Below are 49643 nucleotides of genomic sequence, written 5' to 3'. Positions count from 1 at the left end.
AAGGCACCGGCGAAGGCCGCCGCGAAGCCGAAGGCGACGGCCGCCAAGGCACCGGCGAAGGCTGCTGCGCCGGAGCCGATTCCCGAGGCCCCCCCGGCACCGGCGCCTGAGCCTGCGCCCAAGCCCGCCGCGAAGCGGGCCGCACCGAAGCGCAAGGCCGCGGCGCCCGCACCCGAGGCCCCGGCCGCCGAAGCCGCGCCGGAACCCGCCCCCAAGGCGCGCTCCCCCCGCCCGGCCCGCGCCAAGGCCGAGAAGCGGGAGAAGGTGCCCCTCGCGCTGCTCGACCGCCTGGTCGAAGCCGCGCGGAAGTCGCTGGACGAGGACAAGGCCGAGGAGATCACCATCCTCGACGTCACCGGCCGCGCCGACTACGCCGACCGCCTGGTGATCGCGACCGGCCTGTCCGACCGCCAGATCCAGGCGATGGCCAGCCATCTGGAGGACGCCTTCGAGAAGGAGGGGCTCAAGCTCCGCCGCGACGCCACCCAGGCCTCCCCGGATTGGGTGCTCATCGATGCCGGCGACCTGGTGATCCACCTGTTCAAGCCGGAGGCCCGCCAGCTCTACGCGCTGGAACGGATGTGGGGGCCGGACAGCCCCGGCGCCTCCGCCATGGACCAGACGCCGCTGCCCGATGACGGCAGCGTGCCGGAACCCGGTATCGAGGACGACGACGAGGCGTGACCCGCGGCGGAGCCGCCCAATAATGCGCGGCCTTGGCCTTGTCGCGATCGGGCGCATCAAGCCCGGGCCGGAGAAGGCGCTGTTCGACCAGCACGCTGCGCGGCTGCGCCCCGCGCTGGCCGTGACGGAACTGCCGGAAGGGCAGGGGGCGAATGCGGCCGAGATCCGGCGGCGGGAGGGCCAGGCGATCCTGGCCGCCCTGCCGCCCCAGGCCTTCGCGGTGGCGATGGACCTCGGCGGCCAGGCGCCGACCAGCGAGGCGCTGGCCGCGCTGGTCGAGAAGTGGGAGGGCCTGGCGCGGCCCATCACCTTCGTGATCGGCGGGGCGGAGGGGCTGGACCCCGCCGTGCTGGCGCGGGCGGATCATCGCCTGTCGCTCGGCCCCCTGACCTGGCCGCATTTCCTGGTCCGCGGCCTGCTGGCGGAGCAGCTGTTCCGGGCGCAGGCGATCCGGACCAATCACCCTTACCACCGGGCCTGGCGGCCGTGAGGGATCAGTCCAGCGCCTGGGCCAGCATCAGGCGGTGGCCTTCCGGGAAGGCCACCACCATCTCCCGCATCCCGTGCGGGCGGTCGCTGGGCGGGTTGAGGATCAGGGCGCCGCGGGCGGCGAATTCCGCGTGCAGCGCGTCGATGTCATCGACCTCGAGATAGCCGAACCAGCTGTGGTCGCCGGTCTCGGCCGCCGGCAGGGCATCGGGGCAATGGCCCATCATCAGGCGCACGGCGCCGCGCGTCAGCAGGCGCCAGCCCGTCATCTCCGCCCATCCCAGGGTGAAGCCCAGCGCATCCCGGGCATAGGCGGCGCTGGCATCCAGATCCTTCACCGCCAGCACGAAGGCGAAGGGGCGCATCTGTTCATCATCCATGGCGGCGGGTCCTGAGGGGGCGCATGAACCTGCCCCTGGCGCCGCGCTTCGGCTACCCTGGGGGCCACACCGCGCCGGAGTATCCCCGCATGTTCGCCCTGTTGTTCCTCCTCGCCATCGCCTGGGTCGGCGTCCATGTCGGCGTCTCCGGCACCGCGCTGCGGGGCCGCCTGGTGGCGGCGCTGGGGGAGAAGCGGTTCCTGCTGGTCTATTCCATCCTGTCCTTCGTGCTGGTCTTCGCCATGGTCCTGGCCTGGCGGCGGGCGGAGACGACCATCCTCTGGGCCGCGGCCCCGGGACTGCGCTGGGTGCTGGCCTTCCTGATGCTGCCGGTCTTCATCCTGTTCGTGGCCAGCCACAAGCGGAACCCGACCGCCTTCGGCAACAAGGGCCTGGGGGAGGAAGCGCGCGGCATCCAGCGCATCACCCGCCATCCCATGCTGTGGGCCTTCGGCGGCTGGGCCACGATCCACATGATCGGCAACGGGGATACGGCGGCGCTGGTCTTCTTCGGCGCCTTCGCGGTGACGGCCTTCCTCGGCATGCCCTCGATCGACGCCAAGCTGGCGGCGCGGCATCCCGAGGCCTGGCCGGCCTTCGCGCGGCAGACCTCCATCCTGCCCTTCGCCGCCATCGCGCAGGGGCGGAACCGCCTGGCGCTGAAGGAGATCGGGCTGATGCCGCCGCTGGTGGGGCTGCTGATCTGGGCGGCGCTGCTGCATTTCCACCGCGGCATCTTCGGCGTGCCGGCGCTGATCATCGGGGGGTGATCACGACGCCTTGAAATCGCCCCGCGGTGCCGGCATTCCCTGCGGCAACCGGGGGTATCGATTCGATGCAGGAAGTCCTGACGGCGGCGGATGCCGACGCTTCGCCGCGCGCGCGCCTGGCGCGCCTCATCCTCTCCAGGGGTTTCCAGCACAGCGTCACGGCGCTGATCCTGCTGAATGCCGTGACGCTGGGGCTGGAGACGTCCGACAGCGTCATGGCCGCCTGGGGCGGGCCGCTGGTGGCGGTGGACCAGGTGCTGCTGTGGATCTTCACGGCGGAACTCGCCTTGCGCATCTACGCCTTCCGCGGCCGCTTCTTCCGCGACCCCTGGGGCATCTTCGACCTGATCGTGGTGGGCATCGCCTGGGCGCCGGCCAGCGGGCCGCTTTCCGTGCTGCGCGCGCTGCGCGTGCTGCGGGTGCTGCGGCTGGTCAGCGTGGTGCCGTCGCTGCGCAATGTGGTGGAGGCGATGCTGGCCGCGCTGCCCGGCATGGGCAGCATCGTGCTGCTGATGGCGCTGATCTTCTACGTCTTCGGCGTGATGGCGACCAAGCTGTTCGGCGACGTGATGCCGGAGCAGTTCGGCGACCTCGGCACCGCGCTGTTCACGCTGTTCCAGCTGATGGCGATGGATGATTTCGGCAATGTCGTGCGCCAGGCGATGGAGCATGTGCCGCTGGCCTGGCTGTTCTTCTTCCCCTTCACCATCCTGGCCACCTTCGTGGTCCTGAACCTCTTCATCGGCGTGATCGTGGAGAGCATCCAGACGCTGCGCGAGCAGCGCGACGGCGTGGATGCCCGCGCGGCGGAGGTGGCGGCCGAGGCGGCGCGGAGCGAGGCGCATCTGGACACGCAGCTGCTGCTGCAGGAGATGCGGGCGCTCCGCGCGGAAGTGGCGGCGCTGCGGGCGGCGGCGGTCAGGGAGTGATCCTGAAGCCGCGCTCCGCGGGGACGTATTGGCGCCAGTCCATCGCATCGCCGGGGATGCCGGCCAGCACCGCCTGCACATCCGCCGTCACCGGCGGCATCTCCCGGTAGTAGCTGTGGCGGGGGGCCAGGGCGCCCACCCCCGATACCAGCGCGCAATCCACCAGCGTGACCTTGCGCGGCAGGTCGCTGAGGGTCCGCGGACCTGCGCCGCCCAGCCGGTCCGGGTTGGATTTCGTCGTATCGCTGACCTGCAGCACCCGGTCATTGGCGGCGTAGTAGACATGCACCGCGGTCGCGAGTTCAGGCAGGCGTTGGAACTTGTGCGGCATCTCGAAGGCGTCGTTGTCCTCATCCGCCGCCATCAGGAAGATGTTGTCGAACAGGCGGGGCATGCAGCCCGGCTTGATATCCTGGCCGAAGGCCCGGATGGCGTGGCGCAGCGCGAAATTGCCCATGGAATGCGCCAGCAGGTGGATGCGCTGGCCGCAATTCTCCTCCCTCGACATGTCCTTCACGAAATCCACCAGCTTCTTCAGCGCCCGCGCCATGGCGCTGGCGGAGGCCTCGGCATCCGTCCGGTCGTTGAAATAGGCGAGGCGCAGCTTGGAGGAATCGGCGCTCAGATCCGGCGTCACGGTGCGCCCGTCGGAGGGCCAGGAAAACACCGCCACCTCCAGCGGCCGCTTGGCCGTTGAATAGACCTGGCGGAGCTGCGCCGCATTCTCCAGCGCTTCCTTGAAGCTGCAGTTGAAGCCGTGGATGAAGATCAGCAGGTCCGCCTTGTTCTCCCGCATCCGGGCCCGCAGCGCCGGCAGGGCTTTGTCGGACCCGTAGGTCGGCGCGAGCTTCTTGGCGGGGTCGCCGGGCTCCACGATGTCCGGGATCACCTCCACCTTCTGCACGCTGTAGGATTTCGGGTCGTGCGGCTTCTTCCCCTTCACCGCCACCTCGGCATAGCCGTAGCGGACGCAGAAGGGCCCGTCCGGGTTGTAGCTCGTGCCGAAGGGCTCCGCCGGATTGCCGGTGGCGTTGCGGTTGGTGGCGAAATAGACTGTGGCATCCATGGGGACGTTCCTTGGCGTCGGGTGCGGAACGTAAACACACCGTGATGAAAGCGGGAAGCCATCGTCGCCGCCGGGGCGGGTTTTGCGCCCGCGCCCCGGCGGGTTAAAGCGGGGCACCCCCGCCGGAGACACCCCATGCCCGCACCCGCCCGCCGCCCCGTGATGCTCGCCATCCTCGATGGCTGGGGCTGGAGGGAGGAGGTGGCGGACAATGCCGTGCGCCAGGCCGCCACCCCCTGCTTCGACGCGCTGTGGCAGGCGGGGCCGAGGAACTTCCTGCACACATCGGGCCTCGATGTCGGGCTGCCGGCGGGGCAGATGGGCAATTCGGAGGTCGGGCACCTCAACATCGGGGCCGGCCGCGTGGTGATGCAGGATCTGGTGCGCATCGATGCCGCCTGCGCGGATGGGTCGATCGCGACCTTGCCGGCGCTGGTCGCGCTGCTGGCGAAGCTGAAGGCCAGCGGCGGGCGGCTGCATCTGATGGGGCTGCTGTCGAAGGGTGGCGTGCACAGCCACCAGGACCATGCCATCGCGCTGGCGAAGGCGGCGACGGCGCAGGGCATCCCGGTGCTGGTCCATGCCTGGACCGATGGCCGCGACACGGCGCCCGACAGCGCAGCGGGCTTCGTGCGGGACTTCGAGGCCGCGCTGCCGGCGGGTGCCCGCATCGCGACGGTCTGCGGCCGCTATTTCGCGATGGATCGCGACAATCGCTGGGAACGCGTCTCCCAGGCCTATGACGTGATGGTCACGGGCAAGGGCGCGCGCCACCCGACGGCGCAGGCCGCCATCGCCGCGGCCCATGCGGCGGGCAAGACGGATGAGTTCATCCCCGCCACCGCCATCGGCGATTACGGGCTGCGCGCGGATGGCGACCGGGACGGGATGCGGCACGGGGATGGCCTGCTCTGCTTCAACTTCCGCGCCGACCGGGTGCGGGAGATCATGACGGCGCTGCTCGACCCGTCCTTCACCGGCTTCGTGCCCGATCCCACGGTGCGCTTCGTGGGCGCGGCGGGGCTGACGGAATACAGCAACGCGCTGGCGCCCTTCATGGCCGCGCTGTTCCCGCCGCAGTCGATGGCGGACATCCTGGCCGCCGTCGTCAGCAAGGCCGGGCTGAAGCAGCTGCACATGGCGGAGACGGAGAAGTATCCGCATGTCACCTACTTCCTGAATGGCGGGGAGGAAGCGGCCTATCCCGGGGAGGATCGCGTGATGGTCGCCTCCCCCAAGGTCGCGACCTATGATTTGCAGCCGCAGATGTCGGCGCCGGAGCTGGCGGAGAAGGCGGTGACGGCCATCGAATCCGGGGCCTATGACCTGATCGTGCTGAACTTCGCCAATGCCGACATGGTGGGTCATACCGGCAGCCTGGAGGCCGCGATCAAGGCCTGCGAGGCGGTGGATGCGGGCCTCGCCCGCATCGCCGGCGCGGTGCGGGAGGCGGGCGGCTGCCTGCTGGTGACGGCGGACCATGGCAATGCGGAGATGATGCGCGACCCCGTCACGGGCGGCCCGCATACCGCGCATACGACGAATGTGGTGCCGGTGCTGCTGATGGGCGCGCCCGCTGGCGCGACGCTGGCGGAGGGGAGGCTGGCCGACCTGGCCCCGACGCTGCTGGCGCTGCTGGGGCTGCCGCAGCCGGCGGCGATGACCGGGACGTCGCTGCTGCGCTGACCTGCCGTGGGGAAGGCGCTGCCTTCCCCACACCCCATCCGCCCAAGGGACCAATGGGGCCGAACCGCCCCTGGACCGTCTTCGGTGAAAACCCCCTGGTCCAGGGGGCGGTTGCCCCCTGGCAAGGGGGGCGCGGGGGGAACAGAGTTCCCCCCGCATCACGCGCAGGACCTCATGCCCCGTCGCCTCGGCCCCCACCGCATCATCGACCTCCCTGCCGCCGCTGGCGCGCATCTCCCCCGCATGCCCTGGTCTCATCGCGTGCTGCTGGAGAATCTGCTCCGCACCGCGGATGCCGAGACCGCGAAGGCCGGCCAGGCCGCGCTGATCGCCTGGCTCGCCACCGGCCGCAGCACCGCCGAAATCCCCTTCGCCCCCGGCCGCATCCTGATGCACGACACCACCTGCGGCCCGGCGTTGGTGGATATCGCGGCGATGCGGGATGTGCTGGCGCAGGCGGGCGGCGATCCCGCGCGGCTCAACCCGGCGGTGCCGGTCGCGACCTCCGTCGATCATTCCGTCGCGGTGGATCTGGCGGGCACGCGGGAGGGCCTGGCCCACAACATGGCGCGGGAGATGGCGCGGAACGCGGAGCGCTACCGCTTCATGAAATGGGCGTCGCAGGCGGTGAACGGGTTCCGGGTGTTCCCGCCGGGCACGGGTATCATGCACACCATCAACCTGGAGCGCCTGGCCACCGTCGTCACGACGGAGACGCGCGGTGGCGAATCCTGGGCGGTGCCGGACACGCTGGTGGGCACGGACAGCCACACGCCCATGGTGAATGCCATCGGCGTGCTGGGTTGGGGCGTCGGCGGGATCGAGGCGGAGGGCGTGATGTTCGGCGTGCCTGTCGCGCTGCGCATCCCCGATGTGGTCGGCGTGCGGCTGACGGGCGCGCTGCCGGAGGCTGTGCTGGCGACGGACCTGGCGCTGGTGGTGACGGAGCGCCTGCGCCGGGCCGGTGTCTCCGGCGAATTCGTGGAGTTCTTCGGCCCGGGTGCGGCGACGCTGACGGCGATGCAGCGCGCCGTCGTCGCCAACATGGCGCCGGAATACGGGGCCAGCACGGGCTGCTTCGCGATCGATGGCGCGACGCTCGATTTCCTCCGCGCCACGGGGCGGGGCGAGGCGCAGGTGGCGCTGGTGGAGGGTTATGCGCGGGCCAATGGCCTCTGGGCCGATCCCGCCGCGGATCCGCGCGTGACGGCGCTGGTCGAGATCGATCTCTCGGCCTTGCGGCTTTCCCTGTCCGGTCCCAGGCGGCCGCAGGACCGGCTGGACACGGCGGCGGTGCGGGCCGCGCTGGCGCCGATGCGGGGCGCGGCCGCGGGCGCGATCCCGGCCGATGCCGTCGCCATCGCGGCCATCACCTCCTGCACCAATACCAGCGATACGGGGCTGCTGATCGCGGCGGGGCTGCTGGCGCGCAACGCCCGCGCGCTGGGGCTGTCGACGCAGCCCTGGGTGAAGGCGTCCCTGACGCCCGGATCGCCGGCGGCCGAGCGGCGGCTGCGGCGCGCGGGCGTGCTCGAAGACCTGGAGGCGCTGGGCTTCGCCATCGTCGGCCATGGCTGCGCCACCTGCATCGGCAATGCCGGGCCGCTGCTGGCGGATGTGGCGCGGGCGGTGGAGGCGGAGGGGCTGAAGCCCGTCGCCGTGCTGTCGGGCAACCGCAATTTTCCGGGGCGCGTCCATGCGCAGATCGATGCCGCGCTGCTCGCCTCCCCGCCGCTGGTCGTCGCGCATGCCATCGCGGGACGCGCCGGCATCGACATCGTGCGCGATCCGCTGGGCCATCGCGGGGATGGCCGTGCCGTGACGCTGGCCGATCTCTGGCCCGGCGCCGCGGCGGTGGAGGCGCTGCTCGCCACCGCGATGGACCCGGGCGATGTGGAGGCAGCGGCGGCGGAGGCCGAGGCGGCGAGTCCCTGGGCGGCGCTCGCGGCGCCCGCCACCGCGCGCTTCCCCTGGGACGCCGCCAGCACCTATCTCCGCCCGCCGCCCTTCGTCACGCTGGCGCCGCCCGAAGCCGGGGCCTTCACCGCGCATCCGCTGCTGGTGCTCGGCGATGACATCACCACCGACCACATCTCCCCCGCCGGCGCGATCCCGGCGCGCAGCGATGCCGCCGCCTGGCTGGTGGAGCGCGGCGAGGATCCGCGCGACCTCAACGTCTATGCGGCCCGGCGCGGGAATTGGGAGGTGATGCTGCGCGGCCTGTTCACCAACCGCACCGTGGTGAACCATCTCGCCCCCGGCCTGCCGCCCGGCCACACGATCCATGCGCCGAGCGGGGAGGCGCTGCCCGCCTGGCGCGCCGCCGCGCGCTATGCCGCGGATGGCGTGCCCGTCGTGATCGTGGCGGGGGAGCGCTACGGCACGGGGTCGTCGCGCGACTGGGCGGCCAAGGGGGCGCAGCTGCTGGGCGCGCGGGCGGTGCTGGCGAACAGCTTCGAACGCATCCACCTCGCCAACCTCATCGGCATGGGCGTGCTGCCGCTGCGCCTGCCGGAGGGCTGGCGGCCGGCGACGATGGGCCTGCGGCCCGGCGACACCATCGCGGTGGCGCTGGATGCCGATGCGCTGGCGCCGCGCGCGCCCGTTACCGTCTCGATCCATCGCGGGGATGGCCGGGTGGAGCCGGGCATCGCCACGGCGCTGCTGGATACGGCCAGGGACGTGGCGCTGATCCGTGGCGGTGGCATGATCCCCACCATCCTGCGGAAAGCGCGGGAGGGGGAAACACCATGAGCGACGATCTTCTGCCCGGCTGGTCCGACCACATCATCGAGACACCCGGCGGCGCGCGCATCCGCGCCCGCCGCGGGGGCTCCGGCCCGCCCCTGCTGCTGATGCACGGCAACCCGCAAAGCCACGTCATCTGGCACCGCATGGCGCCGGAACTGACGAAACATTTCGACTGCGTGGCGATCGACCTGCGCGGCTACGGGGACAGCACCGGGCCGGGCGACCTGTCCCTGCCGTATTACGACCCCGCCGACTACACCTTCCGCGCCATGGCGCAGGATGCCGTCGCCGTCATGGCCCATTTCGGCCACACGCGCTTCAACGTCTGCGGGCATGACCGTGGCGGGCGGGTGACGCACCGGATGGGGCTGGACCATCCGGAGGCGGTGATCCGCGCCGCCATCATGGACATCCTGCCGCAGCGCCATGTCTATGCGAACATCACCAAGGACTGGGCGATGAAGTCCTGGCACTGGGTCTTCATGCCGCAGGAGGAAGGGCTGCCGGAACGGATGATGGAATCGGTCCCCGCGGACTGGTTCATGGCCCGCAAGATCGGCAAGAAGGGCATGGGCATGTCGATCTTCGACCCGCGCGCCGTCGCCGAATACGTCCGCTGCTTCACGCCCAAGACCATCCGTGCGTCCTGCGCCGACTACCGCGCCTGCGCGACGCTCGACCTCGCCATGGACAATGCCGACTACGAGGCCGGGAAGCGCCTGGCCTGCCCGGTGCATGTGCTGTGGGGCAGGCTGTCCCATACCCAGGCGGTGTTCGACAATGTGCTGCCGGTCTGGGCCGACTATGTCACGGGCCCGCTCTCCGGCCGCGCGGTGCGCAGCGGGCACTACCTGGCGGAGCACGCGCCGGAGGAGGTGCTGGCGGAGATCCTGCCCTTCTTCCAGGGATAGGCCCCCGCATCACGGCCCGGTGAGGGGGCGGGTTTCGTTGCGGGGCGCGCCCCGCCACGCTTGCCCCCGCCGGGGTGGCGGGGCATGGAGGTTGCGGTGAGCGCGAACCCAATCCTTGCCGGGGGCTGGCCGTGACGAGATCGCTGCCCACGCGCCCGACGCCGCCGGCGGAAACGCCGGGCGGGGCAAAGAACCGGGCGCTTCCGCCCGGGGGGGCGAAGAGCCGGGCGCTTCCGCCCGGGGGGGCGAAGAGCCGGGCGCTTCCGCTCGGGGGGGTGAACAGCCGGGCGCTTCCGCCCGGCAGGCCGGTGCAATGGCACCTGGCGCTGTTCGCCGCGGTGCTGGCGCTGCCCATCCTGGTCTTCGTCGCCGGCCTGCTCTGGCGCGTCGGCAATGCCGAGCGCGCGCGGCTGGAAGGGGAGGCGCTGGCCGCCGCCCGCAGCGCCGCCGTGGCGGTGGACCGGGAACTGGCGGGGCTGTCCGCCATGCTCAACCTGCTCAGCCTGTCCCAGCCGCTGCGGGCGGGGGACCTGCCGGCCTTCCACGCGCAGGTGGTGGAGTTGCAGGAACGGCTCGGAGTCACGGCCGTGCTGCGGGATGCCGCCGGGCGGCGGCTGGTGAATGCGCGGGTGCCCTTCGGGGCCCCGCAACTCATGACGACGCTGCCCGCGCCGCTGGCCGATGCGGCGCGGCCGCGGCAGACCATGATCTCCGGCCTGTTCCAGGGCGCGGTGGCGGCGGAAGCGCTCTTCGCCATGGAAATCCAGATCCCCCCGCTGGAGCCCGCGGCGGGGCCGGCCTTCCTCAGCCTCAGCCTGCCCGCGACGCGCATCCGCGACGTGCTGACCACCGAACGCCTGCAGGAGGGCTGGACCGTGGCGGTGGTGGATGACGGGGGCACGATCCTGGCCCGCAACAGCCGGCACGAGGACTTCGTCGGCCGCCAGGCCACGCAGGATCTGCGCGACAACACAAGGGGGCAGCAGGGCACCTGGCGCGGCACCACCGCCGATGGCCGTGCGGTGCTCGGCACCTATGTGCGGACCTCGCTGGCGGATTGGCGCATCGCGGTCGGCGTGCCGGACCATGCGCTGGCGGAACCGCTGCGCCGGTCCCTGCTGCTGCTGGTCGCGACCGGCGCGCTGCTGGCGCTGGTGTCCCTGCTGCTGGCGCTGGCCTTCGCCCGCCGCATCGCCGGCCCCTTGCAGGACGTGGCCGCCAGCGCGCGCGCCATTGGCGACGGCGCGGTGGTGCCCCCGGTCGCAAGCGGCATCCGCGAAGTCGCGCAGATCGGCGACGCGCTGGCCACCGCCTCCGCCGCCCTGCATGCGCGGGAGGAGGAGCTGATGCGCCTGAACGAGGCGCTGGAGATGCGGGTGATGGAGCGCACGCGCGACCTGGCGGAGACCAATGCCCGGCTGATCGCCGCCGCCACCGGGCGCGAACGGGCGGAGGAACAGCTGCGCCAGGCGCAGAAGATGGAAGCCGTGGGCCGCCTGACCGGCGGCGTGGCGCATGACTTCAACAACCTGCTGACCGTGGTGCTGGGCAACCTGGCGCTGGTGAAGCGCCGGCTGGATGCGGATGGGGATATGCGCATCCGCCGCGGCATCGATGGCGCGATGGAGGGCGCGCAGCGCGCCGCCTCCCTCACGGCGCGGCTGCTCGCCTTCTCCCGCCAGCAGCCCCTGGCGCCGGAATCGGTGGATGCGAACCGCCTGGTGGCCGGCATGTCCGACCTGCTGCGCCGGACGCTGGGGGAGGATGTGGCGGTGGAGACGGTGCTGGCCGGCGGCCTCTGGCGCGCGCTGGCGGACCCCAATCAGCTCGAATCCTCGCTGCTGAACCTGGCGGTGAATGCGCGGGACGCCATGCCGGGCGGCGGCAAGCTGACGATCGAGACCGCCAACGCCCATCTCGACGACGCCTATGCGGCGGGGCGGGAGGAGGTGAAGCCCGGCCAGTATGTCGCGATCTGCGTCTCCGACACCGGCGCCGGCATGCCGCCCGACGTGGCCGGCCGCGCCTTCGAGCCCTTCTTCACCACCAAGCCCGTGGGCAAGGGCACGGGCCTCGGGCTCAGCCAGGTCTACGGCTTCGCCAAGCAGTCCGGCGGCCATGCGGCGATCTACAGCGAACCCGGCCATGGCACGACGGTGAAGCTCTACCTGCCCCGGCTGCGGGATGGGGAGGTGGCGGCCGATGCGCCGACCGTGGTGGCGCTGCCGGCGATGGCGCAGGACGGCGCCGGCCGCACCGTGCTGGTGGTGGAGGATGACCCGATGGTGCGGGACTTCGCCGTCACGGCGCTGGAGGAAGGCGGCTTCCGCGTGGTGGCCGCGGCGGACGGCCCCGCCGCGCTGGCGGTGCTGGATGACCATCCGCGCATCTGCCTGATGTTCTCCGACGTCGTGCTGACGGGGCCGATGAACGGAAGGCAGCTGGCCAATGCCGTGCTGGAACGCCGCCCCGGCCTGCCCGTGCTGTTCACCACCGGCTACACCCGCAACGCCATCATCCACCACGGCCGCCTGGATGAGGGGGTGCAGCTGCTCGGCAAGCCCTATTCAGCGACGGCGCTGGTGGCCAAGGTGCTGTCCCTGCTGGATGGGCCGGATGGGCCCCCGCCGATGGATGCCGCATGACGCTCGCCCGCCCGGAACTCGACTGGTATTTCGACCTCGTCTCCCCCTTCGCCCACCTGGCGCTGCCGCGCGTGCTGGCCCTGGGTCAGCCCGTGACGCTGAAGCCGATCGTGCTGGGGGCGGTGCTGGCGCATTGGGGGCAGCTCGGCCCGGCGGAGATCGCGCCGAAGCGGCGGCAGACCTACCGGCAGGTGCAGTTCCTGGGCGGCCGCGCGCTGCGCTTCCCCCCCGCCCATCCCTTCCGGTCGCTGGAGGCGCTGCGCCTGGTGACGGCGCTGGGCGCGACGCCCGCGGTGGTGACCGCCGCCTTCGACTTCATCTGGGCGGAAGGCCGCGACCCGGTGGTGGAGGCGACGGCCTTCGCCGCGCAGTTCGGCGTGGCGGATGCGGCCGCGCTGGTGGCGGGCAGCGGCGCCAAGGAAAGGCTGCGGGAGACGACGGCGGAGGCGATCGGCCGCGGCGTCTTTGGCGTGCCGACGCTGGCGGTGGGGGATGAGCTGTTCTGGGGCGCCGATGCCATGCCGATGGCGGAAGCCTACCTGGCCGATCCCAACCTGTTCGAGACGCCGGCGATGCGGCGCCTGGACGCCCTGCCGATGGGTGTGGAGCGCGTGACGCGATGATGAGCCCCGTATCCCGCGCGGAGGCCTTCTGCGCCCGCTTCGGCCTGCGCATCCCGATCCTGCTGGCCCCCATGGCCGGCACCTGCCCGCCCGGGCTTTCCATCGCCGTCGCCCAGGCCGGCGGCATGGGCGCCTGCGGCGCGCTGCTGATGGGGCCGGATGCCATACTGGACTGGGCACGCAGCGTGCGCGGCGCCACCAACGGCGCCTTCCAGATGAACCTCTGGATCCCCGATCCACCACCGGCCCGCGACCCGGTGCGGGAAGAAGCGCTGCGGCAGTTCCTGGGCGGTTGGGGCCCCGCCGTGCCGCCGGAAGCCGCCGATGCGACGCCGCCCGATTTCGAGGCGCAGTGCGAGGCGTTGCTGCAGGCGGCCCCCGCCGTGGTCAGTTCGATCATGGGCGTCTACCCCGCGCCCTTCGTCGCCCGGCTGAAGGAACGCGGCATCGCCTGGTGGGCCACCGTCAGCACGGTGGCGGAGGCGCGGGAGGCCGAGGCCGCCGGCGCCGATGTGATCGTGGCGCAGGGCATGGAGGCCGGCGGCCATCGCGGTGCCTTCGAGGCCGCGCGCGCCGAGGCCGCGATGGTCGGCCTGTTCGCCCTGCTGCCCGCGGTGGTGGACGCCGTCCGCGTGCCGGTGGTGGCCACCGGCGGCATCGCGGATGCGCGCGGCGTGGCGGCGGCGCTGGCACTCGGCGCTTCCGCCGCGCAGATCGGCACGGGGTTCCTGCGCTGCCCGGAAGCGCGCATCCCCGCCCCCTGGGCCGATGCGCTGGCGACGACGCCGCCTGAGGGCACGGCGGTCACCCGCGCCTTCAGCGGCCGCGCCGGCCGGGGCATCGCCACCGCCTATGTGAAGGCCGCCGCCGCGCCGGATGCGCCGCCCCCCGCGCCCTACCCCGTGCAGCGCGGGCTGACCCAGCCGATGCGCGATGCCGGCACGAGGGAGGGCGATATCGACCGCATGCAGGCCTGGGCGGGACAATCCGCCATGCTGGCCCGCGCTGAGCCCGCCGCCGAACTGGCGCGTGCGTTGTGGGAGGATGCTCGCCGCCTGCTGGCGTGACGCGCAGGCCGCGCCTAGGTTTTCCCCAATCGATGGGGGAAGCGCGGCATGGCTGTCCTGGTGGTGGGGGATCGCGCCTATGCGATCCAGGCGCTGGACCCTGGCCTGACCAGGCTGCCCGTCTCCATCAAGGTTCTGCTGGAAAACCTGCTGCGGCACCAGGATGGAGAGAGCGTGACGGCGGCCGATATCGCCGCGCTGTCCGCCTGGCCCGACAGCGGCGCGGGGGAGATCGCCTACCACCCCGTGCGCGTGCTGATGCCCGACAGTTCCGGCGTGCCGCTGCTGGCGGATCTGGCGGCGATGCGCGACGCGATGGTGGCGCGCGGCGTGCCGCCCGAGCGGATCAACCCGCGCATCCCGGTGGACCTCGTCATTGATCATTCGGTGGCCACCGATGAGAGCGGATCGCCCCACGCCTTCGCGCGCAACCTCGCCCTGGAATACGAACGCAACGCCGAACGCTATGCGCTGATCCGCTGGGCGCAGCAGGCCTACGACAATTTCCGGGTGCTGCCGCCGGGCACGGGGATCGTCCACCAGGTGAATCTGGAACACCTGGCCCGGCCGGTCTGGAGCATGGAGCGGGATGGCGAATGGCACGCCTTCCCCGACACGCTGGTCGGCATGGACAGCCACACGCCGATGGTCAATGCGCTCGGCGTGCTGGGCTGGGGCGTGGGGGGCATCGAGGCCGGGGCGGCGATGCTCGGCGAGCCGATCTTCATGCCGGTGCCCGACGTCGTGGGCTGCTGCCTGGTGGGCGCGCTGCGCCCGGGCGTGACGGCGACGGACCTCGTCCTGGCCGTGGTGCAGCGCCTGCGCGCCCAGGGCGTGGTCGGCAAGCTGGTGGAGTTCCACGGCCCCGGCGTGGCCGCGCTGCCGCTGCCGGACCGCGCGACCATCGCCAACATGGCGCCGGAATACGGCGCCACCATGGGCTTCTTCGCGATCGACGCGGAGACCATCCGCTTCCTGCGCCTGACAGGGCGGGACGAGGCCGACATCGCGCTGGCCGAGGCCTATGCGAAGGCGCAGGGGATGTGGGGGAGCGAGCGGGAAGGCGTGGTCTTCAGCGACAAGGTCGAGATCGACCTTGCCGCCATCGAGCCCGCCCTGGCCGGCCCGAAGCGCCCGCAGGACCGCCGCGCGCTGCGGGACGTTCCTTCCAGCCTGCGCCAGGGTTTTCCGCAAATCGCGGAGACGCCCGTGCCAGGCCTTGGCGCCAACCGTCCCTTGCAGCACGGCGATGTCGTGATCGCGGCGATCACGAGTTGCACCAACACCTCCAACCCAGCTGCCATGATCGGCGCGGCGCTGCTGGCGCGGAACGCGGTGCGGCGGGGGCTGCGGGCGAAGCCCTGGGTGAAGACCTCGCTATCCCCCGGGTCGCGCGTGGTCGCCGAATACCTGCGCGACGCGGGGTTGCAGGACAGCCTCGATGCGCTGGGCTTTCACCTCACGGGCTTCGGCTGCATGACCTGCGCGGGGTTCTCCGGCCCGCTGCTGGACCAGGCCGCCGTGGCGATCGAGCGTGACGGTCTGGTGGCGGCCGCGGTGCTGTCCTCCAACCGCAATTTCGAAGGCCGCATCCATCCGCAGGTGCGCGCCACCTATATCGGATCGCCCGCCCTGGTCGTGGCCAGTGCCATCGCGGGGTCGGTCCTGCGCGATGTGGAGAGTGATCCGTTGGGGGAGGACGAAGACGGCGCGCCGGTATTCCTGCGCGACCTCTGGCCCGATCCCGCCGAGCTGGCGGCAACCCTGGCGCGCTTCATCACCGCCGATGCCTTCCGCCGCGGCTATGCCGATACCGCGGGCGATCCCGCCTGGCGCGCCATCACCGGCGGCAGCGGCCCCACCTTCGCCTGGGACCCCGCCAGCACCTACATCCTGAAGCCGCCCTTCTTCGACGGCGCCGCGCCTGTGAGCGGCGATATCCTCGGCGCCCGCGCGCTGCTGCTGCTGGGCGACGGCATCACCACCGACCACATCTCCCCGGGCGGGACCATCCCGCGCCGAGGGGAGGTGGCGGACTACCTTCGCGGCATCGGCGTCCCCGACAAGGATTTCTCGAGTTTCGTCGCGCGGCGGGTGAACCATGAGGTGATGCTGCGTGGTCACTTCGCCAATCCGCGCATCCGGAATGAGATGGTGGAGCAGGAAGGCGGCTTCGCGCGGCATGAGCCCAGCGGCGATGTCGCGACGGTGTTCGAGACGGCGCGGCGCTACCGCGAGGAGGCAACGCCGATGATCGTCGTCGCGGGCCAGGATTACGGCACGGGATCATCGAGGGACTGGGCGGCGAAGGGCACCAGCCTGCTCGGCATCCGCGCCATCGTCGCGGAGGGATTCGAGCGCATCCACCGGTCCAACCTGGTCGGCATGGGTGTGCTGCCGCTGCAATTCGCGGCGGGCGTGACGCGGCTGACGCTGGGGCTGGATGGCACCGAGCGTTTCGACTTGGTCGGCCTGGCAGACGGGCTGCGCCCCGGCCTGGTGGTGACGCTGCGTGTGACGCGACGCCATGGCGAGGTTGTGGAGGCGACATTGCTTTGCCGCGTCGACACGCTGCGCGAAGTGGCGTGGATGCGCGCTGGCGGCGTGCTACACGCTGCCCTGGCCGGCGCCACCTGAAACCTCCCGGTCCAGGGTCCGGTTGGACCCTGGCGAGGGGGGTCAGGGGGAGCAGCGCTCCCCCTGTTTTCCCTTATCGCGCGATGCGCCCTTCCAGCGGGTAGGCCGGGTCGTTGTAGCCAGGCGTCGAGGGATGCCCCGGCGTCACCAGCCCATCCACCAGCGCCTCATCTTCCGCGGTGAAGCGGTATTCCAGCGCGCCGACATATTCCTCCCACTGTTCCATCGTGCGGGGGCCGCCGATGACGCCGGTGATGAGTTTGTTGTTCAGCACCCAGGCCAGGGCGAATTGCGCCGCGGAGACGCCCCGCGTCGCCGCATGGGCGGCGATGTCGGCGGCGATGTTCAGGCTTTCGGGCCGCCATTCCGTCTCCATCATGCGCTTGTCGCGGCGGGCGGCGCGGGTGCCTTCCGGCGGTGCGACATTCGCGCGGTACTTGCCCGTCAGCACGCCCCGCGCCAGCGGCGAATAGGGAAACACGCCGAGGCCGAGATGCGCGCAGGCCGGTAGGTGTTCCACCTCCACCATCCGGTTCAGCGCGTTGTAGAGGGGCTGGCTGACCACGGGGCGGTCGATGCCGGCTTCGTCGCAGAGGCGGCAGATTTCGGCCACGCGCCAGGCGCGGTGGTTGGAAACGCCGAAATAGCGGATCTTGCCGGCGCGGATCATGTCGGCCAGCGCGTGCACCACCTCCGCCAGTGGCGTGTCGTGATCCTCCTTGTGCAGATAGAGGATGTCGATGACGTCGGTGTTCAGGCGCCTGAGGCTGGCGTCCACCGCGCGCATGGCGTGGTAGCGGGACAGGCCGCGGCCGTTGGGGCCGGGTTCCATCGGGTTCGCCATCTTCGTCGCCAGCACCCACCAGCCGCGATCCTTGGCGATGGCGCGGCCGACCACTTCCTCCGACTTCCCGCCATTGTAGGTGTCGGCGGTGTCGATGAAGTTCACGCCCTGCTCCTTGGCGCGGGCGATGATGGCGTGGCTGTCGGCCTCCGTCGTCGCATCGCCGAACATCATGGCGCCGAGGCAGAGGGGCGAGACCTTGAGGCCGCTGCGGCCCAGCTTGCGGTAGTTCATCTGTTGCTTCCTGCCCGTTTGGTGGGCCGGAGAATGGTGGCTCAGCGCCGCCCGCGCAATCCGCCGCCGGCCAGGCGGTCCAGCCCAAGGTCCTGTGCCGCCAGCCTGGCATTGGCGTCCAGCAGGGGCGCGATGGCGGGGGCCTGGCGGGGCAGCAGCCGGGCGAAATCGGCCTCCACCTGCTCCATCACCTCCGCCAATTCGCCGCGGTAGGTGGCCTCGTCCAGCAGGGTCAGGCGGCCATGGCGGACGACCACGCGGCCATCGACCAGCACGGTATCCACGCCGCGGCCCGTCTCGGAAAACACGAGCTGGCGCGTGGCGCTGGTGAAGGGGAGCCAGGCGGGGTCGCGCAGATCCAGCAGCAGCAAATCCGCCTTCATGCCGGGGGCGATGGTGCCGATCTCGGCGTCCAGCCCCACGGCCCTGGCGCCGCCTGTGGTCGCCGCTTCCACGGCGTCGCAGGCCAGCACGCCGGCGGGTTCGGCATCGCTGCCCGCGGCCAGCAGGCTCATCATCTTCATGGCCTGGAACAGGTTCTGGCAGTCGCTGCAGGAATTGTTGTCGCAGCCCAACGCGACGCGCACCCCCGCGCGCTTCATCGCCGCCACGGGCGCCACGCCGTTCTTCAATTTCAGGTTGGCCAGCGGATTGTGGACGACGCCCGCACCGGATTCTGCGACCAGCGCGATCTCCTCCTCCGTGATGTGGACGGCATGGGCCAGCGTGGTGCGCGGCGTCAGCAGGCCGATGCGCGCCATGTGCCGCACCATCGATCCGCCATCCGCGCCGTAGATGCGCCGCGCCTTGGCGAGCTGCGCGCGGGTTTCATAGACATGCGTGAAGACCGGCAAGCCGTAGCGTTCGGAGAGATCCGCGATGCCCTCCAGCAAGGCGGTGGAGGATCGCTGCGGTCCCGACGGGCTCAGCGCCCAATGCAGCCGCGCCGGCAGCGGCCGCAGCCGCTTCAGCTGCGCTTCCACGAAGGCGAGGTCCGCGGCCGGGTCGCCAGGCTTGCCGCCGATGATCGCCGCGGCCTCCACCGACAAATCCGGCGCCATGAAGGGCGCGATGTCGAGGTCCGGCAGATCCCGCAGTGCGATGGAGAAGACCACGCGGATGCCGATCTCCGCATAGGCGGAGAGGATGGTATCCAGCGTCTCCTCATCCTGCGGCACCAGGCTGTTCATGTCCTGGATGGTGGTGATGCCGTTGCGCAGGCATTCCATCGCGCCGAGCAGCGTGCGCGCGCGGATCTCCGCCTTCGAACGCCTGCCCCAATAGGCGGGCTGCGAATGCAGCGCCCAGACATCGAAGGGCATGTCCTCGAAGCGGCCCTTCAGCAGCGCGTCGTAGGAATGGTAATGCGCACTGACGAGGCCGGGCATGAGGAGCCTGTCGCGCGCATCGATGATCTCGGCGCCCGGTGGCGGCACCAGGGGCGGGCCATCGGGGTCGCTGATGGCGGCGATGCGGTCGCCCACCACCAGTACGTCCCGCACCGCCGGGCGATGCGGGTCGCAGCCCGGGGTGAAGGCGCGGGCACCCCGGATCAGCAGCGCGGGCGCGATGGGCATGGGGGCCTCCTGTCCGTCAGGCCAGAAGGCCCTGCAAGCCACGCGCCGTGTCAGGCGCGGACCGGCACCACGACGCGATCCGCCGCGGGCGGCAGGAAGGTCCGGTTGAAGACCTCATCCGGCCGCGGCGTGCGCGGCAGTTCGAACACCTCCACCACCTGCGCGATGGCGCGACCCAGCCGCGCATCGTCGAGGTCCCCGGCACCGACGCGGGCCGCTTCCTCCGTCGCGATGATGGTGCGCCAGGCGAAGTCGATGCGCTGGCGCTCCATCTCCTGGTTGAAGGTGGGGTCGACGCGCTGCATGGCCTGGACGCCGACAGCGGGGTTGCGCACCGTCTCCAGCATCGCGCGGTTGATGGCATGCACCATGCCGCGCACCTGCTGCGGCCGGTCCCGGATCATGCGCTGGGATGCCATGACGCCGTTCGAATAGATGTCGATGCCGTGGTCGGCGAAAAGGAAGAAGCGATAGTCCCGGTCCGGGTTCTGGCCCAGCGCCAGCAGGTTGATGTAGGCGGTCACGGTGAAGACGGCGCCGATGTCGAACTGGTCGCGCAGGAGCATCGGCTCCTGCATCGCGGGGGCGATGTTCATCACCTCGTTCCGCGCCATGTCGAGGTTGTTCAGCCGCGCGAAGATGGGGATGAGGCGCAGCGCCGGCGAACCGGCGGAGCCGCCGATGCGGCGGCCCTGGAGGTCCTGGATGGTCCGGATGCCCGAGGAATTCTTCACCAGCAGGGCGAAGGGGGCCTTGTTGTAAATCTGGTATACCATCACCGGCGCCTCTCCGGGCCGGTTGGCTGCCTGCTGAATGATCGCATTCATGTCACCGAAGCCTGCTTCGTAGGCATTCGACATGATGCGGGTGATGGTGTTGGCGGACCCGTCGCCCTGGTCGATGGTCACGTCCAGCCCGGCTTCCCGGAACCAGCCGCGGTCCCGCGCCAGATAGTACCAGGAATGGACGCCCTGGAAGCGCCAATCCAGCGTGAAGCGCAGCGGCGTCAGCGCCTGGGCGGAAGCCGGGGCGGCCAGCGTCGCCAGGGGGGCTGCGGCCAGCAGGGCGCGGCGGGTGAAGGGCATGGGGCGGTTCCTTCCGGGATTGTGCCGCCCTCCGCCAGCAAGAACCGGGCCAATTATTGCCGATCCTTCATGTTCAGATCGCCCGCCCCGCGGCCTCGCCTTCCTTGATCGCGCTGTCGGCCCGGCGGGGCGCCAGCGCATCGCCGATGAGGCGCAGGTCCAGGCCCTGGGCGCGGCGCGGGGCGAGGGCGTGGAACAGGCCGTCCTGCGCCTCCGCCCCCAGCGCCAGCACCACCGTGTCGATCCCCTCCCGCACCACGTCTTCCTTCGTATAGACATCGCGCAGGCGCACGGTCGGTCCCTCGATCGCGACCAGTTCCAGATCGGTCGCGAAGCGCATGCCCATGCGCTTCAGCATCCCATAGGTCTTGCCCCAGTCGCGGCTGGCGGCGAGGTCCGGCGCGGGCTGGCCGAGCCAGGTGACGAATTCCACCTGCGCGCCCTGGCTGGCCAGGTATTCCGCCGTCACCACCGCCTGCCGCCCGCCGAGGCCATCATAGATGAGTGCCCGCTGGCCCGGCGCGATGCGGTCGCGCAGCGCCTCCATGTAGGAGAGGACATGGGGCTGGTCCGTGCCGGGCACCGGCGCGCCATTCCACTTCTCCGGCCGCAGCGGCGTCCAGCCATGGCGGAGGCCCTTCGATCCCGTGGCGATAACGATGGAGTCGTAGCCATCCGCCAGCAGCATGTCTTCCGTTGCGATCGTCTGGGTGCGGATCTGCACGCCCGCCTTCACGATCTGGCCCTCCAGCCAATCCGCGACGCCGGCGAGTTCCGTGCGCGACGGCGCGCGGGACCAGAGGCGAACCTGCCCGCCCAGTTCATGGCCGCGTTCGAACAGCGTCACCTCATGTCCGCGCTGCCGCGCCGTCAGCGCCGCGCGCATGCCGCCCGGGCCGCCGCCGACCACGGCGACCTTCCTCGGCCGCTCCGCGCGCTTCAAGGTGCCCGCGCCGAGTTCGCGTTCCTGCCCCGCGGCGGGGTTGTGGATGCAGGCGATGGGCGCCTGCGCGAAGATGGAGGACATGCACCAATTCGCACCGACGCAGGGGCGGATGTCCTCCGCCTCCGCCCGCTGCGCCTTGGCGACCCATTCGGGGTCCGCGATCAGCGCGCGCGCCATGGCGACGAAATCGCAGTCACCGGCGGCAAGATGCTTCTCCGCCTCCGCGGGGGTCACGATGCGGCCCACGCCGACAACCGGCTTGTCCACCGCCTGCTTCACCTTCCGCGTCGCCGCCATCTGGAAGCCGTGGCTTTCGGGTGAGGTCGGGTAGATCAGCATCCGGTTGAGATAGGTGCCGTGGCTGCAGGACACGTAGTCGACCAGGCCGGACGCCGTCATGCGCGCGGCGATCTCCGCCCAGTCATCCGGCCGCAGCCCGCCCTCATGCCCGTCATCACTGTTGATGCGCACGCCGACGATCATGTCCGCGCCACACTCCTCCCGCGTCGCCTGGATGATCTCCATCACCAGGCGCAGGCGATTCTCCAGGCTGCCGCCGAAGGCATCGTCGCGATGGTTGGTGGCGGGGGAGAGGAACTGGTTCAGCAGGTAGCCATGCGCCATCGAATGGACCTCGACGCCATCAAGGCCGCCTTCGCGCGCATGGCGCGCCGACAGGCGATAGCCTTCGCGGATCGCGTCGATGTCCTGCACGGTCATGACATGCGGCATCTCCCGGTACACCGCGCAGGGCACGGCGGAGGGCGCCCAGACCGGATGGCCGGAGGCCACCGAATTCGTCTCCCGCCCCCGGTGCCAGGGCTGCGCCAGCAGCAGCGCGCCGTGTTCGTGCACCGCATCGGCGATCTTGCGGTACTGAGGCACCATGCGCGGGTCATAGGACAGCGCCTTGCCGCGATAGGGCAGGGAGGTTTCGTGCACCGCCATGCATTCCATGGTGATGACGGCCACGCCGTGCTTCGCGCGTTCGGCGTAATAGGCCACGTGTTCATCGGTGAAGACGTGGTCCTTCACCAGCAGCGTCGCATGCGCGCTCATCCAGGTGCGGTTCCGCGCCACCTTGGGGCCGAGCCGCATGGGGCTGAACAGCGTCGGGTAGGGCGTGGCGTTCATGGCGCGGTGCTTTCCTGGTTGCGCCGAGCCTTGCCAGCGCGGGGCGGCGCGTCAAGACTGCGGCGGGGAGACAGGAACGGTGGTGGTGACGGAACTCGACGTCGATTGGGTTGTCGCGGGCACCGGTGCCGCCGGCGTCGCCGCCGCGCTGGCGGGCGTGATGCGCGGGATGCGCGTGGCGGTCATCGAGAAATCAGAACGCATCGGTGGCGCCACGGCATCGTCGCTGGGCGGGCTGTGGGTGCCGGATAATCACCTGATGGCCGAGGCCGGCCTCTCCGATACGCTGGACGATGCGCGGCGCTACATGGGCTTCCTCTCCGGCGGCTATGCGCTGCCGCCGATGACGGAGGCCTATCTGCAAGCCTCCCGCATCGCGCTGCGCGAATTCGCCGATGCCGGCGTGGCAATGCGGCTGCTGCGCGGCTTGCCGGACCATTATTTCCCGAGTGCGGCGGGATCGTCCCGCGACGGCCGCATGGTGGAAGCCGCGCCGATCATGCGCGACGCGCTGGGCCCCTGGGGCAACCGGCTGGAGGAAGGCGTCTACAACGAGGCCGGCGTCAGCTGGGGCGACGCCATCGCCTGGGGTGGGCTCGGCGCGCGCAACACCTGGCCGGAGGCGGAGCTGGAAGCACGCCGCGCCGGCCGCCTGCTGGCCGCTGGCCCCGCGCTGGTGGGGCAGTTTCTGCAGTGCCTGATGGCGGCTGATGTGCCGATCCTGGCCGGCTTTCGCGCCGAGCGCCTGCTGGTGGAAGGCGGGCGCGTTTGCGGCGTGGAGGGTACGGGCACGCGCATCACCGCGCGGCGCGGCGTGGTCCTCGCCACCGGCGGCTATGAGGGCAATGACGATTTGGTGAATCGCTTCGAGGGCCTGCCCGACTGGATGAACATCTTCCCGCGCAGCATCGAAGGCGATGGCCTGGTGATGGGCAGCGAGATCGGCGCCGCCACCTGGCGCGTGCCGAACAACCTGGCGATGCTGGTGGGCTATGCCATCCCCGCGCCCGCGCCGATGGAGGGCGAGGTCTTCTTCAGTGCCGGGCTGCGCGGCCTGTCCTATCCCCACAGCATCGTGGTGAACGACCGCGCGCAGCGCTTCTGCGATGAAAGCCAGTTCCAGCATGTGGTGGCGGGGCTGACGCGCTTCGACCTGGGCCAGCATCGGCACCCCAACCTGCCGGCCTGGATGCTCTTCGATGCCCAGTATTTTTCGAGATACAGCTTTGCGAGACGGCCACCGGGCGCGCCGATTCCGGAATGGGTGATTCAGGCGCCGACGCTGCGTGAACTGGCCGCGAAGATCGGGCTGGATGGCGCCGCGCTGGAAGCCACCGTCGCGCGCTTCAATGAGGGCGCGGCGCGGGGCGAGGACAGCGACCATGGCCGCGGCTCCTCCGCCTTCGCGCGATCCACCGCCGGCGATCCGAACGCGGCGCATCCCAATCTCGGCACGCTGGCGCAGGCGCCCTTTTGCGCGGTGCGCATCCGGCTCGGCGGCATCTCCGCCGCGGGGCTGCTGACGGACCCCGATGCGCGCGTGCAGCATGTGCGGGGGCGGCCGATCCAGGGTCTCTATGCCTGCGGCAATGCGGCGGCGCCGACGGAATCCGGCGCAGGCTACCAGGCCGGCGTGTCGCTGATGCGGGGCCTCACCTTCGGATGGCTCGCCGCGCGGCACGCCGCCGCATGAAGCGCCGCTTCGCCGACCTGGCCTGGGGGCAGGTGCATTACCGCATCGGCGGGGATGGCGGCGTGCCGCTGGTGATGCTGCATGGTGGCGCCGCCAATGGCGCGTCGCTGCTGCCCGCGGCCGGGCTGATCGCGACCACGCGCCTGGTGCTGGTGCCGGACCTGCCGGGCTGCGGGGAGAGCGACGCGCTGCCGATGCCGCAACCGGAGATCGACGACCTGGCCGATGCGCTGGTGGCGCTGCTGGATGCGCTGGGCCTGCCGCAGGTGGACATCCACGGCGCGCATCTCGGCGCGCGCATCGCGGTGGAGGCGGCGCTGCGCCACCCCGCGCGGGCGCGCCGCGTGATCCTGGATGGCGTCGGCTTCTATGAGGAGGCCGCGCGCCAGGCCATGCTGGCGCAGGTCGCGCCCGCCATCGTGCCGGATGCGGAGGGCGACTACCTGCATGCGGCCTTCGGCATGTGCCGCGCCTATTTCCGCTACTTCCCCTGGTTCGAAAGGGACGCCGCGCATCGCCGCGCCGGCCCGCCGCCTTCCGCCGCCGCCATCCATGCGAAGCTGCTGGAGGTGCTGCGGAACGGCACGACCTATCCGCGCGCCTACCACGCCGCGCTGCGCTACCGGATGGAGGATCGCCTGCCGCTGCTGCGCAGCCCCGCGCTGCTGGCCTTCGCGCGCACCGACAACGTCTTCCCCCAGCGCCATCGCGCGGCCGCGCTGCTGCCGGACGCGACGATGGTGGAAACGCCCGGCAGCGCGGACATCGCCACGACCGCCGCGATCTTCACGCGGTTCCTGGATGCACAATCCTTCCCACAACGAGGAGACGAACCATGACGGTGATCAAGCGCCGCACCCTGCTGGCGGGTGCCACGATGTTGCCCCTGCCCGCGCTGGCCCAGGCCGCCTGGCCGGCACGCCCCATCCGGCTGGTCGTTCCCTTCGCGCCCGGCGGCACCACGGATATCGTCGCGCGCATCCTGGCGGCCAACCTCCAGGAACGGCTCGGCCAGCCCGTGGTGTCGGAGAACCGGCCCGGCGCCGGGGCCACGCTGGCCTCCGCGCAGGTCGCGCAGGCGGCGCCGGATGGCTACACGCTGGTCGTTTCCAACAGCGCGTCGCACGGCATCTCGCCGACGCTGTTCCGCAATGTGCGCTACGATTCCATGGCGGATTTCACGCATATCGCGCTGGCCGCCACCACCTCCACCGCCATCGTGGTCAATCCGCGGTATGAGGCGCAGTCGATGGCGGATCTGATCCGCATCGGCCGCATGCGGCCGGACGGCCTGGATTTCGCGATTTCCGGCCATGGCACGACGACGCATCTGCTCGGCATGCGGATCGGGCTGGCGACGGGCATCAGGATGAACCCCATCCTCTATCGCGGTGCGGGCCCCGCGCTGATCGATGTCATCGCCGGGACGGTCGGGCTGTTCGTCGATGGGTTGCCGTCCTCCATCGGCCATCTCCGCGACGGCACGCTGCGGGCCATCGCGGTGGCGGATGCGCAGCGCAACCGGCACCTGCCGAACATCCCGACCCTGGCGGAGGCCGGGCTGCCGGGCATGACCTCCTATTCCTGGTTCGGCGTGTCGGGGCCGAAGGGCATGGCGCCGGCGGTGGTGGAGCGGCTGAACACCGAGATCCGCGCCATCCTGCAATTGCCCGCGGTGCGGCAGCGCTACAACGAACTCACCGCCGATGCGCCGGACATGACGCCCGCCCAGTACGCCGCCTTCATCGAGGAGGAGGTACGGGTGTGGGGCGAGGTCGTGCGCGCCACCGGCGCGACGGCCGACTGATTCCCGGCACACGCCTTGCAAGTCTCTTGCTCCGAACGCGATCGAAACGGCAGGCTTGTCTGCCGCACGGTCGCGGCTTCGGCGTATACAGCAGGAGGATGCCCATGATGCGTGCACCGACACGGCGTAGCGTGCTCTCCACCGGCCTGGCGGCCGGCATCCTTGCCGCACCAGGCGTGCGCGCCCAGGCGGCGCGGCGCCGGGTCCGCTTCTGCCTGGACTGGACCTGGCAGTCCGCGCATTCCGCCTGGACGCTGGCGGCCGATCGCGGCTTTTTCAGCGAAGCCGGGATCGACGTGCAGATCGACCGCGGCTTCGGATCCGGCGACACCATGACGAAGGTGGCCGCCGGCACCTACGATATCGGCTTCGCCGACACCAACCTGCTGCTGAAGTTCAACCATGAGAACCCGACGGCGCAACTCACCTCCGTCTTCATCCTCTACGATGCCTCGCCGAATGCGGCGATCTTCCTGAAATCCTCCGGCATCACGAAGCCGAAGGACCTGGAGGGCCGGAAGATCAGCGTGACGGACGGGGAGGGCACGCGCCTCCTCTTCCCCATCTTCGCCCGCGCCAACCAGCTCGACATGTCGAAGATCGAGCTGCTGTCGGTGACGGCACAACTGCGGGACACGATGGTGGTGCAGCGCCGCGCCGATGCGACGCTGGGCTTCCTGACGACGACGGCGCTGAACATGGTGGGCGCCGGCGTGCCGCGCGGCGATATCGGCTGGCTGCAATACAACAGCTGGGGCGTGGCGCTGTATTCCTCCGGCCTCGTGGTCCGGAAGGACTACGCGGAGCGCAACCCAGAGGCCGTTTCCGCCTTCATCGCCGCCACCATCCGCGGGCTTCGCGCCATGCTGGCCGATCCCGTCGCCGCCATGGCGTCGCTGAAGCGGCGGGAGGCGCTGATCGACGAGGCCATCGAGATCAGCCGCAACGAGTTGATCAACGAGGTCGCGCTGCTGACCGCGAATGTGCGTGCCAATGGCGTCTCCACCGTCGATCGTGCGCGCTTCGAAGCCTCCGCCGCGCAGGTGGCGGAGGCCTTCCAGATCCCGATCCGCCCGCCGATGGATTTCACTTATACGGATCGGTTCCTGCCGGCGGATCGGAAGATCATATAGCGCCCCGCTCGGCGACACCCTTGGGGATGCGGCCCATGCTGCGGGCCGTATCCCAGACCCGCCGGATGGCCGCGGCGCCGCGCTTCACCACCGCGGCTTCATCCGCCACCACCACGCGATGGTCGCGCAGCAGGGCCACGCCATCCACCAGCAGGCTGTGCAGATCGGCGGCCACGCCATTGGTCAGCAGCGCCTGCAAGGGGTTCCAGACGGGCTGGTAGCGTGCGCCCGCCAGGTCGAACAGCAGCAGGTCCGCCGTGGCGCCCGGCGCCAGCGTGCCGAGGTCGTGCCGCCCGATCGCCGCCGCGCCATCGGCCGTGGCGGCGCGCAGCATCCGTTCGGCGGAGGCGATGCCCGCCCGGCCCGCCTGCACCTTCGCCAGCATCTGCGCCGCGCGCAGCTCCGCCACCATATCCAGCCCCACGCCATCCGTGCCGACGCCGAGGCGGATGCCGCTGTCCAGGAACCGCGCGAAGGGAACGCCGAATCCGCTGCGCGCGAAGGCATAGGGGCAGGAGGCGACGGCGGCGCCGTATTCCCTGATGATCGCGAGTTCGTCATCCGTCGCCATCACGCAATGCGCCAGCACGGTGCCGGGCCTGAGCAGGCGGAGGTCGCGGAGATGCTCGATCGGCGACTTGCCGTAGCGCTCGCGCACGATGTCGAGCTCCACCTGGCTCTGCGCCGCATGGATGGTGAGGGGGCAGCCGATCTCCTCCGCCGTGCGCCCGATCTGCTGGAGGAGCTCCGGCGTGCAGGTGTCCAAGCCGTGCGGCCCATAGCCCACGCGCGTCCGGCCCATCGGGCCTTCGTCGTATCGATGAAACAGCGACAGCACCGTGTCGAAGCCGGTATCGGCGGCGGGCGGGGCCGTGATGGGCTTGCCGTCCGGCGTCATGTCCATCTTCGGCGTGGAGAAGAGGTAGGGGCAGGAATAGGTGCGCAGGCCGAGGCGCCTGCCGCGCTCGATGAAGGGCGCCTGTTGCAGGCGCCAGACATCCATGATCGTCGTGGAGCCGCCCTTCAGCGTCTCCAGCAGCGCCATCTCCGCGACATCACCGATCTCCTCCGGTGACAGCGTCTCCGCCGCGATGTCGCCCATCGGCATCAACAGGGAATAGACGATGTCGCCGGGCAGGTCGCCATCGCCGATGTCGTCGGCCAGGCCCCGGAACAGCGGCGCGGAGAAGGCGTGGTTGTGGAGGTTCACGAAGCCCGGGATCAGCAGGCCGTCCGGCAGCGTGATGCGCTCCGCCTCCATCGTCGGGCGGTCGCGCGTGACATCGGCGATGCGGTTGCCCTGCACCACCACGTAGTGATCGCCGCGCAAGCCGCCGGCCGCATCCCAGATCCAGCGCGGCTCGATGATCAGCGTGGTGGTCATGGGCGGCTCCGGTGAGGGTTGCGGGAGCGTATCAGCGGCGCAGGAAATCCCGCAACGGGATGACGGTTTCCGCCGGCGCTTCCTCCATCGGCACATGGCCGATGCCGGGGAAGGTCACCACGCGGCTGTCGCGCAGCACGGCGGTGTAGTCGGCGGCGTTGGCGACGGGCACCATCGCATCGGCCTGGCCCCAGAACAGCAGGGTTGGCGCCTCGATCCGCCGCAACAGTGGCACGGGGTCCACCAGCACGCCCTGTGCCATGCGGTCCAGGATCGCCTGGCGGATGCCGGGCGCCAGCAGCATGTCGCGATAGCGCGCCAGCACCGCATCGGTCAGCACGGCGGGATTGCCATAGGCGGGCGCCAGGCTCGGCCGCAGCATCATGTCCGGCAGGGTGTAGGGCAGCACGCGCGCGATCAGCGGCACCGATGGCGTGGTGCCATAGCCGCGGCCGGGACTCGCGAAGCCATCGGGCGCCATCAGCACCAGGCGATCGACGCGCGCGGGGTGCGTGGCCGCGAAGGTCCAGGCGATGCGCCCGCCCATGGAACTGGCGACGATGCTGGCACGCGGCAGCGCCAGATGGTCCATCAGCGCCAGGATCACGGCGAGGCTGCGCGCATCGCTGTAGTCGCCGGTCGGGTCCGGCCCCGTCAGGCCGAAGCCCGGAAGATCGAAGCGGATGACGCGGAACTCGCTCTCCAGTGTCCTCGCCCAATCCTCCCAGGTGTGGAGGGAGGAAGCGAAGCCGTGCAGGAAGATCACGGGCGGTGCGGCGCGCGGCCCGGTGTCCCGCACATGCAGGCGCAGCCCTGCCACGGGCTGGAAATCCGCGGGGCGGGCATATTGCGCCTCCAGCTCCGCGCGCGGCCTGTCCGGCGTGTAGAGCCAGCCACCGCCGAGCAGCAGGACGACCAGCGCGATGATGGCGGCGAGGGTCAAAGCGCGGGGCACCGCAGCATATCCGCGGCGATGCGGCGCGGCAGCCAGCGCCCATCGGTGACATCGCCCAGGAAGCGATCGCCTTCCACCACCACCTTGCCGCGCAGCATGGTGAGGCTCGGCCAGGCCGTGACTTCCCACCCCTCCCACGGCGTGTAGTCGCTTTCGTGCAGCGTGGCGGCGGAGAGGATGCGCGGCGTCGGGTCCAGCAGCACGATGTCGGCGTCCGATCCCACCGCCAGCACGCCCTTGCGCGGATAGAGGCCCATGATGCGCGCCGCATTCGTCGATGTCAGCGCCACGAACTCCTCCATCGAATAGCCGCGCTTCGTGACCATGTGGGTGTACATCAGGCCGAGGCGCGGCTCGATCGTCACATTGCCGCCGGTCACGTCATCCACGCGCACGCCGCGGGTCTTCTGGTCCTTCGGGCAGCAGATGCCATCCGTACCGATGCAGGAGACGCCGCCCGTGCGCGTCGCGGTCCAGAGCGAGGCCTGGTCCTCCGGCGCCTTCAGCGAGGGATAGGTGTGGTACATCTGGCCGTCAGGCTGCCTGTAGTCGTCCTGCGTGGCCAGAAGATAGAGCTGCAACGTCTCCCCATACACCGGGAAGCCCTTGGCGCGGGACCGCTCCACGGCCTCGATCCCCGTCCTGGCGGAGATGTGCATCATGTAGATCGCGGCGTGTTCGACATTCTCCGCCAGGCGGATCACGCGGTTGAAGGACAGGTCCTCCGACAGCGAGGAATGCACCTCCGCCATATGCTCGAAGCCCATGCGGTCCTCCCGCATCAGCTTCTCATACATATGCATGACGAGGTCGTTGTCCTCCGCATGGATGACGGCGAGGCCGCCTTCCTTTGCCGTGACCTTCATGATCTCCCAGATCGAGCCATGCGGGATCATGCGGCCGCGGCGTGAGGGGGTGATGTCGGTGGTGAAGATCTTCACCGTGCTGTGGCCGGCGCGGATGGCATCGCCGAGTTCGAGGAGCGTCTGCGGCGCGACGTTGCCCTGCAGCATCACGTGGTAGGCGTAGTCGGCGTGGCAGGCGCCGATCCAGTCCCGGTCGCGGCGCGCGATGGCGTCCGGGATGGTGTCGCCGGGATGGACCACGCAGAAATCGAGCATCGTCGTCGTGCCGCCGAACAGCGCGGCGCGGCTGACCTGCGCGGGCGGCGCGCTGTAGCGCATTGTCGTCTCGCCCGGCAGCATCAGCGGCCAGGCGCAATGCACATGCGGGTCGATGCCGCCGGGGATCACGAATTGTCCCTGCGCATCGATGACGCGCTGCGCGCCGATGGCGGCGAGCGAACCGGCCTCCCCGATCTGGGTGATGCGTTCGCCGGTGATGCCGATATCGGCGGGCATGCAACCCTGCGGCAGGACGGCGGTGCCGCCGGTGATCAGCGTGTCGAACATCGCGGGCACTCCTGTCTCAAGCGGCACCGGCTTCGGCGAAGCGGTCCAGCAATTCGTCGCGCGGCATGTCCTGGGCGATGATGACGAGGCGCGATCGGTGGTCCTCATCCGGCCAGGCCGCCAGGCGTTCGGGCGTGTAGAGCGTGTGCTGCACGGCGTTGATCAGCACGGGGGCGCCGGGCTGGTCGGCGAATTCCACCAGGCCCTTGAGGCGCAGCAGATCCTCGCCGCGCTCCGCCGCCAGGCGGCCCAGCATGCGCGCGAAGGAAAGGCGCGTGGGGGGCTGCGTCAATACGAGCGAATGGGTGGCGATCCCCGCGCCATGGGTGGGGGTCACATCCTCGCAGCGCAGCCAGCCGCCGCGGCGGCCATCGCCATGCCAGGCGTCGCGGAACAGCAGCGCGGGCAGGTCGTCGCAGGCGTCGGAACGCAGCAGTTCCGCCGCCGCATTCAGTCCGCGCAGCTGCGCCAGCAGCGCGTCCGCGGGTTCGGCCACATCGCATTTGGTCAGCAGGATGCGGTCCGCGATGGCCACCTGCCGCGCGGATTCCGCGTGCCGGTCCAGCGCGCGCGCGCCATGCACCGCATCCACCAGCGTCACCACCGTATCCACGCGGAAGTCGCGTTCCAGCGCCGGCAGGGCAGCCAGGGTGTAGAGCAGCGGCGCAGGATCGGCGAGGCCGCTGGTTTCCACCACCAGCCGCGTGACATCCGGCAGATCGCCGGCGCGCCGCCGCGTCGCGATGCGGTCCAGCGCGCGCGCCATGTCGTCCCGCACCACGCAGCAGAGGCAGCCACTGGGCAGCGCCACGACGCGCTCCTCCACCGCTTCCAGCAGCAGATGGTCCAGCGCGATCTCGCCGGCTTCGTTCACCAGCACCAGCGTGCCCGCCAGCGCGGGGTCGCGCAGGGCGCGGGCGAGCAGCGTCGTCTTGCCGCTGCCGAGGAAGCCCGTGAGGATCGAGACCGGCAGCCGGTTCATGCGGTGCTGGCGGCATCCAGCGTGGCGATCGCCGCCGCATCCAGCGCCAGCGTCGCGCCGCGCAGCAGCGCCGCCAACTGCTCCGGCGATGTGGCGGAGGCGATGGGCGCGGCCAGCGCCGGGCGCGTGCGCAGCCAGGCAATGGCGACCTCCACCGGTGCCGCGCCCAGCCGTGCCGCGACGGCATCCAGCGCCGCGACCACGCGCCAGCCGCGGTCATTCGCATAGGCCGCCAGGGCCTTGGCGCGCGGCCTTCCCTCGATATCCGCTGTACTGCGGTACTTGCCCGTCAGGAAGCCGGCGGCGACGCCGTAGAAGGGGATGACGGCGACGTTGCGCGCGACGCAGAGGGGTTGCAGCGCGTCCTCGAACTCCGCCCGGTCCATCAGATTGTATTTGGGCTGCAGGGTCGCGTAGCGGGGCAGACCCTGGGCCTCCGCCACATCCAGCGCCTCCGCCAACTGCGCGGCGTCGTAGTTGGAGGCACCGATGGCGCGCACCTTCCCCTGTTCGATCAGAAGCTGGAAGGCGCCGAGGGTTTCCGCGATGGGCACGGCGGGATCGGGGCGGTGGGCCTGGTAGAGGTCGATGTGATCGGTGCCCAGGCGCTTGAGCGAATCCTCGACCGATTGCGCGATCCAGCGCGGCGACAGGCCCGTGCGGTCCGGCGCGAGTTCCATGCCGACCTTGGTCGCGATCATCACGCGGTGGCGCGTGCCGCGGGCCTTCATCCAGGCGCCGATGATCGTCTCGGACTCCCCGCCGACATGGCCCGGCACCCAGCGGGAATAGACATCCGCCGTGTCGATGGCGTTGAAGCCGGCATCGACGAAGGCATCGAGCAGGCGGAAGGACATCGCCTCATCCGCCGTCCAGCCGAAGACATTGCCGCCGAACATCAGCGGCGCGATGGAGAGCCCCGTGCCGCCGAGGGGATGCCGTTCCGGTGCCATGCGCGCGCGCTCCTGTCCTTGCACGGGCGAGTGTTCGCCCGTGCCGCGCGCGGGTCAATCGCCGCGATCAGTTGATCCGGCCGAGCAGCCCCCGGACGATGACCTGCGCCTGGATCTCGGCCGCACCCTCGAAGATGTTAAGGATGCGGCTGTCGCAGAGCACGCGGCTGATCGGGTATTCGATGGCGTAGCCATTGCCGCCATGCACCTGCAGCGCGTTGTCGGCATTGGACCAGGCGACGCGCGCGGCGAGCAGCTTGGCCATGCCGGCCTCGATATCGCAGCGCCTTCCGGCATCCTTCTGGCGGCCGGAGAAGTAGGTGAGCTGCCGCGCCATCATCGTCTCCGCCATCATCCAGGCGATCTTGCCGTGGACGCGGGGGAAATGGAGCGTGGCCTTGCCGAACTGCTTGCGGTCCCGGGCATAGGACACCGCGAGTTCCAGCGCGTTCTGCCCGACGCCGAGCGCCCGCGCGGCGGTCTGGATGCGGGCGCTTTCGAAGGTTTCCATCAGCTGCTTGAAGCCGCGGCCCTCGACGCCGCCGAGGAGCGCGGAGGCGGGAACCTCGAACCCGTCGAAGGTGATCTCGTATTCGCGCATGCCGCGATAGCCGAGGACATGGATCTCCGTCCCCGCCATGCCCTTCGCCGGGAACAGATTTTCGTCAGTGCCGCGGGGCTTTTCCGCGAGGAACATGGACAGGCCCTGGTAGCCCGTCGATCCGGGATCGGTGCGGACCAGCAGGGTCATCACATCGGATCGTGACCCATGGGTGATCCAGGTCTTGGCGCCATAGACGCGATAGATGTCGCCATCGCGCACCGCGCGGGTGCGCAGGCTGCCGAGGTCCGATCCCGTATCGGGCTCCGTGAACACCGCCGTCGGCAGGATTTCGCCCGACGCAATGCCCGGCAGGAACTTCTGCTGCTGCTCGGGCGTGCCGGCCAGGCGGATCAGCTCCGCCGCGATCTCGGAGCGCGTGCCGAGCGAACCCACGCCGATATAGCCCGCGCTCAGCGCCTCCGAGACCAGGCACATCGCGACCTTGCCGAGGCCGAGGCCACCGAATTCCTCCGGCACGGTCAACCCGAAGACGCCCATCTCCGACAGTTTCGCGACCAGGTCGAGCGGGATCAGCTCGTTGCGCTGATGCCAGCCCTGGGCGAAGGGCGTGACCTCGGCGGCCGCGAACTTCACGAACTGGTCCCAGGTCGCTTCCAGCAGCTCATCCTGGAGATGCGGCGCGCCATACAGCCCCTCCGCGGCCGACAGCGCGAGATCATGCCGCACGGCTTCCAGCGCGCGGGGATCGGACAGCGCGGCGAGCGCAGGTTCCGCCAGGAAGCGCGCCACATCCTCGGCGGGAACGCCAAGGTCCTGCGGGCGCACCATCTCCACCTGGCTCATCGGAATGCCGCCGGCGAGCTGTGCGAGGTACTCGGCGAAGCCGAGATGCAGGATGCCCTGCTCCACCGGGGTGAAGCGGCCGGCTTCCTGCAACCGTTCGGCCCAGCGCAGCGTCTCCCGCAGCGCCTCCACATAGGTCGCGACCCAGGCGAGGCCGTGCGCCGCGAATTGGTGGCGCTCAAGCGCCGCCGCATCCACGCGGCCGCCCGGCGCCACCAGCGCGGCCACCTGGCGCCGCGCCACATCGGCCAGGCGTTCCGCCGCCACCAGCCCGGCGCCGGCCTGTGCCAGCAGGTCCCGCGCCTCGATCCGTACCATCGCGTCCATGTCAGTGATCCTTGGCGCCGGCGACGATGCCGGCATCATGCAGTTTCCCGATCGCCGACATGGTGAGGCCGAGGCGTTCCGCCAGAACCATGTCGGTATGCTCGCCAAGCCGTGGCGCCGGCACGGGCGGCAGCCGCACCGCGGGGCCGCCGAAGCTCAGCGGGATGGCCGGCGCCAGCAGGCGGCCGATGCCGGGCTGGTCGATGTCCGCGAACATCGGATTGGCGGTGGAGCATCGCGCATCCTCCCGCACCAACTGCCCGAAATCCTGGTAGGGCCCCCAGAGGATGCCGCTGCCCTCGAAGGCCGTGGTGATCTCGGCGAGTGTGCGCTTGGCGAACCAGGGCGCCAGCACGGCGGAGATGGCGTGCCGCGCCTCGAACCGCCCGCCTTCGTCATCCAGGTCCACATCGAGCATGGGGCCGATCATCGCGATCTTCTCGCTGAGGCCCGTCGCCTTCCCGATCGCCTTCCATTGCCGGCCGGAGATGGCGGCGATCATGATGCGTCGCCCGTCGCGGGTCGGGAAATCCTTGCCATAGGCGCCGTAGAGATCATTGCCGAGCGGCGGCCGCACGGCGCCATTCACCTGGACATCCGCGACATAGCCGAGGTTGGCGACCGTCGCGAGCATCACATCCGACAGCGCCAGCGTCACTTCCCGCCCCTGGCCATCGCGCCGGCGCGCGCGTTCGGCCGCCAGCAGGCCGGTCGAGAGGTAGAGCCCGGCCGCGACATCCCAGGCCGGCAGCACATGGTTCACGGGATCGCCGCCGGTGCCCGTGGCCATGGGGAAGCCGCTGGCGCAATTCACGGTGTAGTCCACCGCGCCCGACCCATCATGGTTGCCGGTCAGCTTCAGCATGATGAGGTCGGCGCGCTTCGCCGACAGCGCCGCATGGCTCATCCAGCCGCTGGCGGGCAGGTTGGTCAGCAGGATGCCGTTGCCCTCGCCGGGGCGGGTGATGAGGGCGGTGGCGATCTCCCGCCCCTCCGGCGTGTTCAGCGCCAGGCAGACGGAGCGCTTGCCCTTGTTCAGGCTGGCCCAGTAGAGGCTGTTGCCATTGGGCGCGAGCGGCCAGCGGCCATGGTCGATATTGCCGCCGATCGGGTCGATGCGGATGACCTCCGCCCCCATCTGCGCCAGCGTCATGCCGCCCATCGGTGCCGCGACGAAGGCCGAGACCTCCACCACGCTGAGATCGGCAAGGATGGCGTCACTGGTCATGCGATGGCCCCGGGCGTGTTGCTACCCGCCAGTATAGCGCGCCGCCCGCGCCCGCCCACCCTTGACCTGAATGACCACCCGTGATGGACCCGGGGCCAGGCAAGAAGGAAGGCCCCCATGAAAATCATCGTGCTGCCCGGCGACGGCATCGGCCCCGAGATCACGGAAGCCACCACCGGCGTGCTCCGCGCAGCCTCCGAGGCCTTCCAGCTTGGCATCGAGATGGAGCATGATGTGGTGGGGCTGGAGAGCTTCCGCCTGCACGGCACCACGGTGAAGCCGGAACTGCTGGACCGCGTGAAGGCGGCCGACGGCTTCGTGATGGGGCCGACCTCGACGCTCGACTACAAGAAGGGCGATGCGAAGCAGGTCGGGCCCTCGGCGTTCTTCCGCAAGGGGCTCGACCTCTTTGCCAATATCCGTCCGGCGCGGACCTATGCGGGCATGCCCGCGCGGCTCGGCCAGTTCGACCTGGTGGTGGTGCGGGAGAATACGGAAGGCTTCTATGCCGACCGCAACATGGAAGCGGGCAACGCGGAGATCCTCGTCACGCCCGACGTCGTCGTCTCGCTCCGCAAGATCACGCGCCCGGCCTGCCTGCGCATCGCGCGCAGCGCCTTCGAACTCGCGGGGCGTCGCCGCAACAAGGTGACGGCGGTGCACAAGGCCAATGTGCTCAGCGTCGGGGATGGCATGTTTCTGGCGTGCTGCCGGGAGGTCCAGAAGGATTTTCCGGAGATCGAACTCGAGGAAATCATCGTGGACGCGATGATGGCGCATGTCGTGCGCAATCCCGCGCGCTTCGACGTCATCGTCACCACCAACATGTTCGGCGACATCCTCTCCGACCTCACGGCGGAGATGTCGGGCAGCCTCGGCCTGGGCGGGTCGCTGAATGCGGGGGCGGAGACGGCGATGGCGCAGGCCGCGCATGGATCGGCGCCGGACATCGCGGGGCAGGGCATCGCCAACCCCGCCTCCCTCATTCTCTCCGCCGCGCTGCTGCTGTCCTGGCACGGCCGCCGCAAGGGGGAGCCGCGCTATGTGGAGGCCGGCACGGCGATCGAGCAGGCGATGGCGGATGCGATCGCCGCCGGCGAATGCACGCGCGACATCGGCGGCAAGCTCGGCACGGCCGCGGCGGGTGCAGCGGTCGCGGCGCGCCTGAAGCGTTAATTTTTTCCTGCCCTCAAGCGCCGGGCGGCCCCTCCGGGGCCTTGGCTCGCCGCATAAGCGGCGGCGCCCGTTCGGGCGCTCGGCCGACTTCGTCGGCCGCAGGTCGCTCCTCGCGCCGTTGGCTAGCGCCGCGCCGCCAGGGCTGCCCAGACCCGGGCCGGGGTCATGGGCAGCTCGATATGCGTCACGCCATCCGCCGCCAGCGCGTCGATCACCGCATTGGCGATGGCGGCGGGGGCGCCATTGGTCGGCAATTCGCCGACGCCCTTGATGCCGAGGATGTTGTTGGGGCTGGGGGTGGGGACGGAGATCCAGTCCAGGTCGGGAAAATCCCCGGCGCGCGGCATGGCGTAGTCCATCAGGGTCGCGGCCTGCATCTGGCCGTCCTCGTCATAGCGCGCATCCTCCATCAGCGCCTGGCCGATGCCGGCGGCATAGCCGCCATGCAGCTGGCCGCCGAGCAGCAGCGGGTTGACCACCAGCCCCGCATCGATGGCGGCGGCGAAGCGGTCCAGCGTCACGGCGCCGGTCTCGGGGTCCACCTCCACCTCCGCGATGGCGATGCCGGTGGGCCAGGTCTCGACCGTGTCGGCGAAATCCGCGCTGGCCTTCATGCCGCCGAGGCGGCGCGCGAGGTCCGGCAGCGTGATGCGGCGATCGGTGCCGGCGATGATGTAGGCGCCGGCTTCGAAGGCGATGTCGATCGGCGCGGCTTCCAGCGCCTCCGCCGCCGCATCGCGCCCCTGCTCGATCAGCGTGTCGGCGGCGCGGGTCATGGTGGCGCCGGAGATGATGGTCGAGGAGGAGCCGCCGGTGCCGCCGCCGCGCGGGATGCGATCGCTGTCGCCCTGCACGATGCGGATCAGCGCGGGGTCGAGGCCGAGCCGCGCGGCGAGGATCTGCGCATAGGCGGTGGCATGGCCCTGGCCCTGGCTCTGCGTGCCGGTGCGGGCTTCCACCGTGCCATCGGGCAGGATGGTGACGCCGGAGGTCTCCGTGCCCCAGCCGCCGGAGCCGTGCAGGTGACAGGCGAAGCCGCGGCCGCGGCGGAGGCCCTTCGCGCGGGAGGCGTCGCGGCGGGCGGCGTAGCCGGCCGCATCGGTGCGTGTCAGCACCGCGTCCATCAGCGCGGCGTAGTCGCCGCTGTCGTAGCGGTAGCCGAGCGCGGTGGCGTAGGGGAAGGCAGCGCGCGGGATCAGGTTGAGGCGCCGCAGCGCGACGGGGTCGCGGCCCGTCTCCCGCGCCGCCTGGTCCACCAGGCGTTCCAGCAGCACCAGCGCCTCCGGCTTCCCCGCGCCGCGCACGGCATCGACGGGGGCGGTGTGGGTGAAGGCGCAGCGGAGGTGGAGATGCGCGGCCGGGATGGCGTAGAGGCCGGTGATGACCTTGGCCATGCCGCCGGTCGGGATGGTGGGGTTCACCGTGGAGACATAGGCACCGAAATTCGCCACCCCCTCCACGCGGATCGCGGTGAAGCGGCCATCGGCATCCAGCGCGAGCGCAGCTTCGGCGACGAGGTCCCGCGCATGGGTATCGGCCAGGTGATGCTCCGTGCGGTCCTGCACCCAGCGGACATCGCGTTCCAGCCGCATCGCGGCGAAGACGGAAAGCGCCTGTTCGGGATAGGGCGGCAGCTTGGGGCCGAAGCCGCCGCCGACATCCTCCGTCACCACGCGCAAGGCTTCGCGCGGGATCTTCAGGATGTGGTCGCAGAGGATGCGATGCAGCAGGTGCACGCCCTGGGATGGCGTGGTGAGCGTGACGCACCCCGCCTGCCACTGCGCGAGGGCCCCGCGCGGCTCGATATAGCCGGCCAGGATTCGGGGGGATCGGAAGGCGACGCGCGCCACATGCGCGGCGGCGGCAAAGGCGGCGTCCACCGCGCGTGCATCGCCCTTGTGCCAGTCGCAGACCAAATTGCCGGGGGCTTCGTCATGCACAAGCGGCGCATCGGGACGCAGGGCATCGTCGCCGCGCACCACGGCCGGGAGGGGATCGTACTCCACCATGATGGCTTCCGCCGCGTCGCGCGCCTGGGCGAGCGTTTCCGCCGCCACCATGGCCACGATCTCCCCGACATGGCGGACGCGGTCGCGGGCGATGGGCAGGCGGGGCGGTTCGATGTGCCGGCGGCCAGCCGGGTCCTTGATCTCCGTCACCGCGGGGTTGTGGCCGAGCGTGGCGGTATCCGCCGCCGTGATGATGGTGGCGACACCCGGCATGGCGCGGGCTTCCGCGGCATCGATGGCGACGATCCGCGCATGGGCGTGCGGGGAGCGCAGGAACACCGCCTGCAGCGCGTGGGGCGCCGCCGCATCGGCCATGTAGCGGCCGCCGCCGGTCAGCAGGCGGGGATCCTCCAGCCGCCGCATCGGCGAACCGAGACCCGGTAGGACGTCGAAGGCCATGCGTGCTCCCCTGGATGCGGGGACCATTGCCGCGCGGGGCGGCGATTGCAACCGCGGGCCGGCGGTGCCTAGGCTGCGCTGGGATACAAGGGGTGCGGGCGATGGTGACGAGGCGGGCGATGCTGGCGGTGGGCCTCTCGGCACCGGCCGTGATCCGGCAGGCGGGGGCGCAGGAGGCCTGGCCGAGCCGACCGGTGCGCGTGATCGTGCCGTTTGCCGCGGGCGGCGGCGCGGATCTGGTGGCGCGGGCGGTCTCGGCCAAGCTGCAGGAGCGGCTCGGGCGGCAATTCGTCATCGACAACCGGCCGGGTGGGGCAGGCAATATCGGCACGGATGCGGCGGCCAAGGCGGCGCCGGACGGCTACACCCTGCTGATCACCGGGCCGAGCCATGTGAACAACGCGCATCTTTTCCGCAGCCTGCCCTTCGACCCGATCCGGGGCTTCGCGCCGGTCTCCCTGCTCACCTCCGCGCCCTATGTGCTGATCGCCGATCCGGCGCTGCCGCTGCGGAGCCTCGGCGACCTGATCGCGGCGGCGAAAGCGAGGCCGGGGGCGTTGTCCTATGGCTCTGCCGGCAATGGCACGGCGGGGCACCTGGCGATGGAGATGATCAAGACGCAGGCGGGCATCGACATGGTGCATGTGCCCTATCGCGGCAGTCCGGCCGTGCTGACGGACATCATGGGTGGGCGCATCGCGGTGGCCTTCGACAATGTCTTGTCCTCCGCCCCCGGCATCGCGGCGGGGCAGTTGCGGGGCCTGGCGGTGAGTGGCGCGCGGCGGGCGCCGGCGCTGCCGCAGGTGCCGACCATCGCCGAAAGCGGCCTGCCGGGCTTCGATGTGACGGTGTGGCAGGGTGCGTTGTTCCCGGCGGGCACGGACCCCGCGATCGTCGCGCGGCTGGGGGCGGAGATGGGCCTGGCGATGCAGGCGCCGGATCTGCGGGCGCGGCTGGCGGAGCTGGGGGCGGAGGCGATCGGCGGCATGCCCGCCGATTTCGCCCGTTTCCTGGACCAGGAGATGCGCGTCTGGGGCGAGGCGGTACGCCAGACCGGTGCGCGCCTCGACTGAGCTACAGCACCCGTTCGACGGCGACCGCGCGGCAATCCATCTCGTAGTCCAGCCCCACCACCGGCGGCCGGCAGAACTGCCATGTGACGCCGTGGCGCGCCGCGCCGCGCGCCACCAGCGCCGCCGCCAGGAAGGGGTGGATGTCGTGCACGGTATAGGCCTGCACGCCGGTGGTCATGGCCCAGCTGCCGTCGAGCGCACCCATGCGGCGTTCCATTTCCCCCAGCACCCAATCGGCCTTGCGGCGCATCCCGCCAGCGGAGGTGTCGTCGAGGGCGATGATGTGGTCGCGGTAGTTGGCGTGGCCTTCGGGGGCTTCCCCGCTGCCGGCGACGACGAAGCTGGGCGCGGCGCCGGCATCGGGGATGGTGTAGCTGAAGGCGTGGAAGCCGGGCTCCGCGGGGGGCGCGATCTCGGGGCAGACATTGCTGCGCGCCACGGGGTTGCGGCCGTCCACCAGCACGCCCCATTCGCCCAGCACCGCGGCATAGGCGCGGTTGAAGGTGACGAATCCGTCTTCCGTGAAGGGGGCGGGGGAGCGGAGCTCGCAGGCGCAGAAGGCGTTCAGCGGCCGGCCCAGCGCGGCCAGGTGGGCCGCGATGCGGCGCCAGCCTTCCGCCATCGGCACCGGCTCCGCGAAGCGGGCGCGTTCCAGCCGGAAGCCCGGCAGCGCGGCGACGCCGCCGGAATACTGGAAGACGCCGGGCATGAAGCGGAAGCCGGCCTGCGGGACGGGGATGGCGGTCACGGCATGATCCTTCCGGGCTGCGCGGGCAGGCTACGCAGCGCGGCGCGCGGCCTCAATCCGGCTTGATGTTGCCGCGGCGCACGACCTCACCCCATTTCGCGATCTCGGCGCGCTGGAAGGTGGCGAATTCGTCGGGTGACGTGCCGATGAGGTCGAGGCCGAGCACGGCGGAGCGCTCCGCCACCTCCGGCACCCGGAGCGCGGCGGCGATCTCCGCCTGGAGCCGCGTCACGATCGGCGCGGGCGTGCCGGCGCGGAGCGTCATGCCGTACCAGTTCACCACCTCATACCCCGGCACCGTCGCCGCCACCGGCGGCACGCCCGGCAGGGATGCCATCGCCGCCGGCCCGGTGACGCCCAGCGCGCGGACGCGGCCGGAGGCGATGTGCGGCTGCGCGATGGCGAGCGCGTCGAACATGAACTGGCACTGCCCGGCGATCACATCCGTGAAGGCGGGCGCGCTGCCGCGATAGGGCACGTGGATGGTGCTGATCCCCGCCTGGGCGTTCAGCAATTCGCCCGACAGATGCGGCAGCCCGCCATTGCCGGAGGAGGCGTAGTTGAGCGTCCCGGGCCGCGCCTTGGCCAGCGCGATGAACTCGCCGACGGTCTGCGCCGCGACGCCGGGATTCACCACCATGACGAAGGGCAGGGAGGCCACCAGGGACAGCGGCGCCATGTCCCGCAGCAGGTCGAAGCCGGCATTGGGGTAGAGGCCCGCATTCACCGCCAGGTTGCCGGTGGTGCCGAAGAAGATCGTATGGCCATCGGCCTCCGCCCCCAGCACGGCCTGGGTCGCCACCAGGCCATTGGCGCCGGGGCGGTTTTCCACCACCACGGGCTGGCCGAGGCGCGCGGTCATGTGCGGCGCCATCAGCCGGGCCAGGATGTCGATCCCGCCGCCCGGCGGGAAGCCGATCACGATGCGGATGGGGCGCTGGGGGAAACCGCCCTGCGCGCGCAGGGGGGCGGCCAGCAGCGGCAGCGCGCTCGCGCCGAGCACGGCGCGTCGGGTGATCCTCATGACGTATTCCTCCGGGCGCGGCGTCGCCGCCTTGACATTGTTTTTCGTATGGTGGGATTGATTCGCCCCAGGGGTCAAGCACGACCCGTGCGGAGGAACGCTTGGCCGCCAAATACCTCTATGCCGGCACGGCCGGCCATTCGGCGTGGTTCAGCGAGGATCTCGGCCAGAGCTGGGTCCATCCGAACAGCCATTCCGGGATGTATCTGGAAGCCCGCGTCTGGGGCTTCGCCGCCCATCCCGCGACGCCTGGGCGCATGTTCGCCGCCACCGACATGGGCGTCTATCGCTGGGACGAGCCGAAGGCGCGCTTCACCAGGCTGCCGATCCCTGAAGACGGGGCGCCGATGGAGGATGTCTGGGCCATCGCCATCGATCCGAAGGACCCGGATGTGCTGATCGCGGGCACCAGGCCGGCGGGGTTCTGGCGGTCCACCGATGCGGGGCAGAGCTGGGCGCGGATGCCCGCGCCCGGCATCGCGGATTTCTCGACGCAGAACATGGGGCCGACGCGGGTCACGCAGATCCTGTTCGACCCGGTGGATGATGGCACGGTCTGGGCCTCGGTCGAGATCGGCAGCATTTTCGTCAGCCGCGACCGGGGGCTGACCTGGTCTGAGCGGGGCAACGGGCTTGTTTCCGGCGATGTGCATGGGCTGGCCGTGGTGCCATTGCCCGGGGGCGGCAAGGCGATGCTGGCCACCACCAATCGCGGGCTGCATCGCAGCGAGGATGATGGCGCGAACTGGGTGATCCAGGATTTGCCGACGCCCTGGCCCTATACCCGCGGCGTGACGCCGCGCGCGGATGGGTCGGGCGTGGTGTTCCTGGGCAGCGGCAATGGCCCGCCGGGGAATGACGGGTTTCTCCTGCGCTCGCGCGACCATGGCCGGACCTGGGAGGATGCGGGGCTGCCGGGCGGCGTGAACAGCACGGTCTGGTGCATCGCCGCCGATCCCGCGGACCCGATGTTCCTGCTGTGCTGCACCAATCTGGGGGAAGTCTTCCGCAGCACGGATGGCGGGGAGAACTGGACCCGCCTGCCGCATGTCTTCGGCGAACTCCGCGCCCTGCTGTGGCGCAGCCTGCCCGATGACATCCGGCAGCAACCCCATTCCATCACCCGCCCGGTGCAGACCGCGGCGGAACTCAACCACCCCATGGCGAGGAAGCACGCGGCATGAACGAGGTCCGGTTCCCCGCCATCCCGGCGGATCAGATGAACGACGCGCAGAAGGAGGTCGCCTCCGCCATCGCCGGCGGGCCGCGCGGCAGCGTGCGCGGGCCCTTCCTGGCGCTGCTGCACAACCCCCAGCTTGCCATGCGCGTGCAGGCGCTGGGGGAGCATCTGCGCTTCGGCACGGGCATCACGCAGTCACTCGTGGAACTGCTGATCCTGGTGACGGCGCGGAAGTGGACCTGCCAGTACGAATGGTTCGCCCATGCCCGCATCGCCCGCGCGGAGGGCCTGCCGGAGCCGATCATCGCCGCCATCGCGGCGGGCCAGCGGCCGTCCGACATGAATGACGACCAGGCGCTGGTGCATGATTTCGCCGTGGCCGTGCACAGGGACGGCACGCCGCCGGATGCGCTCTACGACCAGGCGGTGGCGCGCTTCGGCCGGGCCGGCGTGCTCGATCTGCTGGCGCTGTGTGGCTACTACACGATGCTGGCGATGGTGCTGAACACGGCGCGGCCGCCGCTGCCGGACAACACGCCCGATCCGCTGGGTGCGCTGTGATGCGTGCCCTTCGTGTCGGCCTGATGGTGCCGATCAACAACACGACGATGGAAGGGGAGCTCGCGGCCTGGCTGCCGCCGGGCTCCTCCGTCACGCGCGTGGGCATCCCGCGCGGCGCCGGGCTGCTGACGCGGGGGACGATGCCCGCCTATCGCGATGCCGCGGTGGCGCTGGCCGCGCAGCATTTCTGCAGTGCCACGCATGATATCCTTGCCTATGGCTGCACGGCCGCGGGCTTCATCAGCGGGCCGAAGGGCGATGCCGAATTGCAGGCGGAACTCTCCCGCGTCACCGGCCTGCCGGTGGTGACGACGGCACGCGCCATGGTGGTGGCGTTGCAGGCCGCGGGGGCCAGGCGCATCGCCGTCGTGACGCCCTACCAGGATGCGGTGAACGAGCAGCTCACGGATTTCCTCGCCGATGGCGGGATCGCGGTGGAGCGGCTGGCGACGTTCCGCGCACCGGATGTGAACGCGCTCGGCCGCATCACGGCGGAGGAGGTGCGCGGGCTGGCGGAGGCGACGATGGGGGAGGATTGCGACGCCCTTTTCATCGGCTGTTCCCAGTTGCCGACCCATGCCGTGCTGGGCGGCCTGGCGGCGCGCTTCGCCAAGCCGGCGCTGTCCTCCATCCAGGCCACCGCCTGGGATGCGCAGCGCGTGATGGGCTGACCCATCTGCGGACGGTCCAGGGGCGGTTCGCCCCTGGCGGATGGGGTTTGGGGAAGGCGGCGCCTTCCCCATCGCTACCGCAGCGGCGAATGCACCGCCGCCAGCATCAGGCTCGTCTCCACCTCCTCGATCATGGCGGCGTGGCGGACCATCGCGCCGTCCTCCCCGCAGAGGCTGCGCGCGAATCGCGCGGCGGGGTCGGGGTGCGCCAGCAGTTGCACGGCTTCGTTGATCGGCCCCGCGAAGCTGGTCCAGACCGCGATCTGGCCTGGCTCCTCGTCCCGTGCCAGCGCCTCCGCCAGCCGTCCTGCTTCTCCGGCGCGGGCGCGGAACAGGCGTTGCTCGTACAGGTGGGGGCCGGGGGTCGCGGGCGCGGCCAGCGGCAGCACCGCCTCCATGAAGCGCACGACCTGGCGCAGCATCAGCGGGCGCACGCCGGCCAGGTATTGTTCCCGCCAGGCCGGCAGCGCCTCCAGCGTGCGCCGCACGGCCTGGCGGCTTTCCAGGCTGTCGTGGCGCCAGAGATTCACCACGCTGTTGGCGGCGCCGACCTCGTTGGACCAGAAGCCGAGCAGCCTGCCGTGGCGGTCGCCGCGGATGGGGACGGCGATTCGGGCCGCGAGGTCCAGGTAGCGCGGCATGGCGCCCGGCCGCAGCGTGTAGATGCGCAGCTCGTCGATCATCGGCTTCCCCCTTGATTTTCTCCCGCATCGTGGGACCAATCATCGCCAACCGGCAATATCCGGACGGAGGAAGCGAAGGATGCGGCGTCTCGTTCTTGGCGCGTTGCTGGCGATGGGGTTGTCCCTGCCGGCGGCAGCCTTTCCGGATCGGCCGATCCGGCTGGTCGTGCCCTATGGCCCCGGCGGCATCACCGATATCGCGGCGCGCATCCTGGCGCCGAAGCTGGGGGACGAACTCGGCCAGCAGGTGGTGGTGGACAACCGGCCGGGCGGCGCCGCGATGATCGGCTTCGGCTTCGCCGCCCGCAGCGCGCCGGATGGCCACACGCTGGTGCTGGGCACCACGGCGCTGGCGGCCAACCCGGTGCTGTTCCGCACCATCCCCTATGACGCGCGCACGGATTTCACGCCGGTCAGCCTGGTGGGGCTGGTGCCGACGGTGCTGGTGGTGCACCCGTCATCGCCGGCGCGCAGCGTGTCCGACTTCATCAGCCTGGCCCGCGCCCAGCAGGGGCAGATGAACTACGGCTCCGCCGGCAATGGCAGCGGCAATCACCTGTCGTCGGAGATGTTCAACCACGCCGCGGGAATCCAGGCCGTGCACGTCCCCTATCGCGGGGGCGGGCAGGTGATGACGGACCTCGTCGCGGGGCGGCTTTCCTACGTCTTCGCCGTGTTGCCGACTGCGCATCCCTTCATCACCGCGGGGCAGTTGCGGGCGCTTGGCGTCACGGGTGCGACGCGCAGCGGCGCGCTGCCGCAGGTACCGACCATCGCGGAAGCCGCGATCCCCGGCTTCGCGCTGTATGAATGGCTTGGCCTGATGGGTCCGGCGGGGATGCCGCCCGCGATCACCAGCCAGATCCAGCAGGCCGTCGCCCGCGCGCTGCGCGATCCCGGCATCGCGGAACGCTTCCGCGGCATCGGGGTGGAGGCGCAGGGCGGCACGCCGGACCAGATGCGCGCCTATCTGGAGGGCGAGTTGAACCGCTGGGCGGACCTCGCCCGGCATGTGCGCTTCGAGGTGGCGGAATGAGTGTCGCGACGGATGCCGTGCTGCGCGAACTGGCCGAGGTGCTGTGGGAGGAAAGCCCCGGCCACCATGGCGGGGCGCTGTCAAAAATCCTGGTGGCGGCGGGGGAGGGCGGGTCGCGGGTGATCGACTACCGCATCTCCTCCTACGAGCCGCGCGCGCATGTCGCGCTGCATGCCCATGATGCCAAGGAACAGATCTACCATTTCATCGAGGGCGAGGGCCTGCTGACCATCGGCGATCGCAAGGTTATCGTGCGGAAGAACAGCTACGTCTTCATCCCGCCGACCGTGCCCCATGCGCTGCACAATACGGGCCTGGGCAATCTGGTGTTCCTGGTGATCACGGCGCCGGTGGTGGTCGCGTAGGTGTGTGGTCCCGGGATGAGATGGTGGGGGTTGATTTTGAAGCTTAATGGATCGTTGGTCCAGGCCTCGCAGATGGCCTGGAAGGGTGTTCGCCATCGCAGTGCCTTGAGATGCTTGCCGAAATCATAGGCTTGGACGAAGGCCAGGACGGGGGCCTTTAGGGCCTCAAGGTCGGGATAGTGGCAGGCCTTGATGGTGGCCTCCTTGACGGTGCGGATCATCCGTTCGGCCCGGCCGTTGGTCCAGGGATGATAGGGCTTGGTGAGCTTGTGCTTGATGCCGTGCTCGCCGCAGACACGGTCGAAGATGTGGCCCATCCACTGGGCGGTGGGGCCATCGCGGTATCTTGGCAGGTCGGCGAAGGCCATGCCGTTGTCGGTCAGCACGGTGTGGATGGCATAGGGGAAGGTGGCCACGACCTCGCGGAGAAAGGCGGCACCGTTCAGCTTGGTTGCGGCCGGCAGGAAAGCGACGTGGGTGAACTTGGACGCCCGGTCGATGGCGAGGAACATGAAGAGCTTACCCTCGGCCAGGCGCAGCTCGCAGATGTCGATATGGGCGTAGCCGATGGTGGTTTCGGCGAAGCGCTTACGCTTTGAGGTCGCCTCTTCGTTTTGGGGCAAACGGGATATGCCGTGACGCTCCAGGCAGCGGTGGAGCGCGCTGCGGCTGAGCTTCGTGATCGTATCCCGCAGGCAGCCCATGACGTCATCGAGCGGCAGCAGGAGGGTAAGGCGCCGGAACTCGACGATGATCGCCTCCTCGGCCTCGGTCAGGGTGGTGCTGCGGGGCTGGCGTGGCCCCATCGGTGCATCGGCGGTGATCCGCCGGGCGCGCCACTTGGCTACTGTTCTGGGGTTCAAGCCCTACTGGGCGGCGAGGGCGCGGGTCGACGCTTGCGCCGCTTGGAGTTCGGCTCGAACTCGCGGCGGCGTTCGGGCTGAGCCGTGAAGACCTGCTGCCATAGGGCGTCCTCCTGGTCACGGGGGAACGCACCACCACACTCCGGGACTGCACATCTAGTCCAAAGTGCGGCAATCGGCGCCGCGCTCCTTCTGCTCAGCCCCTACAGGATGAAGTCAGCCGCGGTGACTGGATGGATGCCCATAACGGCAAGTCGGAAGGTTGCGTGTAGGTTGGCGTCGACATTGGCCTCGACGATCCCGTTCGCGAACCTGACTTGGCCGGCTGCGGTGAAGTCTGCGCTACCGATGAAGACGAAGGCCTGGTCGCCGCCAAGAAGGCTAATGGCGTCGATCCGCGAGAGGTCGATCCGGTCCCCCAGCTGAAAGTCTACGATCGTGTCCCGTGCTCGTGACGTGCTTTCGTCGACGCTGTCATAACGGAAGAAGTCTGCGCCCGCGCCGCCGCTGAGGCGGTCGCCCCCGGCGCCACCGACAAGCGTATCGTTGCCATCCTGCCCGATCAACGTGTCGTTGCCTGACAGCCCCAGGATCGCTTCGGCGGAGTTGGAGCCCAGCAGCCGATTGTCAGACGCTCCGCCGATCAGATCATCGTCGTTCCTAATCACGCCGATGGCGCTTGCAACGGGGACGCTGAGCCCCGCTGTACCGGCAGCGATCGCCACGCTGAAGGTGACATCCTGCGCGAAGATGCTGTCGGCGCGGACCCGTATAAGCAATGTCTTCTGAACCTCGCCCGGTGCAAAGGTCAGGCTGCCGCTCGGCCTCCCTTCGGTCGTTCCGTCCCAGAAGTCACTTGCGGTCGCCTGATAGGTCCTGGCGCCCGTAACCTGCCAGGTGACCGTCGCTGCCCAGTCCGTGGGGCTGGCGAGCATCACACTGAAGCTGAAATCGGTCCACTCGACCCCAGTCCCCTCAAGCTTGTCTGCGTCAAGGGCTGTGATCGAGACCGCGGTATCAACCAGCACGGGCTGGTACGATACTAGGCCGGCATTGCCCGCGACATCGACGGCGCGGAATTGGACAGTATTCTGGCCGAGATGCAGCAAGGCGCCGTCCCAGGATAGCTCGGTTCCGTCGGTGCCGCCCACCTTGTCGCTGATATCGCGCCATGTCCGGCCACTATCCGTGGAACCCTGTAACCAATTGGCGCCCAGAGCACCACTGAGCCTTGCCGTGATGGTCTGGCTGGCGATGGCGGTCACGAAGTCGGACGCACTCGTGCCCGTGTCGTCTGAGATGTCGATGCCCTGCACGAGGACGCCAGGGCCGGTGCGGACGAGGGTGTAAGACTGCTCCGCCACGGCGCCACTCACGGCGCCACTGTATCGGAACGTATCGAAGACGTTTAGGGCGCCACTATATCGAGACGTATCGACGACCTTGAGTTGAATGGACCGGGCATCACCTTCAAGCAGCACCGCGCCGACCCAGTTGAGGCTCTGGCCGCTGACCTTGCCGGTCACGTCCGTCCAGTTGGCGCCAGCATCGAGGCTGCCGAGGAGACGTTCACCGGCATTGAGTTTCCCACTGATCGTTGCGGTGATCGTCTGGCGCGGCGCAGACGTGACGAAGTCGGCGGTGCTTCGTCCGGTGTCGGAGGAGATGTCGATGCCGCTGACCACCTGGCGAGGCCCGGTGACCAGCACATTGCGGGTCGTACCGGCCGTATAGTCACCGGCCATGGTATTGCCGGCGAGGTCCGCGATGCCCGTACCGGACCCGCTGAGGTCCAGCCGCATGGTTCCGATGCCCACGATACTGGCCACCGTAACGTTGTAGGTACTGCCGGAGCCGTTTACGCCGCTGATGGTGCCGGCCACACCCTGGGTCATCGCCAGCGTGAAGTCGGCAGCGTCGACGCCGGTCACCGCCTCGGCGAAGGTGACCGTGAAGGTCGCGGTGCGCGCACCGGCTGGCGAGGCACTCGTGATGCCGACGATAGGCGGTGCGCTGTTGTCGAACACGTAGGCTTGGCTGAAGACGGTGCCGTCGTTGCCGGCGGCGTCGCTGACCTTGACCTTGAGCGTGCCGCTGCCGGTCAGGGTCTGGCCG

The 49643-nt window shown here is 70.4% G+C and carries 40 protein-coding genes and 1 pseudogene; 22 read left to right on the top strand and 19 right to left on the bottom strand.

Annotated elements, in window-relative coordinates; genetic code table 11:
• Together rsfS and BM041_RS27760 are read left to right on the top strand one after the other, a co-directional pair.
• Nucleotides 1–684: ribosome silencing factor (gene rsfS, locus BM041_RS27765; protein WP_342713822.1), on the top strand; the 684-nt coding region annotated here is incomplete at its 5' end.
• Nucleotides 685–706: 22 nt separating this feature from the next.
• Nucleotides 707–1174: a 23S rRNA (pseudouridine(1915)-N(3))-methyltransferase RlmH gene (locus BM041_RS27760; RefSeq protein ID WP_092963176.1), complete on the top strand. Its 468-nt coding sequence runs from the start codon at nt 707–709 to the stop codon at nt 1172–1174.
• Between the two features lie 4 nt (nt 1175–1178).
• Here the strand turns inward: BM041_RS27760 and BM041_RS27755 are convergent, their stop codons facing one another.
• Entirely contained in the window at nt 1179–1553 is a 375-nt protein-coding gene (locus BM041_RS27755; protein WP_092963175.1) for a VOC family protein, read from the bottom strand.
• A 23-nt stretch (nt 1554–1576) separates the two neighbouring features.
• Between BM041_RS27755 and BM041_RS27750 the strand changes: the two genes are divergently transcribed.
• Complete coding sequence (locus BM041_RS27750; protein ID WP_092963174.1) at nt 1577–2323, top strand: NnrU family protein; 747 nt, start codon at nt 1577–1579, stop codon at nt 2321–2323.
• 65 nt (nt 2324–2388) lie between these two features.
• Nucleotides 2389–3252 (top strand): ion transporter, encoded by an 864-nt coding sequence (locus BM041_RS27745; protein ID WP_092963173.1) that lies wholly within the window; start codon nt 2389–2391, stop codon nt 3250–3252.
• Here the strand turns inward: BM041_RS27745 and BM041_RS27740 are convergent.
• A complete protein-coding gene (locus BM041_RS27740) occupies nt 3242–4318 on the bottom strand; it encodes an alpha/beta hydrolase (protein ID WP_092963172.1) in 1077 nt (358 codons plus the stop codon). The genes BM041_RS27745 and BM041_RS27740 overlap by 11 nt on opposite strands.
• A 135-nt stretch (nt 4319–4453) precedes the next feature.
• Here BM041_RS27740 and gpmI point away from each other — a divergent pair, with 135 nt between their 5' ends.
• The 7 genes from gpmI to acnA (BM041_RS27705) all read left to right on the top strand — a co-directional run bounded on the left by gpmI (nt 4454) and on the right by acnA (BM041_RS27705) (nt 16638).
• Nucleotides 4454–6004 carry a 2,3-bisphosphoglycerate-independent phosphoglycerate mutase gene (gene gpmI, locus BM041_RS27735; protein WP_245762294.1) on the top strand — a complete coding sequence of 517 codons (1551 nt, stop codon included), beginning with the start codon at nt 4454–4456 and terminating at the stop codon, nt 6002–6004.
• 174 nt (nt 6005–6178) lie between these two features.
• Entirely contained in the window at nt 6179–8758 is a 2580-nt protein-coding gene (gene acnA / locus BM041_RS27730; RefSeq protein WP_092963171.1) for an aconitate hydratase AcnA, read from the top strand.
• The gene (locus BM041_RS27725) at nt 8755–9666 is read left to right on the top strand and encodes an alpha/beta fold hydrolase (RefSeq protein ID WP_092963170.1); all 912 of its coding nucleotides are present in this window, start codon (nt 8755–8757) and stop codon (nt 9664–9666) included. Before acnA (BM041_RS27730) ends, BM041_RS27725 begins: the two co-directional genes overlap by 4 nt.
• Nucleotides 9667–9974: 308 nt before the next feature.
• Nucleotides 9975–12311, top strand: coding sequence for an ATP-binding protein (locus BM041_RS27720; RefSeq protein ID WP_217648867.1), 2337 nt, complete (start codon nt 9975–9977; stop codon nt 12309–12311).
• The gene (locus BM041_RS27715; RefSeq protein ID WP_092963169.1) at nt 12308–12934 is read left to right on the top strand and encodes a 2-hydroxychromene-2-carboxylate isomerase; all 627 of its coding nucleotides are present in this window, start codon (nt 12308–12310) and stop codon (nt 12932–12934) included. The genes BM041_RS27720 and BM041_RS27715 overlap by 4 nt, the downstream gene beginning before the upstream one ends.
• A complete protein-coding gene (locus BM041_RS27710) occupies nt 12931–14001 on the top strand; it encodes an NAD(P)H-dependent flavin oxidoreductase (RefSeq protein WP_092963168.1) in 1071 nt (356 codons plus the stop codon). The genes BM041_RS27715 and BM041_RS27710 overlap by 4 nt, the downstream gene beginning before the upstream one ends.
• A 48-nt stretch (nt 14002–14049) precedes the next feature.
• Nucleotides 14050–16638 carry an aconitate hydratase AcnA gene (acnA, locus tag BM041_RS27705; RefSeq protein ID WP_092963167.1) on the top strand — a complete coding sequence of 863 codons (2589 nt, stop codon included), beginning with the start codon at nt 14050–14052 and terminating at the stop codon, nt 16636–16638.
• A 73-nt stretch (nt 16639–16711) separates the two neighbouring features.
• On the opposite strand, the gene BM041_RS27700 is transcribed toward acnA (BM041_RS27705), so the two are convergent.
• The 4 genes from BM041_RS27700 to BM041_RS27685 form a co-directional block, all read right to left on the bottom strand.
• Nucleotides 16712–17716 carry an aldo/keto reductase gene (locus BM041_RS27700; RefSeq protein ID WP_092963166.1) on the bottom strand — a complete coding sequence of 335 codons (1005 nt, stop codon included), beginning with the start codon at nt 17714–17716 and terminating at the stop codon, nt 16712–16714.
• A gap of 41 nt (nt 17717–17757) precedes the next feature.
• Nucleotides 17758–19293 carry an amidohydrolase family protein gene (locus BM041_RS27695; protein WP_092963165.1) on the bottom strand — a complete coding sequence of 512 codons (1536 nt, stop codon included), beginning with the start codon at nt 19291–19293 and terminating at the stop codon, nt 17758–17760.
• Nucleotides 19294–19343: 50 nt separating this feature from the next.
• Nucleotides 19344–20378, bottom strand: a complete 1035-nt coding sequence (locus BM041_RS27690) for an ABC transporter substrate-binding protein (RefSeq protein ID WP_175534216.1) — start codon at nt 20376–20378, stop codon at nt 19344–19346.
• Between the two features lie 73 nt (nt 20379–20451).
• A complete protein-coding gene (locus tag BM041_RS27685; RefSeq protein WP_092963163.1) occupies nt 20452–22458 on the bottom strand; it encodes an oxidoreductase in 2007 nt (668 codons plus the stop codon).
• An 85-nt stretch (nt 22459–22543) separates the two neighbouring features.
• Between BM041_RS27685 and BM041_RS27680 the strand changes: the two genes are divergently transcribed.
• The 4 genes from BM041_RS27680 to BM041_RS27665 all read left to right on the top strand — a co-directional run bounded on the left by BM041_RS27680 (nt 22544) and on the right by BM041_RS27665 (nt 27091).
• The gene (locus tag BM041_RS27680) at nt 22544–24151 is read left to right on the top strand and encodes an FAD-binding protein (protein WP_175534215.1); all 1608 of its coding nucleotides are present in this window, start codon (nt 22544–22546) and stop codon (nt 24149–24151) included.
• Complete coding sequence (locus tag BM041_RS27675; protein WP_175534214.1) at nt 24148–24990, top strand: alpha/beta fold hydrolase; 843 nt, start codon at nt 24148–24150, stop codon at nt 24988–24990. Before BM041_RS27680 ends, BM041_RS27675 begins: the two co-directional genes overlap by 4 nt.
• Entirely contained in the window at nt 24987–25958 is a 972-nt protein-coding gene (locus BM041_RS27670; RefSeq protein WP_092963160.1) for a Bug family tripartite tricarboxylate transporter substrate binding protein, read from the top strand. Before BM041_RS27675 ends, BM041_RS27670 begins: the two co-directional genes overlap by 4 nt.
• 104 nt (nt 25959–26062) lie before the next feature.
• Nucleotides 26063–27091 carry an ABC transporter substrate-binding protein gene (locus tag BM041_RS27665; RefSeq protein WP_175534213.1) on the top strand — a complete coding sequence of 343 codons (1029 nt, stop codon included), beginning with the start codon at nt 26063–26065 and terminating at the stop codon, nt 27089–27091.
• Here the strand turns inward: BM041_RS27665 and BM041_RS27660 are convergent.
• The 7 genes from BM041_RS27660 to BM041_RS27630 form a co-directional block, all read right to left on the bottom strand.
• On the bottom strand, nt 27084–28475 hold the full coding sequence (locus tag BM041_RS27660) for an amidohydrolase family protein (RefSeq protein WP_175534212.1): 1392 nt from the start codon (nt 28473–28475) through the stop codon (nt 27084–27086). The two genes, BM041_RS27665 and BM041_RS27660, sit on opposite strands and share 8 nt — an antisense overlap.
• A 31-nt stretch (nt 28476–28506) precedes the next feature.
• Entirely contained in the window at nt 28507–29430 is a 924-nt protein-coding gene (locus BM041_RS27655; RefSeq protein WP_092963157.1) for an alpha/beta fold hydrolase, read from the bottom strand.
• Nucleotides 29415–30842 (bottom strand): amidohydrolase family protein, encoded by a 1428-nt coding sequence (locus tag BM041_RS27650; RefSeq protein ID WP_175534211.1) that lies wholly within the window; start codon nt 30840–30842, stop codon nt 29415–29417. Before BM041_RS27650 ends, BM041_RS27655 begins: the two co-directional genes overlap by 16 nt.
• A gap of 16 nt (nt 30843–30858) precedes the next feature.
• Nucleotides 30859–31824 carry a CobW family GTP-binding protein gene (locus BM041_RS27645; RefSeq protein ID WP_092963155.1) on the bottom strand — a complete coding sequence of 322 codons (966 nt, stop codon included), beginning with the start codon at nt 31822–31824 and terminating at the stop codon, nt 30859–30861.
• A complete protein-coding gene (locus BM041_RS27640; RefSeq protein ID WP_092963154.1) occupies nt 31821–32777 on the bottom strand; it encodes an aldo/keto reductase in 957 nt (318 codons plus the stop codon). Before BM041_RS27640 ends, BM041_RS27645 begins: the two co-directional genes overlap by 4 nt.
• Nucleotides 32778–32844: 67 nt before the next feature.
• Complete coding sequence (locus BM041_RS27635) at nt 32845–34512, bottom strand: acyl-CoA dehydrogenase family protein (RefSeq protein WP_092963153.1); 1668 nt, start codon at nt 34510–34512, stop codon at nt 32845–32847.
• A 1-nt stretch (nt 34513) separates the two neighbouring features.
• Nucleotides 34514–35740 carry a CoA transferase gene (locus tag BM041_RS27630; RefSeq protein ID WP_092963152.1) on the bottom strand — a complete coding sequence of 409 codons (1227 nt, stop codon included), beginning with the start codon at nt 35738–35740 and terminating at the stop codon, nt 34514–34516.
• A 117-nt stretch (nt 35741–35857) separates the two neighbouring features.
• Between BM041_RS27630 and BM041_RS27625 the strand changes: the two genes are divergently transcribed.
• Nucleotides 35858–36916: an isocitrate/isopropylmalate dehydrogenase family protein gene (locus tag BM041_RS27625; protein WP_092963151.1), complete on the top strand. Its 1059-nt coding sequence runs from the start codon at nt 35858–35860 to the stop codon at nt 36914–36916.
• Nucleotides 36917–37038: 122 nt separating this feature from the next.
• Here BM041_RS27625 and BM041_RS27620 read toward each other — a convergent pair whose 3' ends face one another.
• Nucleotides 37039–39324, bottom strand: a complete 2286-nt coding sequence (locus BM041_RS27620; protein ID WP_175534210.1) for a xanthine dehydrogenase family protein molybdopterin-binding subunit — start codon at nt 39322–39324, stop codon at nt 37039–37041.
• Between the two features lie 101 nt (nt 39325–39425).
• Between BM041_RS27620 and BM041_RS27615 the strand changes: the two genes are divergently transcribed.
• A complete protein-coding gene (locus BM041_RS27615) occupies nt 39426–40397 on the top strand; it encodes a tripartite tricarboxylate transporter substrate binding protein (RefSeq protein ID WP_175534209.1) in 972 nt (323 codons plus the stop codon).
• Between the two features lies 1 nt (nt 40398).
• On the opposite strand, the gene cnbZ is transcribed toward BM041_RS27615, so the two are convergent.
• Nucleotides 40399–41145, bottom strand: coding sequence for a 2-amino-5-chloromuconate deaminase CnbZ (cnbZ, locus tag BM041_RS27610; RefSeq protein WP_245762292.1), 747 nt, complete (start codon nt 41143–41145; stop codon nt 40399–40401).
• A gap of 52 nt (nt 41146–41197) precedes the next feature.
• Nucleotides 41198–42169 (bottom strand): Bug family tripartite tricarboxylate transporter substrate binding protein, encoded by a 972-nt coding sequence (locus tag BM041_RS27605; RefSeq protein ID WP_092963149.1) that lies wholly within the window; start codon nt 42167–42169, stop codon nt 41198–41200.
• 101 nt (nt 42170–42270) lie between these two features.
• Between BM041_RS27605 and BM041_RS27600 the strand changes: the two genes are divergently transcribed.
• Genes BM041_RS27600 through BM041_RS27590 form a run of 3 tightly spaced genes read left to right on the top strand, consistent with a single transcriptional unit; the run spans nt 42271 to nt 44581 of the window.
• Complete coding sequence (locus BM041_RS27600) at nt 42271–43353, top strand: WD40/YVTN/BNR-like repeat-containing protein (protein WP_092963148.1); 1083 nt, start codon at nt 42271–42273, stop codon at nt 43351–43353.
• On the top strand, nt 43350–43910 hold the full coding sequence (locus BM041_RS27595) for a carboxymuconolactone decarboxylase family protein (protein ID WP_092963147.1): 561 nt from the start codon (nt 43350–43352) through the stop codon (nt 43908–43910). The genes BM041_RS27600 and BM041_RS27595 overlap by 4 nt, the downstream gene beginning before the upstream one ends.
• Entirely contained in the window at nt 43910–44581 is a 672-nt protein-coding gene (locus BM041_RS27590; RefSeq protein WP_139226217.1) for a maleate cis-trans isomerase family protein, read from the top strand. Before BM041_RS27595 ends, BM041_RS27590 begins: the two co-directional genes overlap by 1 nt.
• 74 nt (nt 44582–44655) lie before the next feature.
• On the opposite strand, the gene BM041_RS27585 is transcribed toward BM041_RS27590, so the two are convergent.
• Nucleotides 44656–45264: an NIPSNAP family protein gene (locus BM041_RS27585; protein WP_092963145.1), complete on the bottom strand. Its 609-nt coding sequence runs from the start codon at nt 45262–45264 to the stop codon at nt 44656–44658.
• 79 nt (nt 45265–45343) lie between these two features.
• Here BM041_RS27585 and BM041_RS27580 point away from each other — a divergent pair, with 79 nt between their 5' ends.
• Entirely contained in the window at nt 45344–46300 is a 957-nt protein-coding gene (locus tag BM041_RS27580) for a tripartite tricarboxylate transporter substrate binding protein (RefSeq protein ID WP_175534208.1), read from the top strand.
• Entirely contained in the window at nt 46297–46665 is a 369-nt protein-coding gene (locus BM041_RS27575) for a cupin domain-containing protein (RefSeq protein WP_092963143.1), read from the top strand. Before BM041_RS27580 ends, BM041_RS27575 begins: the two co-directional genes overlap by 4 nt.
• Here the strand turns inward: BM041_RS27575 and BM041_RS27570 are convergent.
• Both BM041_RS27570 and BM041_RS27565 read right to left on the bottom strand, forming a co-directional pair.
• Nucleotides 46566–47630 (bottom strand): annotated as a pseudogene (locus BM041_RS27570) (IS481 family transposase). The gene BM041_RS27575 and the pseudogene BM041_RS27570 overlap by 100 nt on opposite strands.
• A gap of 101 nt (nt 47631–47731) precedes the next feature.
• Nucleotides 47732–49643 (bottom strand): calcium-binding protein (locus BM041_RS27565; RefSeq protein ID WP_175534207.1); only part of this gene is annotated, 1912 nt, incomplete at its 5' end.

The sequence above is a fragment of the Falsiroseomonas stagni DSM 19981 genome (assembly GCF_900114315.1).
GTDB classification, from domain to species: Bacteria; Pseudomonadota; Alphaproteobacteria; order Acetobacterales; family Acetobacteraceae; genus Falsiroseomonas; species Falsiroseomonas stagni.
This window is presented reverse-complemented; position numbering and strand designations above follow the sequence as displayed.

Coding starts and splice junctions, on each gene's coding strand:
- BM041_RS27760 (WP_092963176.1), top strand. CDS start 707: ATGCGCGGCCTTGGCCTTGTCGCGATCGGGCGCATCAAGCCCGGGCCG.
- BM041_RS27755 (WP_092963175.1), bottom strand. CDS start 1,553: ATGGATGATGAACAGATGCGCCCCTTCGCCTTCGTGCTGGCGGTGAAG.
- BM041_RS27750 (WP_092963174.1), top strand. CDS start 1,577: ATGAACCTGCCCCTGGCGCCGCGCTTCGGCTACCCTGGGGGCCACACC.
- BM041_RS27745 (WP_092963173.1), top strand. CDS start 2,389: ATGCAGGAAGTCCTGACGGCGGCGGATGCCGACGCTTCGCCGCGCGCG.
- BM041_RS27740 (WP_092963172.1), bottom strand. CDS start 4,318: ATGGATGCCACAGTCTATTTCGCCACCAACCGCAACGCCACCGGCAAT.
- gpmI (WP_245762294.1), top strand. CDS start 4,454: ATGCCCGCACCCGCCCGCCGCCCCGTGATGCTCGCCATCCTCGATGGC.
- acnA (WP_092963171.1), top strand. CDS start 6,179: ATGCCCCGTCGCCTCGGCCCCCACCGCATCATCGACCTCCCTGCCGCC.
- BM041_RS27725 (WP_092963170.1), top strand. CDS start 8,755: ATGAGCGACGATCTTCTGCCCGGCTGGTCCGACCACATCATCGAGACA.
- BM041_RS27715 (WP_092963169.1), top strand. CDS start 12,308: ATGACGCTCGCCCGCCCGGAACTCGACTGGTATTTCGACCTCGTCTCC.
- BM041_RS27710 (WP_092963168.1), top strand. CDS start 12,931: ATGATGAGCCCCGTATCCCGCGCGGAGGCCTTCTGCGCCCGCTTCGGC.
- acnA (WP_092963167.1), top strand. CDS start 14,050: ATGGCTGTCCTGGTGGTGGGGGATCGCGCCTATGCGATCCAGGCGCTG.
- BM041_RS27700 (WP_092963166.1), bottom strand. CDS start 17,716: ATGAACTACCGCAAGCTGGGCCGCAGCGGCCTCAAGGTCTCGCCCCTC.
- BM041_RS27695 (WP_092963165.1), bottom strand. CDS start 19,293: ATGCCCATCGCGCCCGCGCTGCTGATCCGGGGTGCCCGCGCCTTCACC.
- BM041_RS27690 (WP_175534216.1), bottom strand. CDS start 20,378: ATGCCCTTCACCCGCCGCGCCCTGCTGGCCGCAGCCCCCCTGGCGACG.
- BM041_RS27685 (WP_092963163.1), bottom strand. CDS start 22,458: ATGAACGCCACGCCCTACCCGACGCTGTTCAGCCCCATGCGGCTCGGC.
- BM041_RS27675 (WP_175534214.1), top strand. CDS start 24,148: ATGAAGCGCCGCTTCGCCGACCTGGCCTGGGGGCAGGTGCATTACCGC.
- BM041_RS27670 (WP_092963160.1), top strand. CDS start 24,987: ATGACGGTGATCAAGCGCCGCACCCTGCTGGCGGGTGCCACGATGTTG.
- BM041_RS27665 (WP_175534213.1), top strand. CDS start 26,063: ATGATGCGTGCACCGACACGGCGTAGCGTGCTCTCCACCGGCCTGGCG.
- BM041_RS27660 (WP_175534212.1), bottom strand. CDS start 28,475: ATGACCACCACGCTGATCATCGAGCCGCGCTGGATCTGGGATGCGGCC.
- BM041_RS27650 (WP_175534211.1), bottom strand. CDS start 30,842: ATGTTCGACACGCTGATCACCGGCGGCACCGCCGTCCTGCCGCAGGGT.
- BM041_RS27645 (WP_092963155.1), bottom strand. CDS start 31,824: ATGAACCGGCTGCCGGTCTCGATCCTCACGGGCTTCCTCGGCAGCGGC.
- BM041_RS27640 (WP_092963154.1), bottom strand. CDS start 32,777: ATGGCACCGGAACGGCATCCCCTCGGCGGCACGGGGCTCTCCATCGCG.
- BM041_RS27635 (WP_092963153.1), bottom strand. CDS start 34,512: ATGGACGCGATGGTACGGATCGAGGCGCGGGACCTGCTGGCACAGGCC.
- BM041_RS27630 (WP_092963152.1), bottom strand. CDS start 35,740: ATGACCAGTGACGCCATCCTTGCCGATCTCAGCGTGGTGGAGGTCTCG.
- BM041_RS27625 (WP_092963151.1), top strand. CDS start 35,858: ATGAAAATCATCGTGCTGCCCGGCGACGGCATCGGCCCCGAGATCACG.
- BM041_RS27620 (WP_175534210.1), bottom strand. CDS start 39,324: ATGGCCTTCGACGTCCTACCGGGTCTCGGTTCGCCGATGCGGCGGCTG.
- BM041_RS27615 (WP_175534209.1), top strand. CDS start 39,426: ATGGTGACGAGGCGGGCGATGCTGGCGGTGGGCCTCTCGGCACCGGCC.
- BM041_RS27605 (WP_092963149.1), bottom strand. CDS start 42,169: ATGAGGATCACCCGACGCGCCGTGCTCGGCGCGAGCGCGCTGCCGCTG.
- BM041_RS27595 (WP_092963147.1), top strand. CDS start 43,350: ATGAACGAGGTCCGGTTCCCCGCCATCCCGGCGGATCAGATGAACGAC.
- BM041_RS27590 (WP_139226217.1), top strand. CDS start 43,910: ATGCGTGCCCTTCGTGTCGGCCTGATGGTGCCGATCAACAACACGACG.
- BM041_RS27585 (WP_092963145.1), bottom strand. CDS start 45,264: ATGATCGACGAGCTGCGCATCTACACGCTGCGGCCGGGCGCCATGCCG.
- BM041_RS27580 (WP_175534208.1), top strand. CDS start 45,344: ATGCGGCGTCTCGTTCTTGGCGCGTTGCTGGCGATGGGGTTGTCCCTG.
- BM041_RS27575 (WP_092963143.1), top strand. CDS start 46,297: ATGAGTGTCGCGACGGATGCCGTGCTGCGCGAACTGGCCGAGGTGCTG.